This is a genomic window from Acinetobacter sp. YH12052 (assembly GCF_013419835.1).
Taxonomy (GTDB): domain Bacteria; phylum Pseudomonadota; class Gammaproteobacteria; order Pseudomonadales; family Moraxellaceae; genus Acinetobacter; species Acinetobacter amyesii.
Genome location: NZ_VOZI01000001.1, coordinates 230686 through 271375, shown reverse-complemented (window position 1 = coordinate 271375; position 40690 = coordinate 230686). Strand labels below are relative to the sequence as shown.

40 protein-coding genes, 4 tRNA genes and 1 pseudogene (1 of these 45 cut by a window edge) are annotated in these 40690 nt (G+C 41.1%); 24 read left to right on the top strand and 21 right to left on the bottom strand.

Annotated elements, in window-relative coordinates:
* From FTU06_RS01270 to FTU06_RS01260, 3 genes are all read left to right on the top strand, one after another.
* Window positions 1-467 (top strand): DUF2345 domain-containing protein (locus FTU06_RS01270; protein ID WP_180144438.1); only part of this gene is annotated, 467 nt, incomplete at its 5' end.
* Window positions 468-1259, top strand: coding sequence for a hypothetical protein (locus FTU06_RS01265; RefSeq protein ID WP_067764051.1), 792 nt, complete (start codon window positions 468-470; stop codon window positions 1257-1259). It abuts the gene before it with no gap.
* A 128-nt stretch (window positions 1260-1387) separates the two neighbouring features.
* Window positions 1388-1867, top strand: coding sequence for a hypothetical protein (locus FTU06_RS01260; RefSeq protein ID WP_180144436.1), 480 nt, complete (start codon window positions 1388-1390; stop codon window positions 1865-1867).
* A 537-nt stretch (window positions 1868-2404) separates the two neighbouring features.
* Here FTU06_RS01260 and FTU06_RS01255 read toward each other — a convergent pair.
* A complete protein-coding gene (locus tag FTU06_RS01255; protein WP_180144433.1) occupies window positions 2405-4117 on the bottom strand; it encodes an electron transfer flavoprotein-ubiquinone oxidoreductase in 1713 nt (570 codons plus the stop codon).
* A gap of 194 nt (window positions 4118-4311) precedes the next feature.
* Here FTU06_RS01255 and FTU06_RS01250 point away from each other — a divergent pair, with 194 nt between their 5' ends.
* The 5 genes from FTU06_RS01250 (at window position 4312) to FTU06_RS01230 (ending at window position 8748) form a co-directional block, all read left to right on the top strand.
* Window positions 4312-4920 (top strand): DUF1285 domain-containing protein, encoded by a 609-nt coding sequence (locus FTU06_RS01250; protein WP_180144430.1) that lies wholly within the window; start codon window positions 4312-4314, stop codon window positions 4918-4920.
* Window positions 4921-4968: 48 nt separating this feature from the next.
* Window positions 4969-5853 (top strand): glutamate racemase, encoded by an 885-nt coding sequence (murI, locus tag FTU06_RS01245; RefSeq protein ID WP_180024507.1) that lies wholly within the window; start codon window positions 4969-4971, stop codon window positions 5851-5853.
* Between the two features lie 121 nt (window positions 5854-5974).
* Window positions 5975-7003, top strand: a complete 1029-nt coding sequence (locus tag FTU06_RS01240) for a DUF4062 domain-containing protein (RefSeq protein ID WP_067764038.1) — start codon at window positions 5975-5977, stop codon at window positions 7001-7003.
* Window positions 7004-7068: 65 nt separating this feature from the next.
* A complete protein-coding gene (hemH, locus tag FTU06_RS01235) occupies window positions 7069-8091 on the top strand; it encodes a ferrochelatase (protein ID WP_180144427.1) in 1023 nt (340 codons plus the stop codon).
* 12 nt (window positions 8092-8103) lie between these two features.
* Window positions 8104-8748, top strand: coding sequence for an MBL fold metallo-hydrolase (locus FTU06_RS01230; RefSeq protein ID WP_180144424.1), 645 nt, complete (start codon window positions 8104-8106; stop codon window positions 8746-8748).
* Between the two features lie 86 nt (window positions 8749-8834).
* Here FTU06_RS01230 and FTU06_RS01225 read toward each other — a convergent pair whose 3' ends face one another.
* Window positions 8835-9020, bottom strand: a complete 186-nt coding sequence (locus tag FTU06_RS01225; RefSeq protein WP_078189771.1) for a DNA gyrase inhibitor YacG — start codon at window positions 9018-9020, stop codon at window positions 8835-8837.
* 83 nt (window positions 9021-9103) lie between these two features.
* On the opposite strand from FTU06_RS01225, the gene FTU06_RS01220 reads away from it, so the two are divergent.
* From FTU06_RS01220 to FTU06_RS01210, 3 genes are all read left to right on the top strand, one after another.
* Complete coding sequence (locus FTU06_RS01220; protein WP_180144458.1) at window positions 9104-9754, top strand: DUF938 domain-containing protein; 651 nt, start codon at window positions 9104-9106, stop codon at window positions 9752-9754.
* Window positions 9755-9760: 6 nt separating this feature from the next.
* Window positions 9761-10966: a TIGR03862 family flavoprotein gene (locus tag FTU06_RS01215; protein WP_180144422.1), complete on the top strand. Its 1206-nt coding sequence runs from the start codon at window positions 9761-9763 to the stop codon at window positions 10964-10966.
* 73 nt (window positions 10967-11039) lie between these two features.
* Entirely contained in the window at window positions 11040-11450 is a 411-nt protein-coding gene (locus tag FTU06_RS01210) for a GFA family protein (protein WP_180144419.1), read from the top strand.
* A gap of 139 nt (window positions 11451-11589) precedes the next feature.
* Here FTU06_RS01210 and FTU06_RS01205 read toward each other — a convergent pair whose 3' ends face one another.
* Window positions 11590-12165, bottom strand: a complete 576-nt coding sequence (locus FTU06_RS01205; protein ID WP_168377944.1) for a hypothetical protein — start codon at window positions 12163-12165, stop codon at window positions 11590-11592.
* A 9-nt stretch (window positions 12166-12174) separates the two neighbouring features.
* On the bottom strand, window positions 12175-12951 hold the full coding sequence (locus tag FTU06_RS01200; RefSeq protein WP_078189766.1) for a class I SAM-dependent methyltransferase: 777 nt from the start codon (window positions 12949-12951) through the stop codon (window positions 12175-12177).
* 116 nt (window positions 12952-13067) lie between these two features.
* Here FTU06_RS01200 and FTU06_RS01195 point away from each other — a divergent pair, with 116 nt between their 5' ends.
* From FTU06_RS01195 to FTU06_RS01185, 3 genes are all read left to right on the top strand, one after another.
* Window positions 13068-14339 (top strand): alpha/beta fold hydrolase, encoded by a 1272-nt coding sequence (locus FTU06_RS01195; protein WP_180144455.1) that lies wholly within the window; start codon window positions 13068-13070, stop codon window positions 14337-14339.
* Window positions 14340-14463: 124 nt separating this feature from the next.
* Window positions 14464-14655: a hypothetical protein gene (locus FTU06_RS01190; protein WP_078189765.1), complete on the top strand. Its 192-nt coding sequence runs from the start codon at window positions 14464-14466 to the stop codon at window positions 14653-14655.
* Window positions 14656-14752: 97 nt separating this feature from the next.
* A complete protein-coding gene (locus FTU06_RS01185) occupies window positions 14753-15706 on the top strand; it encodes a 2-hydroxyacid dehydrogenase (protein WP_168377942.1) in 954 nt (317 codons plus the stop codon).
* 143 nt (window positions 15707-15849) lie between these two features.
* Here the strand turns inward: FTU06_RS01185 and FTU06_RS01180 are convergent, their stop codons facing one another.
* From FTU06_RS01180 to glyQ, 8 genes are all read right to left on the bottom strand, one after another.
* On the bottom strand, window positions 15850-16359 hold the full coding sequence (locus FTU06_RS01180; protein WP_180144416.1) for a hypothetical protein: 510 nt from the start codon (window positions 16357-16359) through the stop codon (window positions 15850-15852).
* A gap of 111 nt (window positions 16360-16470) precedes the next feature.
* Entirely contained in the window at window positions 16471-16959 is a 489-nt protein-coding gene (locus FTU06_RS01175) for a hypothetical protein (RefSeq protein WP_180113705.1), read from the bottom strand.
* Between the two features lie 262 nt (window positions 16960-17221).
* Complete coding sequence (locus tag FTU06_RS01170) at window positions 17222-17869, bottom strand: hypothetical protein (RefSeq protein WP_180007117.1); 648 nt, start codon at window positions 17867-17869, stop codon at window positions 17222-17224.
* 352 nt (window positions 17870-18221) lie between these two features.
* Window positions 18222-18611 carry a hypothetical protein gene (locus tag FTU06_RS01165; protein ID WP_078189759.1) on the bottom strand — a complete coding sequence of 130 codons (390 nt, stop codon included), beginning with the start codon at window positions 18609-18611 and terminating at the stop codon, window positions 18222-18224.
* Between the two features lie 106 nt (window positions 18612-18717).
* Window positions 18718-19074, bottom strand: coding sequence for a DUF3060 domain-containing protein (locus FTU06_RS01160; RefSeq protein WP_180062894.1), 357 nt, complete (start codon window positions 19072-19074; stop codon window positions 18718-18720).
* A 234-nt stretch (window positions 19075-19308) separates the two neighbouring features.
* Window positions 19309-19782, bottom strand: a complete 474-nt coding sequence (locus FTU06_RS01155) for a hypothetical protein (protein ID WP_180144413.1) — start codon at window positions 19780-19782, stop codon at window positions 19309-19311.
* 107 nt (window positions 19783-19889) lie between these two features.
* On the bottom strand, window positions 19890-21959 hold the full coding sequence (gene glyS / locus FTU06_RS01150; RefSeq protein WP_180144410.1) for a glycine--tRNA ligase subunit beta: 2070 nt from the start codon (window positions 21957-21959) through the stop codon (window positions 19890-19892).
* Complete coding sequence (glyQ, locus tag FTU06_RS01145) at window positions 21959-22942, bottom strand: glycine--tRNA ligase subunit alpha (protein ID WP_067666981.1); 984 nt, start codon at window positions 22940-22942, stop codon at window positions 21959-21961. The genes glyS and glyQ overlap by 1 nt, the downstream gene beginning before the upstream one ends.
* Before the next feature lie 266 nt (window positions 22943-23208).
* On the opposite strand from glyQ, the gene FTU06_RS01140 reads away from it, so the two are divergent.
* A complete protein-coding gene (locus FTU06_RS01140; protein WP_180007122.1) occupies window positions 23209-23541 on the top strand; it encodes a 2OG-Fe(II) oxygenase in 333 nt (110 codons plus the stop codon).
* A gap of 291 nt (window positions 23542-23832) precedes the next feature.
* Here FTU06_RS01140 and FTU06_RS01135 read toward each other — a convergent pair whose 3' ends face one another.
* Both FTU06_RS01135 and FTU06_RS01130 read right to left on the bottom strand, forming a co-directional pair.
* Complete coding sequence (locus FTU06_RS01135) at window positions 23833-24435, bottom strand: OmpA family protein (RefSeq protein WP_168377937.1); 603 nt, start codon at window positions 24433-24435, stop codon at window positions 23833-23835.
* Window positions 24435-25016 carry a hypothetical protein gene (locus tag FTU06_RS01130; RefSeq protein WP_180144407.1) on the bottom strand — a complete coding sequence of 194 codons (582 nt, stop codon included), beginning with the start codon at window positions 25014-25016 and terminating at the stop codon, window positions 24435-24437. Before FTU06_RS01130 ends, FTU06_RS01135 begins: the two co-directional genes overlap by 1 nt.
* Window positions 25017-25291: 275 nt before the next feature.
* Here FTU06_RS01130 and FTU06_RS01125 point away from each other — a divergent pair, with 275 nt between their 5' ends.
* Window positions 25292-26398 carry an HPP family protein gene (locus FTU06_RS01125; RefSeq protein WP_168377935.1) on the top strand — a complete coding sequence of 369 codons (1107 nt, stop codon included), beginning with the start codon at window positions 25292-25294 and terminating at the stop codon, window positions 26396-26398.
* Between the two features lie 118 nt (window positions 26399-26516).
* Here FTU06_RS01125 and FTU06_RS01120 read toward each other — a convergent pair whose 3' ends face one another.
* Window positions 26517-26774 (bottom strand): PspC domain-containing protein, encoded by a 258-nt coding sequence (locus FTU06_RS01120; RefSeq protein WP_078189754.1) that lies wholly within the window; start codon window positions 26772-26774, stop codon window positions 26517-26519.
* Between the two features lie 302 nt (window positions 26775-27076).
* On the opposite strand from FTU06_RS01120, the gene FTU06_RS01115 reads away from it, so the two are divergent.
* Window positions 27077-27730: a hypothetical protein gene (locus FTU06_RS01115; RefSeq protein ID WP_257225666.1), complete on the top strand. Its 654-nt coding sequence runs from the start codon at window positions 27077-27079 to the stop codon at window positions 27728-27730.
* Window positions 27731-27853: 123 nt separating this feature from the next.
* Here the strand turns inward: FTU06_RS01115 and FTU06_RS01110 are convergent.
* From FTU06_RS01110 to FTU06_RS01085, 6 genes are all read right to left on the bottom strand, one after another.
* Window positions 27854-27929, bottom strand: a tRNA-Lys gene (locus FTU06_RS01110).
* 262 nt (window positions 27930-28191) lie between these two features.
* Window positions 28192-28267 (bottom strand) — tRNA-Lys (locus FTU06_RS01105).
* 49 nt (window positions 28268-28316) lie between these two features.
* Window positions 28317-28392: transfer RNA gene (locus tag FTU06_RS01100), tRNA-Lys, on the bottom strand.
* Between the two features lie 21 nt (window positions 28393-28413).
* A tRNA-Lys gene (locus FTU06_RS01095) sits at window positions 28414-28489 on the bottom strand.
* A 140-nt stretch (window positions 28490-28629) separates the two neighbouring features.
* Window positions 28630-30471: a long-chain-acyl-CoA synthetase gene (locus FTU06_RS01090; RefSeq protein ID WP_180144404.1), complete on the bottom strand. Its 1842-nt coding sequence runs from the start codon at window positions 30469-30471 to the stop codon at window positions 28630-28632.
* Between the two features lie 185 nt (window positions 30472-30656).
* Window positions 30657-34073 carry an Rne/Rng family ribonuclease gene (locus FTU06_RS01085; RefSeq protein ID WP_180144451.1) on the bottom strand — a complete coding sequence of 1139 codons (3417 nt, stop codon included), beginning with the start codon at window positions 34071-34073 and terminating at the stop codon, window positions 30657-30659.
* Between the two features lie 394 nt (window positions 34074-34467).
* Here FTU06_RS01085 and FTU06_RS17035 point away from each other — a divergent pair.
* The 7 genes and pseudogenes from FTU06_RS17035 to FTU06_RS01055 all read left to right on the top strand — a co-directional run.
* Window positions 34468-34776, top strand: a pseudogene (locus FTU06_RS17035) (hypothetical protein).
* Window positions 34777-34831: 55 nt separating this feature from the next.
* Window positions 34832-35803 carry an RluA family pseudouridine synthase gene (locus tag FTU06_RS01080; RefSeq protein ID WP_078189751.1) on the top strand — a complete coding sequence of 324 codons (972 nt, stop codon included), beginning with the start codon at window positions 34832-34834 and terminating at the stop codon, window positions 35801-35803.
* Between the two features lie 152 nt (window positions 35804-35955).
* Window positions 35956-36624 (top strand): HAD-IA family hydrolase, encoded by a 669-nt coding sequence (locus FTU06_RS01075; protein WP_180144401.1) that lies wholly within the window; start codon window positions 35956-35958, stop codon window positions 36622-36624.
* A gap of 686 nt (window positions 36625-37310) precedes the next feature.
* Complete coding sequence (mhpD, locus tag FTU06_RS01070) at window positions 37311-38108, top strand: 2-keto-4-pentenoate hydratase (protein ID WP_078189749.1); 798 nt, start codon at window positions 37311-37313, stop codon at window positions 38106-38108.
* Between the two features lie 36 nt (window positions 38109-38144).
* Window positions 38145-39041 (top strand): acetaldehyde dehydrogenase (acetylating), encoded by an 897-nt coding sequence (locus tag FTU06_RS01065; RefSeq protein ID WP_180144399.1) that lies wholly within the window; start codon window positions 38145-38147, stop codon window positions 39039-39041.
* A gap of 11 nt (window positions 39042-39052) precedes the next feature.
* On the top strand, window positions 39053-40072 hold the full coding sequence (dmpG, locus tag FTU06_RS01060) for a 4-hydroxy-2-oxovalerate aldolase (protein ID WP_180144397.1): 1020 nt from the start codon (window positions 39053-39055) through the stop codon (window positions 40070-40072).
* A 547-nt stretch (window positions 40073-40619) separates the two neighbouring features.
* Window positions 40620-40690, top strand: partial view of an OprD family outer membrane porin gene (locus tag FTU06_RS01055; protein WP_180078117.1) — the 5' end (the start) only. It continues 1198 nt past the right edge of the window; only the first 71 of its 1269 coding nucleotides appear in the window; the start codon lies at window positions 40620-40622; its stop codon lies off the right edge, out of view.

Sequence of the window (40690 nt, the reverse complement as noted above, 5' to 3'; positions counted from 1 at the left end):
AAGTTGAAATCCAAGCGCAAGGAGATGGGGCGGATCTGATTGCACGAAAGGGTATTCAAATTATTTCCACTGAAGATACAGTCGAAATTAAAGCGAGCAAAAAAATCGTGCTAACTGCTGGTGGTAGCCAGATTGAAATTAGTAGTGCGGGTGTATTACCGACAACTAGCGGTAAGTTTGAAGTGAAGGCAGGGCAGCATAAGTTTGTGGGGCCTCAACAAGTAAATGTTCCAATCACAACCTTGCCAAATGAACTGAAAAGCTTCAGTCAACAAATTAAGGTCATAGATCATACTCAAAAAATAATGCCAAATGAAAAATATGTGATTGTAAAACCAAATGGAGAATACTTGGCTGGAATAAGTGACATTAACGCAATGACAAAACGTATTTTTACTCAGCAGAAGGAAAAATTAAGAATTTTGGTTGGTCAAGATGCTGAAGATTTTTTAAAGGATAATAATTAAATGAGTCAAATGGTTGATACACAAGAAGGAAAGCCTGAAACTGAAATTAAAATTGATAATTATTCTTTGTTGGTTGGATTTGAAGCAAATTTAGCAGAAACAGCTTTTGTTGAACGCAAAGTAGGTATTTTAAAAAATAAAGTTGAAAAAGTTCAAATTTTGCAAGGGGAGGGTAGTGATTATGGCCATGCTTTCTTTTACATAACCAAAAATAATGTTGTGGAGGCCTTTTTTAGTTTTGGCCCAACAGAAGAGTTGGGAGATATAGAATATAAAAAAGGTGAAGAAGAGATAGACGGAAATGAAAAAATTTATGCAAATGGATACGTAAATAAAAGGCCAAGTACAACTTCTTATTTAATTTATGAAGTTGTTCAAATATTTAAAATAAATATCACGGAAAAAAAATTTCATAAAATTAAACAAAAAGTAGCAAAAGTTGAAGCGGCAGTGCTTAAAGGAAAACCTTATAATGTAATTTTGAATGATACCTGTGCTGAAGAAGCAGAAGATATTTTAGATGATGTCATTGATGACTTGCCAAATGGAAAAGGATACATTGAAATTGATGGAAAAATTCCCCCTTTTAGGGTGGTAAATCCATATATGTGGTGTAGTCAATTTTATAAAAAATATGGAGATAATGCTTACATTTATCCTGAATATCCCGAGGATGGTAAAGGTGTCGATTTATTTGATGCTGATGGTGAGCATGATTTCAGTGTATCATCGTGGAAGTTGGAAAATGGTCAACTTGATCCTTTGTTTGAGAATGGCTATTACGAAAATTAATTTCAAATCATACTTGTAAGGGATATGGAATGCGTATTTTTTTACTAGTAATCGTATGGGTAAGTACTAGTTTTTTCGGCTGTTATGCAAATAATAGTGTTAATGATAAGTCGATAAATGGATTGAATATGAATAATGAATTTATTTCAAAAAATAATATTAATTACCAATTATTAATTGAAAGAATTATTTTTTGTGTAAAAAATGGAGATTTTAATAAATCAGATTTAATGCTTGGTAAATTAGAAATTTTAGCCCACAAAAATAATAACTTTAAGAAGGAGCAAGGAGTATATTTTAATATCCCGAACTTTCCAGACTTGCAAGTTAATTTAATTAAAAATGTTGGTGATTCTGAATGGAGTGTTATTAAATTACATAGTAAAAATGTATTTTATACTAAATTTATCCCAAATTTTAATGATAATTTTTTTGAAAATAATAGTTCTTTAAATTTTAAGAAAATTGATTTTGACTCAAGATTAAGTAATTATAGGTATATATATTCTTATGAGGGATTGTTTGATGTTATATTTATTGTAAAATCTGAACAATATAGAAAACAGAAGCATCCTAATAACTTTCAAGCGCTTGAAATAAGAAGGTAGTTGATTTTTTTATAATAATTTAAAATTAACCCGCCTAAGCGGGTTTGTTGTCTCAAGCAAACTCAATATTTTATAGACTTATAAGTTTATTAAATAAAGATATTGGGTTTAAAGCTATCATTTTAAATTTTTGGTGAAATTAAATTACTTGTTTTAAAAAAATAATACTTAAATATAGATGGGCTTTGTTGCACAAAGATTTCATAACTATATGATTTTAAAAGTTTTGATTATTTTTTGATCCAAAATTAAATTTATTTAAATCAGATGCTTACATATTTATGCAACAAAGCCCTACATAGATGAAATTTAAATTTTTATTTTAGGCTTAGTGAAATTATTTCTTTTAATTATTTATAAAATATCTAAATCTAATGGATATAAAATAACAAATTGATAATTATTTAAAATAAACTAATTATGAAATTGATTTTTTATAGGAATTAGTTTTTTTGTAATAATATTTATTTAAAGAGTGTGATTGTATATTAAAAAATAAACCCGCATTAAGCGGGTTTATTTCAATCTCAAAAGAGATTACATATTAGGATAATTAGGACCACCACCACCCTCAGGTGTTACCCAAGTAATGTTTTGAGATGGATCTTTAATATCACACGTCTTACAGTGAACACAGTTTGCCGCGTTAATTTGGAAACGCTTAGAACCGTCATTCTCTTCCATAATTTCATAAACACCAGCAGGGCAATAGCGCTGAGCAGGCTCATCCCATTTTGGTAAGTTCACATTTACTGGAATAGAAGCATCTGTCAGTTTCAAGTGAGCAGGCTGGTTCTCTTCGTGAACGGTATTCGATACGAATACTGAAGACAAACGGTCAAATGTAATTTTACCGTCTGGTTTTGGATAATTCGGTTTGAAGTTCGCAGCATCGACAGTTTTTAAAGCGCTGAAGTCTGGCTGTAAGTCATGTAGTGTAAATGGCACTTTAAAGATGTTTTGATCAACAAAGTTGAACGCACCACCCATCCATTGACCAAACTTATGCATAGCAGGGCCGAAGTTACGAGAGTTATATAACTCTTCTTTCAACCAACTGTTGTTGAACTTGTCTGTGTACGCAGTTAACTCTTTAGCGAAGAAGTCTTCACCTTCAGTCACACGTGCAATGGCAAGGTCACCACCTTTTTCCACACCCGCAGCAATCGCTTCAAATACAGCTTCACCGCACAGCATGCCTGATTTCATTGCTGTATGAGAGCCTTTGATTTTCGCAAAGTTTAGGAAACCTGCGTCATCACCAATTAAGCTACCACCTGGGAAAGTGAATTTAGGTAGTGAGTTGAAGCCACCTTTTACAACCGCACGTGCGCCATAAGAAATACGCTTACCACCCTCAAGATATTGCTTGATCAGTGGATGTGTTTTCCAGCGCTGCATTTCCATAAATGGATACATGTGTGGATTGGTGTATGACAAGTCAACGATCATACCCAAAGTCACTTGGTTGTTTTCAGCGTGGTATAACCACCAACCGCCTGAAGAACCTGTTTCATTTAAAGGCCAACCTGCACCGTGCATCACCAAACCTGGCTTGTGTTTAGCAGGATCGATTTCCCAAAGTTCTTTAATACCAATACCGTAATGTTGCGGATCAGCATCTTTATCTAAATTGAACTGAGCAATCAGACGTTTACCCAAGTGACCACGACAGCCTTCAGCAAATAATGTGTATTTGGCATGAAGTTCATAGCCAGGAGTAAAGTTATGCGTTGGTTCGCCATCTTTACCAATGCCCATGTCACCAGTCTGAATACCTTTCACAGTACCATCTTCGTGGTAAAGGATTTCAGACGCTGCAAAACCTGGGAAAATAGACACTTCTAATTCTTCAGCTTTAGCGCCCAACCAACGAACCACATTACCTAACGAAATAACATAGTTGCCATCGTTATGCATGGTTTTAGGCACCATCCAATGTGGTGCTTCTTGTGATTTTTCATCAGACAATAAGAAGAAGGTTTTATCTTCAGTCACAGGCACATTTAACGGTGCACCTTGTTCTTTCCAATCTGGGAACAATTCATTCATTGCGCGAGGTTCAAGCACAGCACCTGATAGAATATGCGCACCCACTTCGGAGCCCTTTTCCACGACACAAACGGACAGATCGTTTAGGTTATTTTCAATTGCAAGTTGACGAATTTTAATCGCAGCAGATAGGCCGGCAGGACCTGCACCGACGATAACTACGTCAAACTCCATCGATTCACGTTCGATGTGTTCCATGTAGGACTCCTCATATTTCGGAAGGTGGCATCCATTCAATTCATTTAAATGGTGCTGCCATGAGTGTTCTTAATGCCCAGACACAATTTTTCTATCGTGTCTTTGATATTGTGGGCTAGTATAGTTTTAAACCGAGTTCTAGCCAATTGGCTGAATCATATTATTTTTCCGTCACTAAGGTATTTATTAGGCGGATGAAGCAGCAATTGAACGAAAACCCGACGAAAAAATTCATTAATAGGGATGATAGAAATTTAATGAACATTGCACAATACTTAAAAGATGGACAGTCCGGTCACAAAAGGTCAATCCCCCCATTAGATCAATGGCATCCAAAGCATTGTGGTGCAATGGATCTGAAGGTTTTAGCCAATGGAGAATGGTGGCACGATGGTCAATTGATCAAACGCCAAGCGCTTATTGACTTGTTCTCGACAGTACTATGGAAAGAAGAAAGCAAGTTCTATTTAAAGACCCCAGTCGAGCAGATTGAAATACAGGTAGAAGATGAGCCTTTATTTGTTAATCAAGTCGATATGCTTGAGCTAGAAAACAAGCGCTATATCCAGTTTACGACCACAACACAAGACGTGATTGTTGTGGATGATGAACATCCTATTTTTATGCGTGAATATCAAGGTGAATTGCGCCCCTATGTACATGTGCGTTTTGGAATTAATGCACTGATCCAGCGTGCCGCATTCTTTCATTTGGTTGAGATGGGTGAACTGCTTGAAAATGAAAAAGGTGAATCCATTTTAGTGTTACAAAGTGGTGATTTGAGCTTGCAATTAGGCACCTGAGGTTTAAGCTTTCCACCTTGTCATTCTGAACAACATATAAGTGATCCTATGACCGCCATTCACCCCATTTACCCACTGGATGTACCCATGCCGAAAGCTGGCGCAGATGCACCGATCGGTTTATTTGATTCGGGGATTGGTGGCTTATCTGTGGCTTTAGAAATTGCGCGCTATTTGCCGAATGAACGTATTGTGTATTATGCCGATACTGCACATGTACCCTATGGGCCACGTGATGATCAAAATATACGTGAATTGACTGCACATGCCATAGAGTGGTTATACCGCCAAGGCTGTAAAGTCGCTGTCGTGGCATGTAACACGGCATCTGCTTTTAGTTTGGATTATTTGCGTGAACATTATGGGGAGAACTTCCCCATTATTGGTTTAGTTCCTGCGTTAAAGCCTGCCGTTCTGCAAACAAAAAGTAAAACAGTGGCTGTTCTTGCAACACCTGCGACATTTCGTGGAAAGTTGATTAAAGATGTGATGCATCGTTTTGCTGAGCCGGCAGGGGTCAATGTTCTGACTGTGACCAGTTTGGAATTAGTACCCTTTGTAGAAGCAGGTGCGCAGATGAGTGAGGCTTGTCTTAACACATTAACTGATGTTTTACAGCCAGTTGTAAATCAAGGTGCAGATTTTTTAGTGCTTGGATGTACACATTACCCCTTCCTAAAATCGGCAATTCAGTATATTTTTGGTCAGAAGCTGACATTAATTGACTCAGGTTTTGCAGTTGCACGACAAACAGCCCGAATTTTGATTAAAAATGAGTTATTATTTGATCAGAAAAGAGAAAATTGTTTGCGTATAGAGTGCTATGTCAGTGGCAATAATGCGGAAAATTTAAAACCGGTTGTGGCGCGCCTGATTCAAGATGATATTTCTTGGAACATTGCCAACATCGGACTTATAAGTTCAGAAGACTAAATCAGTCATTTTGGACAACGTTAAATGAAAAAATTAATTTTTTATTGGGGTAGTCATGTCGCATTTTCCAGCTAAGATCAATTCGATGCTGAGTGCGTTATGCAGCGGGAGAGGATCACTAATGCTCGATAAGCGTTATCAAGTATTCATTTCCACATCTGGTAGCGAAATGCAGCCAGAACGGATTATTTTGGCTCAGACGCTTGTGGGAATGGGGTTTTTCTCATGGGGGCTAGAACAACGCACACCATTGAGCACTGCTTTTGCACGTCGTCAAATTGACGATTGTGACTATGTGATGATTTTATTGGGCAGTCAATACGGTGAGCAGTCTGTGTCTGGTGTAGGCTATATGCACCTTGAATACATCTATGCGGTGACCAAGCAAAAACCTGTCATTGTGTTTATGCATGATGATCCAGATTCACGTGATGATGCGTTACATGATGCTAAACCTGAACTTCGTGAAAAATTTAAAGAATTTAGAAAACTATTACAAAATGAAGTTGATCAAGTTTTTACCTATCGTAGTTTGCGTGATTTAGAAATGGCAGTTCGATTGAACATGCCACAAATGCTAGAACGCTATCCTGTTACAGGTTGGGTGCGACCACAGAATACTCAAGCTTTACATGATGAAATTGATCGTTTAAAAGCCCAGTTAGTTCAACTCGAAACAGAGTCGGGAAAACGCGAAGTTGATCCGTTCTTATCTTTACCAAAAGTGTCGATGCATGAACTATTTTCATTTGAATACCGCATGCACGCTTATCAAGATGGTAATTTCAAAGAATTAAAAGTACAGAAGAAAATGACGTGGGCGCAGCTCTTGTCGATTTTAGGCGCAACCTTTGTTAATCCAACCCCTGAAGAATTCTTCTCTAAACGAATGAATGAGTTTTTGAATGAAACAGGTTTGGATGATGCACGTATTGAGATGCCACGTGCGCATGCGGTTGCGCGGGCACAAGTGAATATTCGTGCTTTACACAGCATTAAAAGCCAGATGCGGCAGAATGACTGGATTGTGCCCAATGGCCGAGATGACCGTCAACGCATGTTGTGGCAAGTGACCAGTAAAGGTCAAAAATTACTAGAAAGTAATTTGTTGGATAATGATCGAGTTTTTCAATTTAAATCTGCATATTAATCTATTTTATTAAATGGATAAAAAGCTGCTACATTAGCGTCATTCAAATTGATGGAAAAAGCGTAATGTTGCCTGTCGAGAAAGCTAAAGTCACCATTATTCTGGCGAATCTAGGTACGCCTGATGCGCCAACTGTGCCCGCAGTGCGTCGTTTTCTGCAACAGTTTTTGTCAGATCAGCGGGTGATTGAAATCCCGAAACCGATATGGCAAATCATTCTACGTTTGTTTATTTTGCCATTTCGACCTAAACGTGTTGCACATGCTTATGACATGGTTTGGGGTAATGATTCGCCCATGCGTGAAATTTTATTTGAGCAAGTCGCCGCAGTAAAACAGCATCTCACAGCAAAATATCCAGAATTTGAACTGAATGTGATTCCGGCCATGACTTATGGTAATCCAGGGATTTCTACCGCTTTAGCGCAATTGGCTGAGCAGCCTCAAGACCACATTCTATTATTTCCGTTGTTTCCACAGTATTCAGCAACATCTACGGCACCTTTATACGATGCCATTGCTAAATGGATTCCACAGCAGCGTAATTTGCCGGGTCTGAGCATTATTCGTGACTACTATCAGCACCCGCTATTTATTCAAGCATTAGCGCAAAGTGTGCGTGATTATCAAGCGGAGCATGGGTTCGCGGATAAGTTACTGATGTCTTTTCATGGCATTCCACAGCCTTATGCAGACAAGGGTGATCCCTATGCTGACCGTTGCCGTGTGACTGGGCATTTGGTTGCAAAAGCCTTGGGTTTAACTGCTGAACAGTATGAAATTAGTTTCCAATCGCGTTTTGGTAAGCAAGAGTGGGTGAAGCCTTATACCGATGCCACCTTAGAAGCATGGGGCAAACAAGGCGTGAAATCGGTACAGGTCATGAGCCCAGCATTTTCAGCGGATTGTTTGGAAACGCTAGAAGAGTTGGCGCTGCAAAATGCTGAAATTTTCCAAGCAGCAGGAGGTGGCGAATATGGTTATATTCCCGCATTAAATGCGCGGGATGATCATGTTGGATTGCTCAATTTATTACTTCAAGCTAATCTTGATGCCTTAAAGCAAACATTAGCCCATTCATCGCCTTGAGGTTTTCGCCCTATGTTGCAAGTTAAAATCGTGCCCGTCACGGCATTTCAACAAAACTGTTCCATTGTTTGGGACTCTGAGTCGAAAGAAGCGGTCTTGATTGATGCAGGGGGAGAGCCGGAAAAATTAAAAGCCGAAGTTGAAGCGCTCGGTTTAACGGTCAAAGCCTTGTGGTTGACACATGGCCATTTAGACCATGCAGGTGCGGTTGGCGCATTAACCCAAGCTTGGAATGTTCCAGTGATTGGCCCGCATAAAGAGGATGCATTTTGGTTGGACATGATTCAGGAAGTTTCTGCGAAATATGGTTTCCCGATCCCTGACAATGTCCATGTGACCCAATGGTTGGAAGGCGGCGAAACCTTGAAGCTGGGTGCAGAAGAGTTTGAAGTGCGTTTTGCACCGGGGCATACACCGGGCCACGTCATGTTCTATAACGCTAAATATGGTGTGTTATGGACGGGTGATGTTTTATTTAAAGGTTCTATCGGCCGTACTGACTTTCCGCGTGGCAATCATCAGCAGCTATTAGACTCGATTCAACGCGAATGCTTTAGTTTACCAGACGATACTCAGTTTATTTCTGGACATGGGCCAATGAGTACCATTGGCTATGAAAAGCAGCACAATCCTTTTGTTGCGGGTAAAGCCGGTTAAGCAATATGCTTTAACTGGATTCGGTAAAATAAAAAAAGGTCTACTAGGTTAGACCTTTTTTATATTTAAATCTGAGCTAAACGTATTTAGAACTGATCTTCTTCACGGCCGCCATCAGCCTGAGGTGCATCTTGTGTCGGCAGACGATATTCATCATTGGCCCATGCACCGAGATCAATCAATTTGCAACGATCTGAGCAAAACGGGCGATATTCATTATTTTCCCAAGTCGTCAATGCGCCGCAGCGTGGACAATTCATGGTGGTGGGCATGCTTAACTCCAGCAAAAACGGATGATTCAATTAGGCAAATACAGTCGCAGTTGTTAGACTTATGCCGTTCTGTTTAGTTTGATCTGTTTATGCCTATTCGTCAATTTCAAGCGCAGCGTATGCGAGCTCCCCGTGATTTTCAGCCGATTGATTCCACACCGATTTGTGTGGAAATTGGGGCTGGTAAAGGTAAACACGCATTATTATTTTCAGCCAATCACCCTGAATTTCAATTGATTGCTGTTGAGCGTACACGTGAAAAATTTCTGGCAATGCAAAAGCAGCATCAACTTGAGTGGCAAAACAATTTAACTCCAATTCATGCTGATGCATTACCTTGGGTAGTACATGCCTTACATCCTGCGCAAGTACAGCAATTCTTTATTTTGTATCCAAACCCTGAACCGCATAATCCTGCACAGCGCTGGTTAAATATGCCGTTTTTTGAATTTCTATTGTCGCGTTTGCAGCCGGGTGGTCAGATTACCTTGGCCAGTAATATTCCTGAATATATTGAGGAAGCGCAGCAGCAGTTAATTGATGTTTGGAAGCTGCCTTTTGTCAAAGAACGCATTGCAGAGACTTCAGCACGTACACACTTTGAGATTAAATATCTAGAACGTGGTGAGTTGTGCCAACAATTATTGGTGACTAAACCCGCTGGCTATACCACACGTTTTGATGATTTTCAGCCGCTACAAGGCAAGCAACCCACCGAAGCATCTGCGGAATAATTGGGCATGACTCAGCGTATTGCAATCATTGGGGCAGGTCCTGCGGGATTGATGGCGGCGGAAGTGCTTAGCCAATTTGACTATGACATTCATGTTTATGAGCAAAAACCATCGGCAGCCCGTAAATTTTTAATGGCTGGCAAGACGGGGCTGAATATTTCGCATGCAGAACCCGTTGAACAATTTGTGCAGCGCTATGATCAAGTGGAATGGCTGAGCCCATGGGTTAAGCAGTGGGATGCAGCATGGATTCAACAGTGGATGATGGGGCTGGGCATTGAAACCTATATTGGTTCATCAGGTCGGGTCTTTCCTATTGAAATGAAAGCTGCGCCTTTGCTGCGAGCCTGGTTAAAACGTCTTAGTCTAGACGGGGTGCAGTTTCATTATCGACATCAAGTTTTGGACTTACAGTCCAATCAGCTAACGATTCAAAACCTTGTTGATGAATCAAGTCAAGTGCTTGGCTTTGATGCGATTATTATGGCATGTGGCGCAGTGTCTTGGTCACGTTTAGGCAGTGATGGCGCATGGCAAAAATGGCTGCAGCCTGAGAGCATTGAAACTTTTCGAGCCAGTAATGCTGGCGTGGAACGCGCTTGGTCGAAGTTTATGCAGCCTGTGTTTGGACAGCCCTTAAAGCGAGTCAATGCATGGGTCGATCAAGCCGAGCCGACCCAAGGCGATATCATCATTTCACACTATGGGCTGGAAAGTGGATTGATCTACAAACAAGGTCGAGCACTGCGTCAACAGGTGAAATCTGCTCAGCCCATGCAGCTGACTTTGGACTTATTGCCAGATCAAAGTGTTGAGCAATTGGCAAAGAAACTACAGCCTTCGAAAAAGCAGTCTTTAACCAATGTTTGGCGTAAAGCCGGTTTAGATGCGGCGAAAGCTGCGCTGGTCCGTGAACTGGTGGATAAATCTTTTTGGCATGAGCCGGCCTTACTAGCAGCGAAAATTAAACATTTAGATATTCAACTTGACGGATTTCGCCCGATAGATGAGGCGATTAGCTGCGCAGGTGGTGTGAAGCGTTCAGTCCTAAATGATGGCTTACAATTGAAGAGCAATCCTGCAGTATTTGCTTGCGGTGAAATGTTGGATTGGGATGCGCCTACTGGAGGCTATTTACTAACAGCCTGCCTTGCAACCGGTCGAGCAGCGGGTGAAGGGGTTCAAAACTATCTGGTTTCTTTGCAGAACTAAGCGCTTCAAATTGTCACAATCTTGCTGAGGAGTTGTGATATTTTGAGATGAAATTCTTCTAAGAAAGACCACTATGCGCGTACAAGAACAATATACCGGAAGCTGCTTGTGTGGGGCGGTTTGTTATGAGATCAATGGTCCGATCGGTGAGATCATGCAATGTCATTGTTCTCAGTGCAGAAAAGCCAATGGTACGGCATTTGCGACCAATGCCCCGATTGCTAAAGCAGATTTTAAAATTGTAGCCGGTGAGCAGTTTCTGAAACAGTATGCGTCTACCGCTACCACACAGCGCTGTTTTTGTAGTGAGTGTGGTTCGCCGATCATCAGTATAAAGGCTGAAACGCCTGATTATTACCGCTTACGTATAGGCACCTTAGATACACCTCTGACGCAGAAACCAACCTGTCATATCTTTGTCGCATCCAAAGCAGAATGGGATGATATCGCAGGTGATTTACCACAATATGCTGAACGACCATAGCTAAAATCAAGATTGAGCAATAACATCAAGGGCATGGATGTGCCCTTGAAATTGAGTTTATTTTGTGTCTTTTAGCTCGTGTTACCTTCTCATTCATCCATATTGAATTTGGGTGCATAGATTGCAACAGGGTGGATGATTAGGGTTGTCGAGTTTTTTGTAGTTCAGGATATTGTTCTTGCCAATGTCCCAATTGTTCTTGAGCATGAATAAACTGACCGAGACCTTTGACACTATCACTAGGATTTTTTAACTCGCCATCGGCTGCTTGATTTTTCTCACGATAAATTTGTGATTGATTGTCCCAGTACTGATACATCAAGCCTTGAATATAACGGCCTTGCTCAGTTTTCATTTCGAGTTCTTTGAGCATATTCAGCGCCGACTGGATGTTGTCACGCTTACGCTGTGTAGCAAATTCATCGGTGAGTTTTCCTTCCTCACGCAGTTTCATCAGCTCATCTTCCATCTCATCGCTAATTTGACTAAAGCTCTCGTCATATTGTGTCAGTAGCGTTAAGTCGTGTAGATCATCTGGGGTCTTGGCAAAGTTTTTAATAGGATCACTATTCAGCTCTTTCATGATTTGATCATCGGAACTGATTTCACTATTTTGTTCCACCGTTTTTGATGATTTTTCACATGCAGTGAGTCCTAGCACCGTACCCATGAGGAAGATGACACTGAGTTTCTTTAAAGAGATTGGCAAGAGCATAATCGTGTCCTAATGTGTTTTTCTAAAGATATAGACATGCGTGATATACGGAAAATCAATGAAATCCTGTGCAGTCTTTTGGGTTGATTCAGCCACGATATTTTCAAATTGTTGTTTCAGTTTTTGTTGTTCATCCGGGCTTAATGCTGCAATAAAACTGGTGGACAATAATCGTTTGGAAACCACGTGTTCCACTGTACCATGATGCAATTGTTGAAAGGTGGTTTCGGCAATTAATTTAAATTTTTGCTGCTGCTCAAACACTTTTTGCCATTGCCCACTATGATAACGTGGTGTGTCACCTTCGAGCTCACTCAAGACATCAGCGAGTTGTTTGACCCAATTGACTTGGATATCACGTTGGTTCCAAATCAATACAAGATCCCCATTGGGAACTAAGATACGACTGATTTCATTGAGGGTTTCAGGGGTGGCAAACCAATGAAAAGACTGGGCACAAAATACCGCTGCCACAGAATGATCATGCAGTGGAATCTGATCACTTTGGGCGGCTAAAGTTGCAATATGCGGATGTTTTTTCTGCAATTGTTGCAGCATTTCATGCACAGGTTCGATCGCGGTGATATTTTCACTGAGTGGGCGAATATACTCGAGAAATTTGCCTGTACCTGAGCCTAAGTCCACCAGATGGGCTTGAGGGGCTAAAGCTAAATGTTGTTGTAGCCACGCACTGATTTCAATCGGGTAGTCAGGGCGGGCTTGTTGATAGAGTTCAGCTGCAGAGCTAAAGCCTTGTTGTGCGGCAGGATGTATTGAATGTGTCATATTCTGCACTTTTTAATCTGTATGGCCTCTATAAAATAGCATATTCGGAACAAGATAAACTTTGAATGCAACAAGGAAGGAAAAGCGTGACGCAACAAGGACTGGAGCAAAGTACAATGGAAAAGCACATCATTTTTGAAGATGATCAAATTCGTGTCATTTTTCAGCCTGGCAGTTCTCGTGAGCTTATTTTCTCCTTCGGTGATTTGATTACCCGTGCCAAAGGTTTGAGCATTAATGCTGAGAAGTCTTTGCAAAAATATGGTTTTAATGTGATCGGTGTGATGCCGAAACAAAAATCGTGGTTTCCAGCATCGTCAATGCAACCGATGTATCAAGCCATCAAGCCGATCCTAGAGCAATTTGAGATGCGTATTGCCTATGGTGGTTCCATGGGCGGCTATGCTGCCATTAAGTATGCCAATTTATTTGGATTTCAGCGTGTGGTCAGTATGGTGCCGCAGTACTCCATCGACCCAGACGATATTGTCGATACACGCTATGGCATGTTCTTTCAACCCAATCTGCATGCCAATATGCGGGTGCTTGCTGAAGACGTATCGACTACACGTGAATATATCGTGGTGTATGATCCTTATTGTCCAGAAGATCGCGCACACTTTGAAAAACTACAGGCCTTAATTCCGCATGTGCATGTGTTACATCTGCCGTTTACAGGGCATGATGCCATTGCGGTATTGGCGAGTTCTGAACTGTTAAATGATTTCTTGAGACATCCTTTTGATGCGCCGTATTTTTATCAAAAAATGCGTCGGGTTAAGAAAAACAGCAAATTTTATTATCGAAAAGTTATCGAAAATTTACTGACTCGCCATCGAGATGCCTTGGGTGAAATTTTAAAAAGTAATTCGTTTCAGCTTGATCCACAATTTTTTGATGCCAAACAAAAGCAGACCTTATTACGAGTATTGTTTAATAACAAACAAGTCAGTGAGCAAGATCTGCAAAAGTTGGGGATCACAACTTTTGTGCCACAGGATAATCGTAACCTGTTACTCGACCAGTTTGATCATGGTTTAGTGTTTAACGTGATTAGCCAAAAAATTGAAAGCTATGCAGCCGGTGTGATTGCACTGAATCACAAGTTTTTGATCCCTTTGCAGCCGAAGGGCACAGGCCTGGTATACGTACAAGTCCAAGATGAGCGTTACATGGTGGTGATGAATGACCGTCAGGTAATGAAATTGGTCTTAGCTCAAGATGAGCTTGCGACAGGTATGCATCCGATTTTAATGCAGAAATATGTGGGCTATTACACGCTGAACTATAAAGAAATGCGTTTGAGTAGTGATGAATTCGGTCAAATCTTCTTTGTCGAAAATGCCGATGCATCTTGTCAGTTCGTGGTGCAACCCGAACAGATTTAAGCTCGACATTTAGTTGAAAATCCAAAGCTTGCTAATTTGTAGGAAGAGATTATGATGAGAGAAAGGCAGTATAAAAAACAATCATACTGCCCAAAACATCATAAGGAATATGAGGGGTATCAGTATGCATTCAACACAGATGCTTGCTGTATTATTCATCTTAGTGCTGACCATGGGTTCAGCCTATGCACAGGGGGTTAGTTCAAGCATACTGATTTTTAGCAGCAGTATGTTGTTACTTACGATACTGACCATTTATGTCATACTCAAAATTCGAAATTCACTGCAACATCATCTCGATAAACCCGCGAAATAGCGTGTTTTTTTATATGCTGTTCGATTGCACTTTGGTGCATCACAGGTTTTAATCATTCACAATCGAATCTTTATAATCGGCCAGAAGGGAAGCAGCCATGAAAGCGGTATTTCTAGATTATCAGTCTCTAGATAAACAGGACTTAGATTTTAGCGGACTAGAAGCACAGTTTGATGACTTGACGCTCTATCCCGCAACAACGGCTGCAGAGGTTACTCAGCGCATACAAGGGGCTGATGTGATTATCAGCAATAAAGTACACATCAATGCTGAGCACATGCAGCTCAATCCGCAATTAAAACTGATCTTGATTTCTGCTACTGGCACCAATAACGTTGACCTTGTACACGCACAGCAACAAGGCATCGTGGTGTGTAATTGCCAAGCTTATGGCACCGCTGCAGTCGCACAGCATACCTTGATGTTAATGTTGAACTTGGCGACATCATTTCGACAGTATGATCGGGCGGTTCAACAGGGAAATTGGCAAAAAGCGGATCAGTTCTGCTTACTGGATTTTCCAATTATTGAGTTGGCTGGTAAGACTTTGGGGATTGTCGGCTATGGCGAATTGGGGCAAGCCGTGGCACATTTGGCTAAAGCTTTTGGCATGAAAATTATGATTGGTGCGCTACCGAATCGCCCCATGGCGGCTGAGCGAGTGGTATTTTCTGAGATGCTAGCGCAGGTCGATTTTCTGAGTTTGCATTGTCCTTTAACTGATGAAACTCGTGATTTACTCAATCATGAAAGCTTGGCTCAAATGAAAGCATCGGCCTTTGTGATCAATTGCGCACGAGGTGGTGTTGTCAATGAATCTGCATTAGCCGAGGCATTAAAATCAGGAAAGATCGCAGGCGCAGCAACCGATGTCTTGACGGTAGAGCCACCCAAGCAGGGTAATGTGCTGCTCGACCCAAGTATTCCAAATTTAATCATTACCCCACATAGTGCATGGGGAAGCGTCGATGCACGACAACGCATTGTGCAGCAATTGGTGGAAAATGTAGAAGCCTTTGAAGCGGGCCATCCTCGTCGTCAGGTCAACTAAATTTTGTCTTTAACACTGCTTTTTCTGTGTTGGATTGATGCTTTTACAGCTCTGTATGGCATTGACCGTACGTGCGGTATATCTCTGTAAGCAATAACACTTTTACAGTGTGGTGAATCGCTTCAAAGTGAAGATGCACAGCATTAACAGGCTTTAATGAAGGCTGGTTTGAAATGATTTTTGATCCGCTCAAATTCAAGTTCAGTCTTGATACTGTTTGGCATCATGATTCGTAAATAACTTTTTTCGAGTTTAAAAGGCTCTTTGGTATTGGGTACAGGATTAAAGCCACCATTTGGGTAGATCAAATTTGTCTCATAGGCACGTAAAATCTGATCATTGTGAAAATAGAAACTTGTTAGGCTTTGATAGGATTCACCAAAAACATAGAGGTTTATTTTGCATTGACCATCAAGTTGATACAACGTCGCTTCATTGCCTTCAGTCGATTTGTATTCTTCGTCATCTAGCATCTCTAAGGTTTGTAATAATTTACCTTCGGCATCATGGTTATATTGGTATGAATCGTACAATTGGGGAAAAATAGTCTGCAACTGTGGATAACTTTTCAACAATTGTGGAAAACGTTGTAAGCCAATCACAGAGCCAACGCAGAGCAGAATACTAAGCAAGATACCAAATAAAATTCGCATTTTTTTCTCATTAATTCATTGTTTTTATAGGCATAGGCCAAAGACCAAAAGCATTCAATTTTGGTTTTAAAAAAGCCCAACCAAAGTTGAGCTTTTAAATGTGCTGTTAAATTATAAATCAGTCACTGGATAGGTCGTAGACGTCGAACTCGATGGATAGCTACTTTGTGGATATTGATTATTATTTTGCCCCGCATTATTGCTTGGAGCCGTATTAATAGTATTGCCTGAAGACGGTTCACTCAACGACTGTTGGCTAATGGGCGCAGGTTGGCTAGTTTTACCTGTAATATTTTCACGGGTTTGTTTCAATTTTTCATTGACGTTTTGAGTGGCTTGCTGTGCGCCCTGATCAACCTGTTGCACTGTATTTTGAGTAGCAGTTTTCGTATTGTCCCAAGCTTGGTCAACCGAAGGCTTAATTTTAGAAATTCCACGTTCAGTCATTTCACCAATATTTTTAGCAGCACCGACCACGCCTTCTTGGGCTTTATAGGCCCACACATGCAATAAATTTGGATTATCGCCATAAGGGCTCACAGGTTTTTTCGCTTGTTGCTCAGTACTTTGCGCTGCTGTGTTTTCTTGTGCCCAAAGCATGGGTGTCGTGAATATTAAGCTTAGGCATAACGTTGCTTTTAATGAAATTTTCACAGCTTCACCTCTGAATTTTATAGATTTTCTATCTGATGAACGGTTTTAACGCATTATAGGAAAAATTGCAGCGAAAAAAACCTGCCGTAGCAAAATCAATACAGCAAATGACAGCTTTGTACACGTTTATATTTTGCCTAGGGTAAAAAAAAGGTCCACTGAAGGGTGAGCCTACTCTCTGGAGGAGAGGGTATGAAAGCCAGTTTATTTATTTGTGAGCACCTAAGCTGGCTTCATGTGAGCTATGGACTTCAGCTTGTGCGACAGGCGTTTGCAACTGTACATTGCTACTGCCACTCACATTAGCTTCTTGACCTTTTTGGAAATTCGCTTTGGTTTGTTGCCATTTTTCACTGGCAAATTGGCGACCTTCCTGAGCTTTTTCACCTAAATAACTCTTGGTTTGATTAACTTTGTTGTCGACATTGCTTTTACGTTCATCGAGTTTTGCTTTGTCTTTTGCAGCTTTTTCATCGAGCTGTGCTTTGCGCTCATCAAGCTTAGCTTTATTTTGCTCAGCCTTGGCATCGATCTTGGCTTTCGCTGCATCTGACTTTTCATCTTTAGACTGTTTTAGGTCAGCCCATTTATTTTTTGCATCTTGCTTTTTGTCAGCACTGAATTCTTTGGTGTCTTGCCACTTTTCTTGGGTGAATGTTTTGGTCTTATCGACGCCTTTTTCAATTTTGTCACCGGCTGTATGCGCAGACTGATTAATGTCTTGTTTTAGATTTTGCAGTACAGACGGTTGCTGTGTTTCAACTTTCGCATTGGCTTCTACTGCGGTGTTCGCAAATAGTGGGGTGCTTGCGAATAATGCTGCGGTGATCAGTGTTGTTTTAAATAAAGGTTTCATCTTTGCAATTGTCCTCTTTTATTGAACGCTGCTGTTGCACTCAGCATTTGCGCTTTTGGAGCAGAGGACATCTTAAGAGTAAAAAAAAGCAAAAAGTGGTTTTGTGCGATAAGTCACACCATGCAATAACAGCTCAGATACGCGGAAGTTTGAAGTGTGGAAACATGGTTAAGTTAATGCATTATTGTAATTTTATGAAAATACAGTGGCTTATATGTGTTTTGAGCGTTGCTGTGGTGTGGTTCTAGTTACGATTTTCATGATTAAAAATTATGGGTTTGAACTGATTATGATTCAAGATTAAACGAAAAATGAAACCATACCTCCATTTTGGAGATATGGTTTTTATTATTTATTCACATTGTGTAAGCGCATCTTTTGCAAAATGACCGCGTAATGCAAGGAAGTTTTTCTGTACATCCGCCGCATTTAAATCAAAATTGTGCGCTGAACTTGTACCATCTTTGGCAAAGGTTGCTGTACCACCTGAAATTAGGGTTAAGCCTTTAAATGACCATTGTTCAACAGATTTTGCTTCTTCTAAATTGCCTGTAAATTCAATCACGCATTTATCTACAAATTTAGTCAGTTTTGCTTTGTTATCTGTGGTATCTGGGTAGACATCAATGTTTTGAACCTCTTGTAATACACCTGTTTCAAGTTGTGGAATCGTTGGTGCAGATGTACATGCAGAAAGTGTTAGACCCGCAAGACCAGTCAAAAGGAATGCTTTCAATTTCATAAGTTTCATTCTTGTTGAGTGTTGTTGGATTGAGTATAGGGAATTGGTGAATTATTGGCTATAGATTTAAGTCTTAAGCCTAAATTCAACTTCATTCACTTAATATTTAACGTTTATAGGCTGCACTTCCTGGACCAACGGCATTGATGCTGACTTGGCGTGATGGATGGGTGCTTTTTTGATAATACACTTTCGAATTTGGTCCATAAATATTGATTTTATTGACTGATTCTACATAGACCGTTGTATTTGGACCTGCAACAGTAATCATCGGGCAACTGCCTTTTAGAGTAATACGGCTATCTGGAGCAGGAATATTCACTGAGCGTCCTGCGCAATCATAACTTGCAACGGTATCGGGTGAAGAAATGATGATTTGGGAATGAGTCATTTCCGTTCCAGCATTTGCAGAAGAAATAGATAGAATCAATAGTCCAAAGCTAACTAATTTTTTATTCATCATAGGTATTTCATTTTATTCAGGTTGAGTTATTTTTAGCATGCCGAGATTTATTTGCTCAAGTTTTATTCATCTTTATTTAAAACGAGATATTGAGTGCAATGCCAGATCTTTTTCACATTGATGTATTAAGAAGTGATTTCGCTTGGTGATTTAACTAATATTTCAAACGGTCTCATTGAGTATCAGCACGTTATCCTAAATATACAATGAAGCCTTAGCTGGTTTATTTAGCGATTAAAGTTTTGGCAAAAAGAACAACAGCATCAGTCCCCCCAATACTCCACCGATAATGAGCCAGTCTTTCTTACGCATATCAGCAACACGAATTATTGAAAAATACAGACTGCTAAAAAATAGAAAAACAAAGACAAATAGCACAAGGGGGTTATTGAATATAAATTTAGTACTGCCAAATAAAACGAAAATGGTTGTGCTCGACAACCAATACACCAAACTTAAAACAAATTTTGAAAGCGTTAAGTAACGCACAGTGCGGTCTAATCTGGGCAAAGTCACCGCAACGATGATGATTCCAATAAATCCACCCAAAACAGAAATAATCAAAAAGAATAAAGCCCCCATATCTGGCTTGTTTTGAATATATGGATAAACCTTCCAAAGGTAAAAGCTGCATGCCATCAGGACTGCATGTAAGATAAAAAGATAGAGAACTGGGCGGTAAGGATGATTGACTGTAATACTTTTCATATATTGTTCTTATCAAAAAATCCCGCTATTTCTAACAGGATTCTACCTAGATTTCAAATGGCATAAAAAAACCCGCTTTAAAGCGGGTTTTTAATGAATACTTAAACTTAGTGTTGAAGTACTGAAATATCAGCCACTTTCGTGAACAAGTCACGAAGCTGTGCAAGCATACGTAAACGGTTTGCTTTTAGGTCAGCATCATCTGCCATCACCATCACACCGTCAAAGAACGCATCAACAGGCGCACGAAGTGCAGCAAGTGCAGACAACGCAGCAGTGTAATCTTTCGCAGCAAATAACGGCTCAACCACAGGTGTGATTTTCGCAAGTTCAGCGAACAATGCTTTTTCAGCATCTTCAACTAAGTTTGCTTCAACGACATTTCCTTCAAGAGCAGCTTCTTTTGCAAGAATGTTTGCAACACGTTTGTTTGCAGCAGCAAGCGCAGCAGCTTCAGGTAAGTCACGGAAATGATTTACCGCATTTACACGTTTATCAAAATCAAGTGGCGATTTTGGAGAAAGTGCTTGAACAGCTTGAATCACATCTACAGCCACGCCTTGGTCTTCGTATTTCGCACGGTAACGACCTTCAAGGAATGCAACTGCATCCGCCAAAGTTTTATCGTGATCTTTAATCACATCGCTATAAGCAGCAAGTGCAAGTTTGATTAGATCTTCAATCGAAACATCTAAATCATTTTCAGTCACAAGACGCAAGATACCAATGGCTGAACGGCGTAGTGCAAACGGGTCTTTAGAACCTGTAGGCGCCTGACCAATACCAAAAATACCTGTCAATGTATCTAAACGGTCAGCAAGCGCAAGCGTTGTACCGGTCTTGGTTTTTGGTAAAACGTCACCTGCAAATTTAGGTAAGTATTGTTCACCTAAAGATTCAGCAACTTCATCATTTTCGCCTTCAATACGTGCGTAGTAAGTACCCGCAATACCTTGAAGCTCAGGGAACTCACCCACAAGTTCAGAAGTTAAGTCGCATTTTGCAAGGAGTGCAGCTTTTTCAGCATCTGCAGGGTTCGCACCTGTGATAGCCGACAAAGCCACAGCCAATTTAGCAATACGTTCAGACTTGTTCCAAAGGGTACCCAATTCAGCTTGGAATACCATATTTGCAAGTTTCTCTTTACGAGATGCAAGTGGTTGCTTTTGGTCTTGTAAGAAGAAGAATTCAGCATCTGACAAACGCGGACGTACAACTTTTTCATTACCTTCAATAATTTGAGACGGATCTTTCGACTCAATGTTTGACACGGTAATGAAGTAAGGTTGAAGTTTATTGTCGCTATTCACTAAGCAGAAGTACTTTTGGTTGTCCTGCATCGTCGTGATGAGTGCTTCTTGAGGAACAGCAAGGAAACGTTCTTCGAAGCTTGCACGAAGAGCAACAGGCCATTCAACCAAAGCAGTTACTTCGTCACGAAGGTCGCTAGGGACAATCGCAATGGCATTCACTTCATCCGCCAAAGCTTTCACTTGTTGGTCGATGATCGCTTGGCGCTCTTCAAAGTTTGCAATCACTTTTGCAGTACGAAGGGCATCAAGATAAGCATCGGCATTTGCAAGTGTAATTGCTTCAGGAGCATGGAAACGGTGACCATAAGTCACGTTACCTGCTTGGTGATCCTGAATCGTTGCTTCAATCACATCACTGTCTTTCAACAACACAACCCATTTTACAGGACGTACAAACTCAGTACGGCTTGCAGCAGAACGCATGCGCTTTGCAATTGGTAAGTTGTCTAAAGCGGCTTGTAAAATTTGTGGAAGTAAAACATCAAGGCTTTGACCTTTTACATCTTTTAAGTAGCACACTTTTTCAACTTTACCTGCTTGGAAAGTTGATACTTGATCAACTGTAATGCCTTGACCGCGCATAAAGCCTTCAAGTGCTTTAGTCGGTTTGCCTTCGGCATCAAATGCTGCTTGTTTTGCAGGGCCATCAAAACGTTTTTGTGTGTCGGCTTGCGCTGCATCAACATTCACAATTTTAAGTGCAAGGCGGCGTGGTGCTGCATAAGCTTCAATTGAATCGAATGCTAGACCTGCGTCTTTTAAGCCTTTTACCGTTTCTGCATGTAGTGCATCACGTAATTTTTTTAAGCTTTTTGGTGGAAGTTCTTCGCAGCCTAATTCGAACAATACTGTATGTTTAGACATTATTTGCTCTCCTTAGATTCTACTTTTGCTTCCGCTTCAACTTGAGCTTTGAGTTGAGCAAGGACTTCGTCACGTAAAGCAGGTTCTGCCATCGGGAAGCCAAGCTTCGCACGCGCAGCGACATAGCTTTGTGCAATAGCACGAGCCAATGTACGGACACGTAAAATGTAACGTTGACGTTCAGTTACTGAAATTGCGCCACGTGCATCAAGCAAGTTAAAGCTATGCGATGCTTTAATTACTTGCTCATAAGCAGGTAGTGGAAGTTCAGCTTCCATTAAACGAGTCGCTTCAGCTTCATAGAAGTCGAATAATTCAAACATTTTTTCAACGTTGGCATATTCAAAGTTATAGGTTGATTGTTCCACTTCGTTTTGGTGGAACACGTCGCCATAAGTTACAGTACCAAACTGACCTTTGGTCCAAACCAAATCATAAACAGAGTCTACACCTTGGAGGTACATCGCCAGACGTTCTAGACCGTAAGTGATTTCACCTGTCACAGGGTAGCACTCAACACCACCGACTTGTTGGAAGTAAGTGAACTGAGTCACTTCCATGCCGTTTAACCAAACTTCCCAACCTAAGCCCCATGCGCCAAGTGTTGGAGATTCCCAGTTGTCTTCCACGAAACGAATGTCGTGAACAAGGGTATCAATACCAATGGCTTTTAATGAATCTAAGTACAACTGTTGGATGTTGTCTGGGTTTGGTTTCAGCACCACTTGGAATTGGTAGTAGTGTTGTAGGCGGTTTGGGTTCTCACCATAACGGCCATCTTTCGGACGGCGAGATGGCTGAACATAAGCAGCATTCCAAGTTTCAGGGCCTAAGGCACGTAGGAAAGTTGCAGTGTGGAATGTACCCGCACCCATTTCCATATCGTATGGTTGAAGAATTACACAGCCTTGTTCAGCCCAGTAGTTTTGTAAGGCAAGAATTAAGCCTTGGAAGGTATCAATATGCGATATGGCGCGACTCATGGTCATCCACTTAAAATTAGATAAAAATTGTGCTCAATTATAAGGATTTTGGGGGTGTGTGGCAAAGGTTTCGCGTGAACAAGTGGGCTTTTAATGCCAGATAGAATAAAGGCACTGCGGGTTTTAAATGAAGCTGAGTATTTATTGGTAAGAATGGTAGCAATAAGAAAGCTTCATCAGTGATACTGTTGTTAACGATGATCATGCTATAAAAATACAATAAAATTTAGGAATAATAAAATTATTCAAAGACTTATGGGTTTTAAATGGTTGCATTGAAAAAAGGAAGACAGCATTCGGGTTCAGATAAAATGTTGTTATTACAAAACCATTTAGGACTTAAATGTGATGCCTATTTTCTTCGTTTTCCTGTGGGTTCAATGATTCCACCACGTCAAGACTCTGTACAATATGGGCAGCATTTTAGGTTGAATATCGTGATTAAAAAATCGAAAGCAGGTGGTGAATTTATATGTGAGCGAAGCATCATTGATTTACCAAGAGTTAAATTATTTAGACCAGATTTGTATCGGCATGAAGTGACTGAGGTGCAAGGCAGCTCATGCTATGTATTAAGTATCGGATGCGTAATCGATTAAATTTGATAGATAAAATCAATATCTTTTAAGAAAATTCAGCCTGTAATTTTCAAAAAAATCCCAAATAACCAACAGGGTAATCGGTCTTTTATAACGTCTTTTGCAACTTAGGTGGCTTGGTACAGCATACGAAAATCGAATAAAAAATATCGCCGCTCAATGAACGTTTGCTATATGACTTTGGCGCGTCTATCGTTTAGAGATATTCTCAAAAAAAGAATCAAAATTCACCACTAAAAATTTAGTCGTAAAATAAAAAATGAGTCGTTTAGACTCATTTTTATCAAGGCTTTATGACTCAGATAAGCTTTTGGTTTTATTAATTACAATTTCAACCCGTCGATTTTTCTGACGACCTTCAGGATTGTCCTCACCATTAGATAGGGTATTCGGTTTAAGCGGCTGACTTTCTCCCATCCCGCTGATTTGATAATTTAAATCAATACCTTGGGCTTTAAAATAATCACGCACCGCTTCAGCCCGTTGTAACGACAGTTTTTGGTTGGCGGCATCTGAACCAATATTATCGGTATGGCCGACAATGGCAATAATGCCTTTACCTTTGCTTTTTAAGGTCTGGGCTGCTTGCTGTAACTCAGGTTCAGCTTCGGGTTTTAAATTGGCTTTGCCAAAATCAAACAGCACATCCGAACTTAAATTCACCTGAATATTAAATTCATTATGATTGGCACTTAAATCTGAACCGACAGCCGATAAATTACTGGCTTCTGCCTGAGGTTGACTTGGTTCAGATGGCTTCGGCTGCTGTTCTGGCACAGTCTGAGTGTTGTCTATTTCTGCGACGTTCTGTTCAGTCTGCGGTGGATCAGTTTTGGAATCTACACATCCTGCAATCAATAAGCTCAAACTTGCGCTATACAGTAATGTTCTCATTAGCGTTCAACCGGTATGCCGTCAAAAGAACCTGCATTACCTAAATTGATGCTAATGGTCTTGGTGCTTTCAGGCGGCGCAGGGAATTTAAAGGTGAGTAAAATAGGTTCATAACTGGCTTTTTGGATAGCTTTATTTGTTGCATTTAAAGGTGCTGCCATCCAAATGCCAGCATCATCTTGCAGCAGTCCTACTTTTTTGGCTGTGTCATCATCAATATAATTGGTTTGTTCCAAATTGATGGATGTGCTCATAAATTCAGTGTTTCCATTTGGGGCAGGGTTAGGTTGAGCTATCACTTTTACGGTTAAAATTTTTCCAATCACCTTGACGCTTTGTAAACCTAAAGTGCCTTTACTCATGGGGATTTCAGCTAAAGTGGGTTGAGGCGCTGGTGCTTCAACTTGTGGTGTTGGTTCTCGAATAAGATCATCCCCATTTTTTGCAGTTTCAGCTGGGGCCATTTCTTGAGGTGTATTATCATTGGCTGGCGGATTGGCTTGTTGAGGTTCTTTGGAGCAGGCCGATAAACCCAAGCCAAGCATACAGAGGGCACACATTGCGAAGATATTTTTATTCATTCAGAACATCCTTTTTTCAAATATTTTTATAGGTCTTTTGACTATAGGGAATTTTAAACAGCTAGCCTGTCTAGGTTTTGTTGTAAAACGTTAATGAAATAAGAGAGATGAGCAGGTGATTGACTCGTGAGCATTATTCAGTTCTTTCGGCTTTAATTTGGATTAGATATTGTTCAGTAGAAAATTTTATAAGATAAAGGTATAAAATAAATACATCTTATAAGAGACTTCGTTTTATAATCGCCCATCTGTTCGAATAATCAATCAGGCATCTCGTGTTTCACGCAAAATCAGCTTGGCTTAATACACTTAAACCCAACTTTAAAGTTTTACCATTAAAAGATCGCATCCTATGTGGGGTAGGTGCTTTGCTTGGCTTGAGTATATCTTCGCTGATTAGTTGGTTAGCGCTAGGTGACTTAAATGCATGGTATATCGCCCCGATGGGCGCATCGTCTGTGCTGCTCTTTGCTGTACCTGCTAGTCCTTTGGCACAGCCGTGGAATATGGTGGTCGGTAATAGTCTTGCGGCTTTGATTGGCGTGACTTGTGCGATGTATATTCCTAATTTAACCGAAGCTTTTAGTATCGCAGTTGCATTAGCGATTATCTTAATGATGACCACGGACTCATTGCATCCACCGAGTGGGGCAGTAGCGATTACCGCGGTATTGGGCGGCGAGGCTGTCCATGATTTAGGCTACGCCTTTCTTTTTTATCCAGTCCTTTTAAATTCGGTCCTCTTGATGGTGGTTGCTATTATTTATAACCGATTACTAGGTAAGCAGTATCCACAAAAATCACAAGTTAATACACGGACGACAGATCCAACACCGACACAAAAAGTGTCGATTCAACCTGCGGATATTCAGCAAGTCTTAGAACAGCAAAGTCAGTTACTCGATATCAGTGAATACGACCTACAAAAAATCATTTTAGAAGCACAGCAGTTAGCTAGTCGTCGTGGTCTAAGCCAGTTTCATTGTCGTGATCTCATGAGCCAGCAAGTGATTAGCTTGCGTGCAGAAGATGATATTCAGTCAGCATTGGAAAAGTTTAAACAAGTCAATTTGATGAGTTTGCCAGTGGTGAGTGATCTGGATCGCTTGGTGGGAAATTTGGCTTTATATGATGTAGTGGAATGGTTTAAACGTGCCGCAGACCCCAAAGCCAGTTGGGAAAATCACGTTTATCAAATTATGAATCCCAAAGTGGTGACCGTGCAGCCAGATCAACCGATTGAAGATTTGGTGCCGTATTTTGTGGAAAGATCTTTTAATTATATTCCAGTCGTTGAGCAAAAACGGTTGGTGGGAATGATTAGCCGTGCTGATATGATCGCAGCGTTATATCAACAGTTAAATCAGCAAACAAAATCTTAAGCCTTAAACTTTGATTTAAATTCATCAGACTTAAATATGGTTTTGCCAAAATGTAGGCAAAAAAAAGCTACGGAATCTTGGGGGAGAAACCGTAGCGACCAAACTGGGTCAAAGGACTTTAACGTCTGTCATCATTCACAGTACGAATAGGGTCTGAATAGCCATTGGTACGGAAAAAGTTATCTTGTGCTTTAGGCATGACTAACCATAAAACCAAGTACACCAAAATACCGGGAAAGGCTGCGCTTAAGCATGATACAAAGATAAAAATAATACGCAGTAAATTTGCGTTCCAACCAAAACGTTCAGCAATACCCCCCATCACACCAGCAATCATGTTAGAGCGGTTTGAGCGATATAAACCAACATTGGCCATTCAGGTCTCCTTCAAAAAAAGAATAAATTTGAATATTTCCAAATTCATATTATAGAAATGGTGACAAGCTTTGCGATTTAAAGGGTGCAGAAAAAAAATTAAGTAAAGTTATGTAATTTGAAGAATTAGTTTGATTAGTTTGCCTTTAAAATAGCTTGAGTGTTAATTAAATATCAACGATAACAATGAGATATGATATAACATATATCGCAAATATATGTATACAGCGTTGATTATTTGATTACAATATTAAGTCAGCAAGAACTGAAAAAACCAATGAATGATTGGTCTTGGCACATTATATGAAAACATCGGCTTCACCTTTTTTGATGAAATTTGCATATCTTTCAGTGTTTGCAGGAGTGTTCAGCCTCTCTTTTATTGGTTGTAGTCCAACGCCTCAACCCGCAGCGGATAAGGGTGAAAGTTCGGCATCAACTGTCGCATCGGAAGTTCAAGCGAAGCAAGATCATGGAAAAAAATTAACCCAAGTGGCAGGGCAGGCGACATTGCCGAATGACGATGAAATAAAGTCAGCTCCTGTTCCTGAGCATGCCAAAATTTTTATTGGACGTTTTCATGCCAAAGTAAAATGCGATGACAGTTTTATTCCATGCCCAGAAGGCGATGCGGAGTTCATTCTTAACTTATTGCCAGATGGAACGGTACACCGCAGTATTATTCAAATTGGTAAAGTATTTGCTGAAAAAACCAATACGCCAGGCATTAATGTGAAATACCGTAAGGATACGTGGAGTGTTAATGAAGCACATACCGAGCTGGTGGTTCATCGAAAAGAAGGCGTGAATTTTTATTATCACGTGATTAATGAAAATAAAATCACCATGGATTTAGACAAAATTCGTCAAGGTGAAGTTGATCGAAATCAGGAATTATTTTCCAAGGGTTATCCTCAGCCGCAACATGCCTATACCTTGGTGAAAGACCCAAATTAAATACTGCGAATGAAGTAAATAAAATTATAAATTGCGTTTGAGCGTCGGCGTGAAATTCGCAAATCTTGGCTAATCGAATGCAACTAGCTTATAAAAAATTGAACTATTAATACGACATAGAATTGGTGGGTTGTGTGGGGTTCGAACCCACGACCAATAGATTAAGAGTCTACTGCTCTACCAACTGAGCTAACAACCCTGAGAAAATTTTAAAAGAGCATTTTAAAATTTTTGCAAGATAAACGAAGCGCGTAGTTTTGAATACTAGGGAATATTTGTTATCTAAAATTTTTCAGGTCAAATACTTCATCTAGCAAGACAAGAATGATACTTCGCAACATCGCTATAGCAAAATTTCGAGAATGGCGAATCAAAACCAATAATGGTGATGGTTTGTCTTGGTCGGAACCTGCAGGTTTCTTTTTCTTCAACTGCCGGAAGAAAGAAGCCCTAAGAAAGAATGGTGGGTCGTCCGCGACTCGAACGCGGGACCAATAGATTAAAAGTCTACTGCTCTACCAACTGAGCTAACGACCCTTAGGGGGTATGTACAAGATTGTAATCTAAAACTGGCATTTTAGAAAGATGGTGGGTCGTCCGCGACTCGAACGCGGGACCAATAGATTAAAAGTCTACTGCTCTACCAACTGAGCTAACGACCCATCTTGTGGTATCGAAGGAAATGGTGGGTCGTCCGCGACTCGAACGCGGGACCAATAGATTAAAAGTCTACTGCTCTACCAACTGAGCTAACGACCCATTTCGCTTGATGGTGCGTATTGTAGCAAGATCTGCTTCAAGCGCAAGTAAAAAATCATAAACTTGCTTGTGTTTGATTATAAATACAACAATGTGGCTCATTTTGACGGGTGATTGTCGTCAAAATGAGCAAGTTTGATTTAGAAACGGTATTGATAGGCCTGAATATTGTTATAAATTTCAGGGGTCAAGTCACAATAAGCGCTCGCATTCGGCAGTAAAACCAAGATTCGCTCATCTGTTTGCTTAGGATCAAAGGCTTGTTCTTTCAGCTTGTTTTTTTGGTATTTAAACGTACCTGTGGTTTCGACTTTTTTCTGTACACGTAAAAATACCGGTACAGCATAAGCGGGTAAGCATTTTTTAAATTGCAGAACCATTTCACTACAATCTTGTTCGTTGAGTTCGGCACCATCGGTGAGTGTGATGGCAGCCATACCTGCACGGCCATTGGTATCTGGAATTTCTACGCCATAAACCACAGCTTCAGCAATTTTATCGTACTCACTCACCATGTTTTCAACTTCAGTGGTTGAGACGTTTTCACCTTTCCAGCGGAAGGTATCGCCTAGACGGTCGACAAATTGAGCATGTCGGAAGCCAATGTCACGGACCAAGTCGCCAGTATTGAAGTATGAATCACCATGCTTGAACACATCTTTCATAATGACGGATTTGTTTTTTTCCGTGTCGGTATAGCCATCGAAAGGTGAGCGACGGGTAATTTTACCGATGAGTAAGCCGACTTCGCCTTTTTTCACTTTAATGCAGCGACCTTTAGCATCATGTACAGCTTCATTTTTTTCTTTATCAAACTGAATAATGGCATAAGGCGTTGGTGAAAAACCAACAGTGTTATCGAAGTTAAACACATTACTAAAGCCGACGTTGCCTTCACTTGATGCATAGAGTTCAAGGACTTCTTCGACCCCAAAGCGTTCTTTAAACTTATCCCAAATGTTTGGTCGCATGCCGTTACCAATCATTTTTTTCACACGATGGCCTTTTTCAAGGTCTGAATGTGGAGCATCCATCAAATAGCGGCAAAGTTCGCCCACATAGCCAATGGCTGACGCATCAAACTTTTGTACATCTTTCCAAAACGATGAGGTGGAAAACTTGCGACGCAGGGCAAGAGTGGCGCTACCGGCAATCACCCCACACCAACAAACTACAGTGCCTGTAGCGTGATAGAGCGGCAAAGTTACGTACATCACATCATCTTTATTCAGATTAAGGACGTGACCATATGTTCCATAAGCCAAAGTCCAACGGCTGTTGGTGAAAATCACCGCTTTAGGTAAGCCTGTTGTCCCAGAGGTGTAGATATAAAATAGGCCGTCTTTGCCTTTTACGCTTGCAGTGGTTGGCGTGTTGAATTTTGGAAATTCATCAATCGCTACTGCAAGGTTTAAAAAGCCTTTAGGTGCTTTACCGGCATCTACACGGGTGGCCTGATCTGCGAACCAATGTAAACGATCTGCAGCCACACTGAGATCATTACGAATCTCTTCTACGGCTTGACGGCATTCTTCGCCCACAATTACCGCAATTGGGTTTACTAAGTTGATACTGTGTGTCAGGACTTTGCCGACTTGTGAGGTGTTGACCAAGGCACTGGTGACGCCAATTTTGGCTAGTGCCACGATGGTTGCCACCAGTTCAGATCGGTTCTCGATCATCACCGCAATCACATCACCTTTTTTAGCGCCGAGGGCTAGGTAATAGTGACCAATTTGATTGGCCCATTCATTTAATTCGTTATAGGTATATTTTTGCTCTTCAAAATAAAGCGCATAACCTTTGGGATTGCGCTTTACGGCTTTTTCAAATGCAATACCTAAGCCTGCGGAAGTATTTGGGGTACGTAAATAGGCTTGCTTTAGACCACTCAACAGGTTGGGTACTTTGCTAATGAATGCGGGAATTTTTGCTGCAACATCAGCAATCCCAATAAGGTCGTGTTGTGTAGTTTGGCTCATGTGAATCCTATTTATTTTTCGTAATCCGATACGGTCTATTTCTTTGCAATGAAATTTGCAGCAAATTCTACAATTGTCTTTTAATCGTTTCGATCTAGTGCAATCAACCTAATTTGACAAAAGTATCAAAAAAAAACCAGTCACCGAAATGACTGGATTTTTTTATTCACCTGCAAAATAGCAAATTACTGCTCAGTTGCGGTGTTTGCTTTTTTCGGTGGACGACCGCGAGGACGACGAGGGCGTGCAGGTTTTTCACCTTCAGCGGCCGAGTTCTCGTCTACAGGAACCTCAACTTTTTGTTCTGCTTCAACGGCTTGAGCTTTTTCTTCTACTGGTTTAGTAGGAGCTTCAGACACTTCTTCCGTCTTTTCAGGCTGCGCACTCACATCCAGTTCAGCTTGAACGGGTGTCGGTACTTCAGCTTGAGCGGGCACAGGTGCTTCAGTTTGAACTGCAACGTCGGATACATTGGCTTCAACTGTAGCAGCTTTAGCTTCTGCAACTACAGGCGCCTCAACAGCAGTGTCTGCGACAGGCGTAGCTTCCACCTCAGCATGTGCTTTTGCTTGGTCTTGTTTCGCTTGTTCAGCGGCAAGTTTAGCAAGGCGACGACGCTCACGTGGGTCATTAGCAACACGTTTATCTGACACAGGCTTTGGTGGTGTCAAATCCAACATTGGCACTGGTTCAGCTTCAGGTGCAGCTTTTGCAACTTGAACATCACGAGTGACAGGCTTTTTCTCTACAGCTGCTTCAGCTGCGGGTGCAGTCAAAGTCGCGGCATATTCTTCCGTGAATTTTTGCAATGCACGGTTGAATGTTGGAATTAAGCCAAATTGCTCAATCAGTACAGAGCAGTCTTCACCGTATACATGCTTAATCAAGCTGCTTACAGTGTATTGACTTAGTGTCGGCACTTGAGATGGCGCAATTTTCGGAGCCTGTGCTTGTTGAGCACGAGCTGCACGCTGTTCGCGGCGGCGTTGACGTGGGTCATTGCTTGCACGAGACGGTTTTTGCTGCGCATGCTGTGGTTTATGCGCTGCTTCTTTTGTTTCAGTCGCAAGTTTTTCCACTTTTGCTGCTTCAACGACAGCGGCCTTTTCGACAACTGGGGTTTCTATAGTTTTTTCAACTGCTGGAGCAGTATTTAGCGCTACGATTTCGCTTTGAGCTTGATCAACATTCACCACAAGTGCTGTTGGCATCACGTCTTGACGTGGTGCATCAACAACTTCAACTTTAGGTTGACGTTGATTGCGGTTTTCAGGTTGTTGCTCAGCTGCAACTTCCTGAGCAATCGCTTGCTCGTTCAATACGCTTTGATCGCGGTGGCGATTTGGGCGATTTGGACGTTGTTGGTTGTTGCGGTCACGACGTGGAACAGACTGCGGTTGTTCATTGTTTTGAACATCTTGCTGTACTTGTTCGTTGTTGTGTTGACGACGTGAGTTACGACGGTTTTCACGTTGGTCTTGACGGTTGTCTTGACGTTCAGAACGTTGCTCTTGGCGTTCGTTTTGACGTGCTTCGTTATTACGCTGTTCTTGACGGTCTTGACGTGAAGGTTGTAACACTTCCTCATGAACTTGATGCGGTTGAGCTTCTTGTTCACGTGGCTCTTTATGCTTAGTACGCTTTTTGTTGTGACGTTTTTCTTCACGTTCAGCTTTTTCTGAATGGCTGTCACGTTCTTGTTTGTGCACAACAGTAGAAGGTGCAAGGTAAGCATTATTGTCTGCGACAACAGCAGGCGCTGCCGATGCAGGGGTAATTTGACCAAACTGGCCACGGCTTGCAGCACCGCCATTTACCATTTGTTCAATTGCAGCAGCGGCATTGTTTGCAGTACGCGACTGGTCAACGGTTGCAGCTTGTTTTTGAACAAATAAGTTTTCTAACCATGCACATGGACTAGATGATGCTGCAGGAGCGGCAACTTGTGCAGGTGCTTGTTGGGCAGCAACAGGTTGTTGCTTATTCTTTTTGTGGCCTTTTTCTTGTTGTTGTACAGGTGCTTGTTGCTGAGCAGCAGCGGCCTTTTCTTCACCTAAGTGCCACTCAGATGCTTCGTAACCCAATTCTTTTTCGCTAGAACGTGTTGCTTCAGTGCGTTCATAACTTGTCGGTGCAAAACCTTCAGGGTTATATGAAATTTCGTAATGTGGTGTTTCTAGGTGAGGGTGTGGAAGTACAGTCACACGAACATTTGAAGTTTGCTCAAGATATACAAGGCTGTGACGCTTTTCATTCAATAGGAATGCAGCAATTTCAACAGGCACTTCAACTTGAACTTCACCATGACGTTCGCGTAGCGCAATTTCTTCCACTTTACGCATAATTGAAAGTGATAAAGAGCGTAGGTCACGTACCATACCTGTACCATGACAGCGTGGGCACACATAACCTGTGGCTTCTTCAAGCGATGGACGTAAGCGTTGACGGCTCATTTCCATCAAACCAAAGCGTGACAATTGACCGAATTGGATACGTGCACGGTCGCTTTGTGTTGCTTCACGAAGTTTAGCTTCAACCATACGTTGGTTACGGTCTTTGGTCATGTCGATGAAGTCGATCACAACTAAACCACCGATATCACGTAAACGTAATTGGCGAGCAATTTCTTCTGCAGCTTCAAGGTTGGTATTGAGTGCTGTATCTTCTACATCGCTACCACGTGTTGATTTTGCAGAGTTAATATCAATTGAAACCAATGCTTCAGTTTGGTCAATCACAATTGAACCACCAGAAGGAAGTTTTACTTCACGTTCATAGGCAGTTTGGATTTGACTTTCGATACCAAAATGAGCAAATAACGGTTCATTTAAAGTATAGGTTTTTAATTTGTCGATTTGACGTGGCATCACCGCTTTAACAAAGTTATAGGCTTCGTTATACGCTTGCTCAGAGTCAATTAAAATTTCAGCAACATCATCACGTAAATAGTCACGAATCGCACGTGTAACCACACCGGCTTCTTGGTGAACCAACATTGGTGATGGACCTGAACTTGATGTGCTTTGGATTTGTGCCCAAAGGTCAAGCAAGTGTTGAAGGTCAAGTTGCAGTTCTTCTTGAGAACGACCAATACCAGCAGTACGTACAATCACGCTCATGCCACGAGGGACATTTAAAGACGCCAACATTTCTTTCAATTCTTCACGAACTGAACCTGAAATTTGACGGCTAATACCGCCACCTTTCGGGTTGTTTGGCATCAAAACCAAATAACGACCAGCAAGTGAGATAAATGTAGAAAGGGCAGCACCTTTATTACCACGTTCTTCTTTTTCCACTTGAACTAAAAGCTCAGTGCCTTCAGTGATCAATTCGCGGATGTTTGAAGTTTGGCGAGGATCTGCTTTGTAATAAGAATTAGCGATTTCGCGCATCGACAAGAAACCTTGACGACCTGCACCGTATTCAACAAATACAGCTTCTAAAGACGGCTCTACGCGAGTCACATGACCTTTATAGATATTCGATTTTTTTTGTTCACGGGTACGATTCTCTAAGTCAAAATCGTAAAGACGCTGACCAGTGACAAGTGCAACGCGAATTTCTTCGGCATGTGTTGCATTAATCAACATACGTTTCATGGGTGTAACACCTAATAGTGATACACAGAAGAACATCGCCTGACTCGTAGCGAGCATCAGATAGCATGGATCAAGTTACACAGATCGAAAAACATCCTCTGTGCATGTGTACCGACCTTCTTTGGGTGGGCAACGGTTTTTGATTCACGTATTGATGATGGCAATACGGCTTCAATCTTTTAAACGATTAAAGTCACCTGAATGCGTTTCACTGGCGGACAAACGGTGCATTGGATGTGAGTAACTTTCACTGTCACATTGCTCGAAGAGCATCCATTCATATCTGATAGAGCGTCTTGATACGGAATTATCATCGTACCTTTACAAACTGTGCAGATCCAATGCATCAAACGTTGTGGCCTGAACACGATTTCCAGGGAGCGACTGGTCTGATGTGTATCAGTTTACGTTTAAAAACCAACCTTGGTTGGCACATATTTTTTTGGGGCAAACTGTTTTATGTACCTACGGCACAATTAAACGCAACAGTTTGCAGTTTTGCCGATATAATAAGCCTTCGGCGTCGGCATAATTCTTTTGGGACCTTTCCGAGCTAAATGAGTAATTGCTTGAAAGTTCAATGACAGTAAATACTGAAATGAATCAACTTTTACTCAGTTACGGTGGTTTCCGTGCGCTGACTATATCAAACCTTGCATCATCTGCCTATGGGCTAAGCTTATGTTTCTTGCGAAAAGTATAGCTTAAATGATCGGTTTTTAATCAATTTTAGTATTTTTTTAGGTCACAGTAACTGTATGAATTCTACGCAAGAATGGCAAAGCGTCACCTGGTTTGAAGTGGACGAGCATCAGGCGGGTCAACGTATTGATAATTTCCTGTTTAGTCGTCTGAAAGGTGTGCCTAAAAGTCGCATTTATCGTCTGATTCGTGAAAGCCAAGTTCGCGTCAATAAAAAACGTGTCAAAGCGGAAACCAAACTCAATATTGGTGACCAAGTTCGAGTTGCTCCAATTCGTTATGAGCAAAAAGATGAGTCTGCGGTTCCCGTATCGGACAAAGTGGCACAAAGTTTACTGAGCCGTGTGGTGTACGAAGATGAAGGCTTAATGGTGGTAAACAAACCTTCTGGTATTGCTGTTCACGGCGGTAGTGGTGTGGCGTATGGCTTGATCGAAGGCTTACGTGCCGCAACAGGGAAGAAATACCTTGAGTTGATTCACCGAATTGACCGCGACACTTCTGGTTTGGTGATGATTTCGAAAAAACGTAGTGTGTTAAAAAGTCTGCAAGACATGTTACGTGAGCACAAAATCCAAAAAACTTATGCTGCTGTGGTGAAAGGCGTGGTTAGTTTGGATAAGCAGCTCATTGATCAGCCTTTGCATCGTTACGAACTGGCAAATGGCGAGCGTCGTGTTCGTGTATCACCTAAAGAAGGTAAAGAGTCGAAGACGCTGTGGAACGTGAAAGAACGTTTTATGCATGCCACATTGGTGTATGCGTCTCCACTTTCGGGCCGTACACATCAGATCCGTGTACATGGTTTAAGTATTGGTCATCCATTGGTGGGCGATGAAAAATATGGTCATGAAACTGAATACCGTGGTCCAAAGCCACGTCGTTTATGTCTGCATGCCATGCGTTTAGAAATTCCGGGTTACCAAACCATTGAAGCGCCATTGCCAGAAGATATGCAAAGCCTTGTGGCGCAGCTACGCGCGCAAAAAGCCGACAAAGTGGTGAAGTCTTCGGAAGATGACGAGTAAGTTTTAAATATTAGACTTCTCCCCCCTGAGCAGGACTGCTTCGTAAGTTTTCTTTCTCCCTCTCCTTTAAGGAGAGGGCCGGGGTGAGGTAAATAAATTGATGCACTCCAGAATCTGAATTACCAAACACTGAATCAAATCTAGGAAAACGTATGAACTCAGCTATAAAACTAGTCATTTTCGATTGGGATGGCACTTTATTTGATTCTGTGGGTCAAATTGTGGAGAGTTTAAAATTTGCAGCAGATCAATTTTCACAGCCGCTGACCGATGCTGATGCGAAAAGTATTATTGGTTTAGGTCTACCAGAAGTCGCACAGCGGTTATTTCCGACGGTTCCCGAATTACACAGCGACATTTTGCAAAGTTATGCCGATCACTATGTGGCACATTCCAAAGGTGATATATGGTTTGAAGGTGTGGCTGATATGTTGCAGGAATTACGTGATGCCGGTCTACAATTGGCTGTTGCAACGGGGAAAAGCCGTAAAGGTCTTGACCGTGTTTTGGCTCAAACGCAAAGTCATGAGCTATTTTGTGCGACCCGAGCAGCCAGTGAAACCAAATCTAAGCCAGATCCGTTGATGTTGGCAGAAATTTTGGCGGAAACAGGACTACGTGCCGATCAAGCCATTATGGTTGGTGATACGTCGTATGATTTAGAAATGGCCCTCAATATTCAGATGCCACGTGTAGGCGTGAGCTATGGAGTGCATACTGTAGAAACACTCCAGTATTTTCAACCCTTACATATTGCACATACAGTCGATGATTTGGCGGAATTTCTACTGGAACACGTTAAATTGCGTCTCGCTGTCTAGTTGCGGATACAAACGAGTAAAAAGGTGAAACTGGTTTTCACCTTTTTTATTGCCAATCATAGGGGGTAATACATCATTCATCTCTTTTGAGAAGTATTGAACTGAATTATTTTAAAAAACTGATAACACTAGATTTTTTAACAATAACAAGCGGTCCTCAAGCTGATTTATCTGTGTAGTTTGGCGCGACTATTTGCTTTTTTAGCACAAGCCAGGATAGGGTTTTGTTTGAATTTTATGATTTATCTTGTTGTTATTTATTGAATTATTTTTATTTGAAGAAAGTGGCGTACTTAATTTATCATAATTGAACATTGTTATTCGGGTATTAGGCTGACGCTAAAATAATCTTTTAATCTTATCTTTTAGTCGTATAAGCCAAGTTTTTTAGTAGAGATTCAGATTTAAGGGCGAAAAAAATAGTGAATTTTATTTAATTATTTTGACTTAAGTTTTTGAATATTAATAATAAATAATGATTAATTTATAGCTAATAGCTATAGTCATAAATAAAATAAGTATTGGTATTCACTTTCTAAAATCTCGATGCTAAATGTATCTAAACATAACGTGTAGCGTGTCGAGTGAAATGCTTTAGGCGAATCCTGACATGACTTTCATCACTTTGATGGTGATCGGAATGAAACACGTTGTGCATCCAATTTTTGCAGTTTAAGGAAACATTGATGTCGAATTCTGCTGTTGTTGAATCAGTTGCGCAAGCATTACGCGATGCGGAAGTAAATCAGGCTGCGATTGCACCGATCCGTCCACAACTTGGTGGTGAAAGTGCTGATGTAGATATTGCTTATGCCGTTCAAGAAGTGAATACCAAACGTGCGGTGGCAGAAGGTCGTCGCCTTGTAGGTCGTAAAATTGGCTTAACTTCAAAAGTTGTACAAGCGCAGTTGGGCGTTGATCAACCTGACTTCGGTATGTTGTTTGCTGATATGGCGTATGGCGATGGTGAAGAAATCCCTGCTGGTTTATTGATTCAGCCAAAAGTTGAAGCAGAAATTGCTTTGGTGATTAACCAAGACTTGACCAAAGAAAAACACACTTATGCAGACATTATTAGTGCAACAGAATATGCACTGCCTGCCATTGAAGTGGTCGATAGCCGTATCGAAAACTGGAAAATCTCTTTGATTGATACTGTGGCAGATAACGCATCTTCAGCAGGTTTTGTACTGGGTTCTAAGCCTGTAAAACTTGCAGATCTTGACCTTGTAAATTGCAAAATGGTCATGACTCGTGGTGAAGAAGTGGTTTCACAAGGTGTGGGTAAAGCGTGTCTTTCTAACCCATTAAATGCAGCAGTGTGGTTGGCTGACGAAATGGTTCGTCGTGGTCGTCCATTGCTTGCAGGTGACATCGTATTGACCGGTGCTTTAGGTCCAATGGTTGTGGCAAATCCTGGTGATGAATTCAAAGTTGAAATTGAAGGCTTTGGTTCTGTGACTGCAGCATTTGCAGCGAAATAAGCTTGGGTTTTACGGAATTTTTAAGAGTACACATTCATGAAAAAGATTAAATGTGCATTGATCGGTCCAGGGAACATTGGTACTGACTTGCTTTACAAACTTCAACGCAGCGAATTTTTAGAACCTGTATGGATGGTCGGTATTGACCCAACGTCTGAAGGTTTGGCTCGCGCTGCAAAAATGGGTTTGAAAATCACTGCTGAAGGCGTAGACGGTTTACTTCCACACGTAATTGAAGACGACATTAAAATCGCATTTGATGCAACTTCTGCCTATGTTCATGCTGAAAACAGCCGCAAATTAAATGAACTTGGCGTGTTAATGATTGACTTAACACCTGCTGCAATCGGTCCATTCTGCGTACCACCAGTAAACTTAGAAGCATTATTGGATGCAGGTGAAGTTCCGAACGTCAACATGGTGACATGTGGTGGTCAGGCAACGATTCCTATGGTTGCTGCGATTTCACGTGTTCAGCCTGTCGAATATGGCGAGATCATTGCAACAGTTTCAACAAAATCTGTGGGTCCGGGTACACGTAAAAACATTGATGAATTTACTCGTACCACTGCCGGTGCTATTGAAAAAGTGGGCGGTGCGAAACAAGGTAAAGCGATCATCATCATTAACCCTGCTGAGCCACCACTGATGATGCGTGATACTGTTCACTGTCTTGTTGAAGGTGAGCCGGATCAAGCAGCAATCACAGCATCTGTGCATGCGATGATTCTTGAAGTTCAAAAATATGTACCAGGTTACAAACTGGTCAATGGTCCTGTGTTTGATGGCAACCGCGTTTCAATGTTCTTGGAAGTTGAAGGTTTAGGGGATTATTTACCTAAATATGCCGGTAACCTCGACATTATGACTGCTGCTGCTGCACGTACTGCCGAAATGTTTGCAGAACGCGTCTTAAACCCTGTTGAAGCTTAAGGAATACCAAAATGTCTAAGATTATTATTAATGATATGACTTTACGTGATGGTATGCACCCGATGCGCCATCAAACGACACCTGAGCAAATGGTTGCCATTGCCACAGCTTTGGATGACGCAGGTGTGCCGCTGATTGAAGTGACCCACGGTGACGGCTTAGGTGGTAACTCTGTCAACTACGGTTTCGCAGCTGCAACTGATGAAGAATACCTGAAAGCGGTGATTCCAAACCTGAAACAAGCGAAAGTATCTGCACTTTTACTTCCTGGTATCGGTACGGTTGATCACCTGAAAATGGCACATGATGTAGGTGTAGCAACTATTCGTGTAGCGACTCACTCTACTGAAGCAGACGTTTCTGAACAGCACATTACTGCTGCTCGTAAACTGGGTATGGACACTGTGGGCTTCCTGATGATGGCGCACATGGCTACACCAGAGAAATTACTTGAAGAAGCACAAAAAATGGTGTCTTACGGTGCAAACTGTATTTATGTAACAGACTCTGCAGGTTACATGCTTCCTCAAGATGTGACTGACCGTGTAGGTATCTTACGTGCAAACTTGGGTTCAGAGATTGAACTCGGTTTCCATGGTCACCATAACTTAGGTATGGGCGTGGCAAACTCTGTTGCGGCTGTTGAAGCTGGCGCGATTCGTGTCGATCTTGCATCTGCAGGTCTAGGTGCAGGCGCAGGTAATACACCACTTGAGTTATTCGTGGCTGTTGCGAACCGTATGCAAATGGAAACTGGCGTTGACTTGTTTAAAGTACAAGACATTGCTGAAGACCTTGTTATTCCAATGATGCACAACCCGATCCGTGCCGATCGTGATGCTGCGACTTTAGGTTATGCAGGTGTTTACTCTTCATTCTTGTTATTTGCTAAACGTGCTGAAGCGAAATACGGCGTATCTGCTCGTGAAATCCTCATGGAATTGGGTCGTCGTGGTACGGTTGGTGGTCAGGAAGATATGATCGAAGACCTAGCATTGACCATGTCTAAAGCAAAAGAAGCCAATGCTTAATTTGCTTTAAATCAAAAAGCGCCCGAAATGGGCGCTTTTTTTATGTCTGAAGTGGCTGTGTTGGTTTGAGATGGGCTTGAGATTATGTTGAGATTGATTTGAGGCATGAAAAGTGGATTGAAATAAGAAAAGTTCTGCGAACCAATGGCTGATTTCGAGCAGCCATAGTAGTAAAATTTAACTTTAAGTTATTGATGATTATATAAATTAAATATCATGTCATAGCTAAATTTTATAACTCAAATAAGGATAAATCTCAGTAAAAAACTTTGTTTAAACTTAAAAGCAATTAATACAGCGCATGTAATTGCAAAAAATAAAAAACTTTAAATTTTATGTTAATAAAACATGGGGTTAATTTAATCAGCCGTTCTAAATGATAAAAGGGAGTTATTGTTTTAATCTCTAAGGAAAATAACCAGAAATAGCTTCCAAAGTTCAAGTCGTACAAAAGCCTGATAAACCTTAATACTGTAGTCGGATTTTTTTCCAAGGTATTGTTGAGCATGATGATGTCATAGCTTAATTTGATCACTGGGAATAAGCCATGCGTCGTCAAAATTTATGGATAGCAATTCTTGCTGCGACAGCAACATTAGGAACATCTGCAACTTATGC

Excerpts from the sequence above, each read along its gene's own strand:
- FTU06_RS01255 (WP_180144433.1), bottom strand. The coding sequence starts at position 4,117 with ATGGAACACATCGAACGTGAATCGATGGAGTTTGACGTAGTTATCGTC.
- FTU06_RS01215 (WP_180144422.1), top strand. The coding sequence starts at position 9,761 with ATGACTCAGCGTATTGCAATCATTGGGGCAGGTCCTGCGGGATTGATG.
- FTU06_RS01165 (WP_078189759.1), bottom strand. The coding sequence starts at position 18,611 with ATGAAATTGAAAGCATTCCTTTTGACTGGTCTTGCGGGTCTAACACTT.
- FTU06_RS01135 (WP_168377937.1), bottom strand. The coding sequence starts at position 24,435 with ATGAGAACATTACTGTATAGCGCAAGTTTGAGCTTATTGATTGCAGGA.
- FTU06_RS01250 (WP_180144430.1), top strand. The coding sequence starts at position 4,312 with ATGAAGCAGCAATTGAACGAAAACCCGACGAAAAAATTCATTAATAGG.
- murI (WP_180024507.1), top strand. The coding sequence starts at position 4,969 with ATGACCGCCATTCACCCCATTTACCCACTGGATGTACCCATGCCGAAA.
- FTU06_RS01115 (WP_257225666.1), top strand. The coding sequence starts at position 27,077 with ATGAAAACATCGGCTTCACCTTTTTTGATGAAATTTGCATATCTTTCA.
- FTU06_RS01210 (WP_180144419.1), top strand. The coding sequence starts at position 11,040 with ATGCGCGTACAAGAACAATATACCGGAAGCTGCTTGTGTGGGGCGGTT.
- FTU06_RS01230 (WP_180144424.1), top strand. The coding sequence starts at position 8,104 with ATGTTGCAAGTTAAAATCGTGCCCGTCACGGCATTTCAACAAAACTGT.
- FTU06_RS01075 (WP_180144401.1), top strand. The coding sequence starts at position 35,956 with ATGAACTCAGCTATAAAACTAGTCATTTTCGATTGGGATGGCACTTTA.
- FTU06_RS01260 (WP_180144436.1), top strand. The coding sequence starts at position 1,388 with ATGAATAATGAATTTATTTCAAAAAATAATATTAATTACCAATTATTA.
- FTU06_RS01085 (WP_180144451.1), bottom strand. The coding sequence starts at position 34,073 with ATGAAACGTATGTTGATTAATGCAACACATGCCGAAGAAATTCGCGTT.
- FTU06_RS01195 (WP_180144455.1), top strand. The coding sequence starts at position 13,068 with ATGGAAAAGCACATCATTTTTGAAGATGATCAAATTCGTGTCATTTTT.
- FTU06_RS01090 (WP_180144404.1), bottom strand. The coding sequence starts at position 30,471 with ATGAGCCAAACTACACAACACGACCTTATTGGGATTGCTGATGTTGCA.
- FTU06_RS01175 (WP_180113705.1), bottom strand. The coding sequence starts at position 16,959 with ATGCTTTGGGCACAAGAAAACACAGCAGCGCAAAGTACTGAGCAACAA.
- FTU06_RS01185 (WP_168377942.1), top strand. The coding sequence starts at position 14,753 with ATGAAAGCGGTATTTCTAGATTATCAGTCTCTAGATAAACAGGACTTA.
- FTU06_RS01065 (WP_180144399.1), top strand. The coding sequence starts at position 38,145 with ATGAAAAAGATTAAATGTGCATTGATCGGTCCAGGGAACATTGGTACT.
- FTU06_RS01120 (WP_078189754.1), bottom strand. The coding sequence starts at position 26,774 with ATGGCCAATGTTGGTTTATATCGCTCAAACCGCTCTAACATGATTGCT.
- FTU06_RS01080 (WP_078189751.1), top strand. The coding sequence starts at position 34,832 with ATGAATTCTACGCAAGAATGGCAAAGCGTCACCTGGTTTGAAGTGGAC.
- mhpD (WP_078189749.1), top strand. The coding sequence starts at position 37,311 with ATGTCGAATTCTGCTGTTGTTGAATCAGTTGCGCAAGCATTACGCGAT.
- glyQ (WP_067666981.1), bottom strand. The coding sequence starts at position 22,942 with ATGAGTCGCGCCATATCGCATATTGATACCTTCCAAGGCTTAATTCTT.
- FTU06_RS01140 (WP_180007122.1), top strand. The coding sequence starts at position 23,209 with ATGGTTGCATTGAAAAAAGGAAGACAGCATTCGGGTTCAGATAAAATG.
- FTU06_RS01155 (WP_180144413.1), bottom strand. The coding sequence starts at position 19,782 with ATGAAAAGTATTACAGTCAATCATCCTTACCGCCCAGTTCTCTATCTT.
- FTU06_RS01225 (WP_078189771.1), bottom strand. The coding sequence starts at position 9,020 with ATGCCCACCACCATGAATTGTCCACGCTGCGGCGCATTGACGACTTGG.
- FTU06_RS01190 (WP_078189765.1), top strand. The coding sequence starts at position 14,464 with ATGCATTCAACACAGATGCTTGCTGTATTATTCATCTTAGTGCTGACC.
- FTU06_RS01160 (WP_180062894.1), bottom strand. The coding sequence starts at position 19,074 with ATGATGAATAAAAAATTAGTTAGCTTTGGACTATTGATTCTATCTATT.
- dmpG (WP_180144397.1), top strand. The coding sequence starts at position 39,053 with ATGTCTAAGATTATTATTAATGATATGACTTTACGTGATGGTATGCAC.
- glyS (WP_180144410.1), bottom strand. The coding sequence starts at position 21,959 with ATGTCTAAACATACAGTATTGTTCGAATTAGGCTGCGAAGAACTTCCA.
- FTU06_RS01180 (WP_180144416.1), bottom strand. The coding sequence starts at position 16,359 with ATGCGAATTTTATTTGGTATCTTGCTTAGTATTCTGCTCTGCGTTGGC.
- FTU06_RS01130 (WP_180144407.1), bottom strand. The coding sequence starts at position 25,016 with ATGAATAAAAATATCTTCGCAATGTGTGCCCTCTGTATGCTTGGCTTG.
- FTU06_RS01200 (WP_078189766.1), bottom strand. The coding sequence starts at position 12,951 with ATGACACATTCAATACATCCTGCCGCACAACAAGGCTTTAGCTCTGCA.
- FTU06_RS01265 (WP_067764051.1), top strand. The coding sequence starts at position 468 with ATGAGTCAAATGGTTGATACACAAGAAGGAAAGCCTGAAACTGAAATT.
- FTU06_RS01240 (WP_067764038.1), top strand. The coding sequence starts at position 5,975 with ATGCTCGATAAGCGTTATCAAGTATTCATTTCCACATCTGGTAGCGAA.
- FTU06_RS01205 (WP_168377944.1), bottom strand. The coding sequence starts at position 12,165 with ATGCTCTTGCCAATCTCTTTAAAGAAACTCAGTGTCATCTTCCTCATG.
- hemH (WP_180144427.1), top strand. The coding sequence starts at position 7,069 with ATGTTGCCTGTCGAGAAAGCTAAAGTCACCATTATTCTGGCGAATCTA.
- FTU06_RS01170 (WP_180007117.1), bottom strand. The coding sequence starts at position 17,869 with ATGAAACCTTTATTTAAAACAACACTGATCACCGCAGCATTATTCGCA.